The sequence below is a fragment of the Amycolatopsis acidicola genome, from assembly GCF_007713735.2.
In the GTDB taxonomy this organism is placed as follows: Bacteria; Actinomycetota; Actinomycetes; order Mycobacteriales; family Pseudonocardiaceae; genus Amycolatopsis_E; species Amycolatopsis_E acidicola.
This window is the reverse complement of record NZ_VMNW02000023.1, coordinates 54674-101477: the sequence shown is the minus strand read 5'-3', so window position 1 is coordinate 101477 and position 46804 is coordinate 54674. Positions and strand designations below refer to the sequence as shown.

Annotated in this window: 49 protein-coding genes and 1 pseudogene (1 of these 50 only partly in view); 22 read left to right on the top strand and 28 right to left on the bottom strand. The window is 71.5% G+C overall.

The window, feature by feature from the left end; translation table 11 throughout:
• Nucleotides 1-318: 318 nt before the first annotated feature.
• The gene (locus tag FPZ12_RS18180) at nucleotides 319-1737 is read right to left on the bottom strand and encodes an AAA-type ATPase lid domain-containing protein (RefSeq protein WP_144751149.1); all 1419 of its coding nucleotides are present in this window, start codon (nucleotides 1735-1737) and stop codon (nucleotides 319-321) included.
• A 165-nt stretch (nucleotides 1738-1902) separates the two neighbouring features.
• On the opposite strand from FPZ12_RS18180, the gene FPZ12_RS18175 reads away from it, so the two are divergent.
• From FPZ12_RS18175 to FPZ12_RS18160, 4 genes are read left to right on the top strand one after another with little or no spacing between them, the layout of a single operon-like run.
• The gene (locus FPZ12_RS18175; RefSeq protein WP_144751147.1) at nucleotides 1903-2901 is read left to right on the top strand and encodes an amidohydrolase family protein; all 999 of its coding nucleotides are present in this window, start codon (nucleotides 1903-1905) and stop codon (nucleotides 2899-2901) included.
• A 1-nt stretch (nucleotide 2902) separates the two neighbouring features.
• Nucleotides 2903-3568 carry an iron-sulfur cluster assembly protein gene (locus FPZ12_RS18170; RefSeq protein ID WP_144751145.1) on the top strand — a complete coding sequence of 222 codons (666 nt, stop codon included), beginning with the start codon at nucleotides 2903-2905 and terminating at the stop codon, nucleotides 3566-3568.
• Entirely contained in the window at nucleotides 3565-4590 is a 1026-nt protein-coding gene (locus tag FPZ12_RS18165) for an NAD(P)-dependent alcohol dehydrogenase (RefSeq protein WP_144751143.1), read from the top strand. The genes FPZ12_RS18170 and FPZ12_RS18165 overlap by 4 nt, the downstream gene beginning before the upstream one ends.
• A gap of 29 nt (nucleotides 4591-4619) precedes the next feature.
• A complete protein-coding gene (locus FPZ12_RS18160; protein WP_243769903.1) occupies nucleotides 4620-5186 on the top strand; it encodes a DUF4232 domain-containing protein in 567 nt (188 codons plus the stop codon).
• Here FPZ12_RS18160 and FPZ12_RS18155 read toward each other — a convergent pair.
• Nucleotides 5180-5962: a helix-turn-helix transcriptional regulator gene (locus FPZ12_RS18155; protein ID WP_144751141.1), complete on the bottom strand. Its 783-nt coding sequence runs from the start codon at nucleotides 5960-5962 to the stop codon at nucleotides 5180-5182. The genes FPZ12_RS18160 and FPZ12_RS18155 overlap by 7 nt on opposite strands.
• Before the next feature lie 78 nt (nucleotides 5963-6040).
• On the opposite strand from FPZ12_RS18155, the gene FPZ12_RS18150 reads away from it, so the two are divergent.
• From FPZ12_RS18150 to FPZ12_RS18090, 13 genes are all read left to right on the top strand, one after another.
• Nucleotides 6041-6844 (top strand): NAD(P)H-binding protein, encoded by an 804-nt coding sequence (locus FPZ12_RS18150; RefSeq protein ID WP_144751139.1) that lies wholly within the window; start codon nucleotides 6041-6043, stop codon nucleotides 6842-6844.
• Nucleotides 6845-6977: 133 nt separating this feature from the next.
• Nucleotides 6978-7910 (top strand): phosphate/phosphite/phosphonate ABC transporter substrate-binding protein, encoded by a 933-nt coding sequence (locus FPZ12_RS18145; protein ID WP_144751137.1) that lies wholly within the window; start codon nucleotides 6978-6980, stop codon nucleotides 7908-7910.
• Nucleotides 7907-8683 (top strand): phosphonate ABC transporter ATP-binding protein, encoded by a 777-nt coding sequence (gene phnC, locus FPZ12_RS18140; RefSeq protein WP_144751135.1) that lies wholly within the window; start codon nucleotides 7907-7909, stop codon nucleotides 8681-8683. The genes FPZ12_RS18145 and phnC overlap by 4 nt, the downstream gene beginning before the upstream one ends.
• Nucleotides 8680-10287 (top strand): phosphonate ABC transporter, permease protein PhnE, encoded by a 1608-nt coding sequence (gene phnE / locus FPZ12_RS18135; RefSeq protein WP_144751132.1) that lies wholly within the window; start codon nucleotides 8680-8682, stop codon nucleotides 10285-10287. The genes phnC and phnE overlap by 4 nt, the downstream gene beginning before the upstream one ends.
• 96 nt (nucleotides 10288-10383) lie before the next feature.
• Nucleotides 10384-11118, top strand: coding sequence for a GntR family transcriptional regulator (locus FPZ12_RS18130; RefSeq protein WP_144751130.1), 735 nt, complete (start codon nucleotides 10384-10386; stop codon nucleotides 11116-11118).
• 2 nt (nucleotides 11119-11120) lie between these two features.
• Complete coding sequence (locus tag FPZ12_RS18125; protein ID WP_144751156.1) at nucleotides 11121-11543, top strand: phosphonate C-P lyase system protein PhnG; 423 nt, start codon at nucleotides 11121-11123, stop codon at nucleotides 11541-11543.
• Nucleotides 11540-12094, top strand: coding sequence for a phosphonate C-P lyase system protein PhnH (phnH, locus tag FPZ12_RS18120; protein ID WP_166462805.1), 555 nt, complete (start codon nucleotides 11540-11542; stop codon nucleotides 12092-12094). The genes FPZ12_RS18125 and phnH overlap by 4 nt, the downstream gene beginning before the upstream one ends.
• Nucleotides 12095-13207 (top strand): carbon-phosphorus lyase complex subunit PhnI, encoded by a 1113-nt coding sequence (locus FPZ12_RS18115; protein WP_144751126.1) that lies wholly within the window; start codon nucleotides 12095-12097, stop codon nucleotides 13205-13207.
• Nucleotides 13204-15012, top strand: a complete 1809-nt coding sequence (locus FPZ12_RS18110; protein ID WP_144751124.1) for an alpha-D-ribose 1-methylphosphonate 5-phosphate C-P-lyase PhnJ — start codon at nucleotides 13204-13206, stop codon at nucleotides 15010-15012. The genes FPZ12_RS18115 and FPZ12_RS18110 overlap by 4 nt, the downstream gene beginning before the upstream one ends.
• Nucleotides 15009-15749, top strand: a complete 741-nt coding sequence (locus FPZ12_RS18105) for an ATP-binding cassette domain-containing protein (RefSeq protein ID WP_243769902.1) — start codon at nucleotides 15009-15011, stop codon at nucleotides 15747-15749. The genes FPZ12_RS18110 and FPZ12_RS18105 overlap by 4 nt, the downstream gene beginning before the upstream one ends.
• A gap of 5 nt (nucleotides 15750-15754) precedes the next feature.
• A complete protein-coding gene (locus FPZ12_RS18100; protein ID WP_144751153.1) occupies nucleotides 15755-16930 on the top strand; it encodes an alpha-D-ribose 1-methylphosphonate 5-triphosphate diphosphatase in 1176 nt (391 codons plus the stop codon).
• Nucleotides 16927-17754 carry an inositol monophosphatase family protein gene (locus FPZ12_RS18095; protein ID WP_243769901.1) on the top strand — a complete coding sequence of 276 codons (828 nt, stop codon included), beginning with the start codon at nucleotides 16927-16929 and terminating at the stop codon, nucleotides 17752-17754. Before FPZ12_RS18100 ends, FPZ12_RS18095 begins: the two co-directional genes overlap by 4 nt.
• A gap of 93 nt (nucleotides 17755-17847) precedes the next feature.
• Nucleotides 17848-18396, top strand: coding sequence for an HD domain-containing protein (locus tag FPZ12_RS18090; protein ID WP_144751120.1), 549 nt, complete (start codon nucleotides 17848-17850; stop codon nucleotides 18394-18396).
• Here FPZ12_RS18090 and FPZ12_RS18085 read toward each other — a convergent pair.
• From FPZ12_RS18085 to FPZ12_RS18055, 7 genes are all read right to left on the bottom strand, one after another.
• Entirely contained in the window at nucleotides 18378-21779 is a 3402-nt protein-coding gene (locus tag FPZ12_RS18085; RefSeq protein ID WP_144751118.1) for a tetratricopeptide repeat protein, read from the bottom strand. The two genes, FPZ12_RS18090 and FPZ12_RS18085, sit on opposite strands and share 19 nt — an antisense overlap.
• Nucleotides 21772-23148 carry a hypothetical protein gene (locus FPZ12_RS18080; protein WP_144751116.1) on the bottom strand — a complete coding sequence of 459 codons (1377 nt, stop codon included), beginning with the start codon at nucleotides 23146-23148 and terminating at the stop codon, nucleotides 21772-21774. Before FPZ12_RS18080 ends, FPZ12_RS18085 begins: the two co-directional genes overlap by 8 nt.
• Before the next feature lie 4 nt (nucleotides 23149-23152).
• A complete protein-coding gene (locus FPZ12_RS18075) occupies nucleotides 23153-24265 on the bottom strand; it encodes a hypothetical protein (RefSeq protein ID WP_144751114.1) in 1113 nt (370 codons plus the stop codon).
• Complete coding sequence (locus FPZ12_RS18070; RefSeq protein WP_144751112.1) at nucleotides 24262-25281, bottom strand: hypothetical protein; 1020 nt, start codon at nucleotides 25279-25281, stop codon at nucleotides 24262-24264. Before FPZ12_RS18070 ends, FPZ12_RS18075 begins: the two co-directional genes overlap by 4 nt.
• A gap of 105 nt (nucleotides 25282-25386) precedes the next feature.
• Nucleotides 25387-25725 carry a P-II family nitrogen regulator gene (locus tag FPZ12_RS18065; RefSeq protein ID WP_144751110.1) on the bottom strand — a complete coding sequence of 113 codons (339 nt, stop codon included), beginning with the start codon at nucleotides 25723-25725 and terminating at the stop codon, nucleotides 25387-25389.
• Nucleotides 25722-27038 (bottom strand): ammonium transporter, encoded by a 1317-nt coding sequence (locus FPZ12_RS18060; protein WP_144751108.1) that lies wholly within the window; start codon nucleotides 27036-27038, stop codon nucleotides 25722-25724. Before FPZ12_RS18060 ends, FPZ12_RS18065 begins: the two co-directional genes overlap by 4 nt.
• 47 nt (nucleotides 27039-27085) lie before the next feature.
• Nucleotides 27086-28297: an MFS transporter gene (locus FPZ12_RS18055; RefSeq protein ID WP_144751106.1), complete on the bottom strand. Its 1212-nt coding sequence runs from the start codon at nucleotides 28295-28297 to the stop codon at nucleotides 27086-27088.
• A gap of 78 nt (nucleotides 28298-28375) precedes the next feature.
• Between FPZ12_RS18055 and FPZ12_RS18050 the strand changes: the two genes are divergently transcribed.
• The gene (locus tag FPZ12_RS18050) at nucleotides 28376-29263 is read left to right on the top strand and encodes a LysR family transcriptional regulator (protein WP_243769900.1); all 888 of its coding nucleotides are present in this window, start codon (nucleotides 28376-28378) and stop codon (nucleotides 29261-29263) included.
• Here FPZ12_RS18050 and FPZ12_RS18045 read toward each other — a convergent pair.
• Nucleotides 29257-29661, bottom strand: coding sequence for a hypothetical protein (locus FPZ12_RS18045; RefSeq protein ID WP_144751103.1), 405 nt, complete (start codon nucleotides 29659-29661; stop codon nucleotides 29257-29259). The two genes, FPZ12_RS18050 and FPZ12_RS18045, sit on opposite strands and share 7 nt — an antisense overlap.
• Between FPZ12_RS18045 and FPZ12_RS18040 the strand changes: the two are divergent.
• Nucleotides 29639-30052 (top strand): annotated as a pseudogene (locus FPZ12_RS18040) (LuxR C-terminal-related transcriptional regulator); the annotation flags it as partial. The gene FPZ12_RS18045 and the pseudogene FPZ12_RS18040 sit on opposite strands and share 23 nt — an antisense overlap.
• 208 nt (nucleotides 30053-30260) lie before the next feature.
• Nucleotides 30261-30401 carry a hypothetical protein gene (locus tag FPZ12_RS45635; RefSeq protein ID WP_166462804.1) on the top strand — a complete coding sequence of 47 codons (141 nt, stop codon included), beginning with the start codon at nucleotides 30261-30263 and terminating at the stop codon, nucleotides 30399-30401.
• Nucleotides 30402-30416: 15 nt separating this feature from the next.
• Here the strand turns inward: FPZ12_RS45635 and FPZ12_RS18035 are convergent, their stop codons facing one another.
• The gene (locus FPZ12_RS18035) at nucleotides 30417-31025 is read right to left on the bottom strand and encodes a DsbA family oxidoreductase (protein ID WP_144751101.1); all 609 of its coding nucleotides are present in this window, start codon (nucleotides 31023-31025) and stop codon (nucleotides 30417-30419) included.
• Between the two features lie 132 nt (nucleotides 31026-31157).
• On the opposite strand from FPZ12_RS18035, the gene FPZ12_RS18030 reads away from it, so the two are divergent.
• Nucleotides 31158-32024: a uroporphyrinogen decarboxylase/cobalamine-independent methonine synthase family protein gene (locus tag FPZ12_RS18030; RefSeq protein WP_144751099.1), complete on the top strand. Its 867-nt coding sequence runs from the start codon at nucleotides 31158-31160 to the stop codon at nucleotides 32022-32024.
• A gap of 6 nt (nucleotides 32025-32030) precedes the next feature.
• On the opposite strand, the gene FPZ12_RS18025 is transcribed toward FPZ12_RS18030, so the two are convergent.
• The 9 genes from FPZ12_RS18025 to FPZ12_RS17985 all read right to left on the bottom strand — a co-directional run bounded on the left by FPZ12_RS18025 (nucleotide 32031) and on the right by FPZ12_RS17985 (nucleotide 41105).
• Nucleotides 32031-32486: a pyridoxamine 5'-phosphate oxidase family protein gene (locus FPZ12_RS18025; protein ID WP_144751097.1), complete on the bottom strand. Its 456-nt coding sequence runs from the start codon at nucleotides 32484-32486 to the stop codon at nucleotides 32031-32033.
• Nucleotides 32487-32490: 4 nt separating this feature from the next.
• On the bottom strand, nucleotides 32491-33741 hold the full coding sequence (locus FPZ12_RS18020) for a metal-dependent hydrolase family protein (protein WP_166462803.1): 1251 nt from the start codon (nucleotides 33739-33741) through the stop codon (nucleotides 32491-32493).
• Nucleotides 33742-33806: 65 nt separating this feature from the next.
• Nucleotides 33807-34751, bottom strand: coding sequence for an undecaprenyl-diphosphate phosphatase (locus FPZ12_RS18015; RefSeq protein ID WP_144751092.1), 945 nt, complete (start codon nucleotides 34749-34751; stop codon nucleotides 33807-33809).
• Nucleotides 34748-35389 (bottom strand): DedA family protein, encoded by a 642-nt coding sequence (locus FPZ12_RS18010; RefSeq protein WP_144751090.1) that lies wholly within the window; start codon nucleotides 35387-35389, stop codon nucleotides 34748-34750. Before FPZ12_RS18010 ends, FPZ12_RS18015 begins: the two co-directional genes overlap by 4 nt.
• 35 nt (nucleotides 35390-35424) lie before the next feature.
• Nucleotides 35425-36699, bottom strand: coding sequence for a sensor histidine kinase (locus FPZ12_RS18005; protein WP_144751088.1), 1275 nt, complete (start codon nucleotides 36697-36699; stop codon nucleotides 35425-35427).
• Nucleotides 36675-37394 carry a response regulator transcription factor gene (locus FPZ12_RS18000; protein WP_144751086.1) on the bottom strand — a complete coding sequence of 240 codons (720 nt, stop codon included), beginning with the start codon at nucleotides 37392-37394 and terminating at the stop codon, nucleotides 36675-36677. The genes FPZ12_RS18005 and FPZ12_RS18000 overlap by 25 nt, the downstream gene beginning before the upstream one ends.
• 89 nt (nucleotides 37395-37483) lie before the next feature.
• Nucleotides 37484-38587: a YwqJ-related putative deaminase gene (locus FPZ12_RS17995; RefSeq protein ID WP_144751084.1), complete on the bottom strand. Its 1104-nt coding sequence runs from the start codon at nucleotides 38585-38587 to the stop codon at nucleotides 37484-37486.
• A gap of 23 nt (nucleotides 38588-38610) precedes the next feature.
• The gene (locus FPZ12_RS17990; protein WP_144751082.1) at nucleotides 38611-39291 is read right to left on the bottom strand and encodes a WXG100-like domain-containing protein; all 681 of its coding nucleotides are present in this window, start codon (nucleotides 39289-39291) and stop codon (nucleotides 38611-38613) included.
• A gap of 200 nt (nucleotides 39292-39491) precedes the next feature.
• Entirely contained in the window at nucleotides 39492-41105 is a 1614-nt protein-coding gene (locus FPZ12_RS17985) for a CocE/NonD family hydrolase (RefSeq protein ID WP_144751080.1), read from the bottom strand.
• Nucleotides 41106-41306: 201 nt separating this feature from the next.
• Here FPZ12_RS17985 and FPZ12_RS17980 point away from each other — a divergent pair, with 201 nt between their 5' ends.
• Complete coding sequence (locus FPZ12_RS17980; RefSeq protein ID WP_144751078.1) at nucleotides 41307-41567, top strand: SHOCT domain-containing protein; 261 nt, start codon at nucleotides 41307-41309, stop codon at nucleotides 41565-41567.
• A 3-nt stretch (nucleotides 41568-41570) separates the two neighbouring features.
• Here FPZ12_RS17980 and FPZ12_RS17975 read toward each other — a convergent pair whose 3' ends face one another.
• From FPZ12_RS17975 to gap, 8 genes are all read right to left on the bottom strand, one after another.
• A complete protein-coding gene (locus FPZ12_RS17975; protein ID WP_150980389.1) occupies nucleotides 41571-42881 on the bottom strand; it encodes a WS/DGAT domain-containing protein in 1311 nt (436 codons plus the stop codon).
• Nucleotides 42820-43077, bottom strand: coding sequence for a hypothetical protein (locus FPZ12_RS17970; protein WP_144748578.1), 258 nt, complete (start codon nucleotides 43075-43077; stop codon nucleotides 42820-42822). Before FPZ12_RS17970 ends, FPZ12_RS17975 begins: the two co-directional genes overlap by 62 nt.
• A gap of 161 nt (nucleotides 43078-43238) precedes the next feature.
• The gene (locus FPZ12_RS17965) at nucleotides 43239-43517 is read right to left on the bottom strand and encodes a 2TM domain-containing protein (protein WP_144748577.1); all 279 of its coding nucleotides are present in this window, start codon (nucleotides 43515-43517) and stop codon (nucleotides 43239-43241) included.
• A 6-nt stretch (nucleotides 43518-43523) separates the two neighbouring features.
• A complete protein-coding gene (locus tag FPZ12_RS17960; RefSeq protein ID WP_243769899.1) occupies nucleotides 43524-44738 on the bottom strand; it encodes an HAD-IC family P-type ATPase in 1215 nt (404 codons plus the stop codon).
• Between the two features lie 15 nt (nucleotides 44739-44753).
• Nucleotides 44754-45020: a DUF1876 domain-containing protein gene (locus FPZ12_RS17955; RefSeq protein ID WP_144748576.1), complete on the bottom strand. Its 267-nt coding sequence runs from the start codon at nucleotides 45018-45020 to the stop codon at nucleotides 44754-44756.
• Between the two features lie 41 nt (nucleotides 45021-45061).
• Nucleotides 45062-45220 carry a hypothetical protein gene (locus FPZ12_RS45630; RefSeq protein ID WP_166462802.1) on the bottom strand — a complete coding sequence of 53 codons (159 nt, stop codon included), beginning with the start codon at nucleotides 45218-45220 and terminating at the stop codon, nucleotides 45062-45064.
• A gap of 103 nt (nucleotides 45221-45323) precedes the next feature.
• Nucleotides 45324-46175 carry a Gmad2 immunoglobulin-like domain-containing protein gene (locus FPZ12_RS17950; RefSeq protein WP_208025892.1) on the bottom strand — a complete coding sequence of 284 codons (852 nt, stop codon included), beginning with the start codon at nucleotides 46173-46175 and terminating at the stop codon, nucleotides 45324-45326.
• 43 nt (nucleotides 46176-46218) lie between these two features.
• On the bottom strand, nucleotides 46219-46804 hold the 3' portion of the coding sequence (gap, locus tag FPZ12_RS17945; RefSeq protein ID WP_144748575.1) for a type I glyceraldehyde-3-phosphate dehydrogenase. Its footprint extends 428 nt past the window's final position; the window shows 586 of its 1014 coding nt (coding positions 429-1014); its start codon lies beyond the right edge, outside the window — the gene reads right to left on this strand; it ends in the stop codon at nucleotides 46219-46221.

Below are 46804 nucleotides of genomic sequence, written 5' to 3'. Positions count from 1 at the left end.
CACCCCTCCACCGCCCCGATCCCCAGCCCGCTCTTGCGATCTTGACGCTGGGTCAAGGCATCTTTCCCGCCTTGACGCGGCGGCAAGATCGCGAACACTCACAGATCGGGGCGGTGGAGGGGTGTCACACAGCGCGCCCAGCGCGCGTCCGTTGCTCCCCCACCCCTCGCGAAACACCCAGCCGAGCCAACACGCGCACGGGAGCGGCCAACACACGCGCGGGAGCAGCCAACACGCCAGCGCAAACGGCCAACACGCCAACGGGAGCAGCCAACACGCCGACGCGGCCAACCGACCAACCGCAACCGGCCACAAACCCTAGCGAGGCACCTTGATGTCGTACTGCGCCATCTTCCGGTAAAGCGTCGCGCGCCCCATGCCGAGTTTCGCGGCGGCGCGGACGACCGTCGCGCCGGGTTCGGTCAGGCAGCGCACTATCTCGTCGCGTTCGAGGGCCTGGAGGCGGCTGAGCCGGTGCCCGCCGCCGCTGAACACCTCGGCGGGCAGGTGCCGGGCGTCCACCACGTCGGCCCGCCGCACGGCCTCGCGCACGATTCGCTTGAGCTGCTTGACATTCTCGGGCCAGTGATACGAACTCAGCGCCCGCGCGGCGGCCGGCGTGAAGCCGATCTCGCGGCCCCGGTCCCGGCTGCCGAGATGCCGGGCCAGCGGCAGGATGTCCTCCGGCCGGAACCGCAGCGCCGGGACCTCGACCACGGCGTCCACCAACGACGACAGCGCGCGCGGGATGCGGGCGAAGTCCTCCGCGGTCAGCACGAACGGCTGCGGGCCCGTCCGCCGCGCGTCGGCGAATACGCCTGCCAGTTCCTCCGCCGCCCAGGCGGGCAGCGTGTCCGCCCCGCCGACCACGACGCACGTGTGGTCCTTGCTCAGTTCGGGCGTCCACAACGCCAGCCACGCGTCGATGTCGTCCGGCGCCGGCGGGCGCGCGCTCAGCACGCGCTCACGCCCGAGCTCGTGACGCGCTATCGACGCCAGCGCTGTCTTGCCCGCGCCGGGCTCCCCCACCACCGCGATCACGCGCCCGGCGCGCATCGCTTCGCGGGCGTCGGTCAGGGCGTTCTGCCACAGCGATGAAGGGCACCGGCCCGCTTCGTCCCGATTGTCGGCGTAGACGTGGAAAACCTCGCCTCGCGGTGCCGGGCGCATCCGCCGTCCCCCGGCGCGCGAGAGCATCAGCGCCGCCGTGTTCCCGGCCGCCGCCTGCGCGAGCGCGAGCAGCAGACCGGAGGAGGAGTGCGACCAGGTCGTGAGGTTGACGCTCCCCGCCAGCTCCCCCGTCAGCGGGTCCAGGACCGGCGCCGCCGCGCACGTGTAGCCGCGGAGCTCGGTGCAGTAGTGCTCATCGGCGCGGACCAGCGACGGCGCCCTGTCGGCGAGCGCCAGGCCGAGCCCGTTCGTCCCGGCGTCACGCTCCGCGTAGGAGAAACCGGGGGCCAGGTGCACACGATCCAGTGACCGGTTGATCGAGCCGTCGTCGCACAGCCTGCTCAGCACGAGCCCGTCGGCGTCGGTGATCATCAGGCTGACCGGCTCGTTGACCAGCGTCGTCCGCAGCCCGTCGAGCACCTCGTTGCCGCACTGGTAGAACAACGACTCCGTGTCGAGCGAACCGGTGAACACCGGCTGCACCTCGTCGAGCGCCACCCCGTACCGCGCGCTGCGCTGCCAGGAGGCCCGCAGCCGGGGCGCGATCGCGGCGGTCCGGTTCTCCATTTCGACCTCCCGAAGACGCGTCACTGCGCCGTCCCGCGTCAGGGTAACCGTTCACCGGCCGCGGTTCCCAGCGTGCGTGTCTCACTTTGAGACACCGGGGGCTGTCTCGAAATGGGACAGCGAACGGGTCCCTGACCAGCCGGAACGTCCCTAACGTCGAGCCCCATGTACACCAGGGACGGCGAAAGCTACTTCATCGTGGACGCCCACGTCGCGCTGTGGGACGCCCGGCCGGAGAACCAGCGCAACATCCACGGGAAGCAGTTCATCGACTGCTTCTACGACTACCACCGCAACCTCAGCCCGGAGTCCGAGGTGTGGCCGTACGAGGAGTACCTGTACCAGGGCGGCGAACGCCTGATGAAGGACCTCTTCACCGACGGCTACGTGGACCATGCGATCTTCCAGCCCGCGCACCTCGGCGCCTTCTACAACAACGGGTTCGGCCAGACCGAGCAGGCCTGGGCGCTCACCCGGCAACACCCGGGCAAACTCACCTACAACCACTTCTTCGACCCCCGGATGGAGCAGGCCGGGCTCGACCAGCTCCGCCGCGACGCGGAACGCTTCGGGCTCAAGGGCGTCAAGCTCTACACCGCCGAATGGCGCGGCGACTCGCGCGGCTACAAGCTCAGCGACCCGTGGACCTACCGCTATCTGGAGACCTGCGAAGAGCTGGGCATCCGCAACATCCACGTGCACAAGGGCCCGACGATCCGGCCGCTGGACCGCGACGCCTTCGACGTGGCCGACGTGGACGCGGCCGCCACCGACTTCACCGGGCTGAACTTCGTGGTCGAGCACTGCGGGCTACCCCGGCTGGAGGACTTCTGCTGGATCGCCACCCAGGAGCCGAACGTGCACGCCGGGCTCGCCGTCGCGATCCCGTTCATCCACACCAGGCCGCGCTATTTCGCGCAGATCATCGGCGAGCTGCTGTACTGGCTCGACGAGGACCGGATCCAGTTCTCCAGCGACTACGCGCTGTGGACCCCGCGCTGGCTGATCGAACGTTTCGTGGACTTCCAGATCCCCGGGGACATGACCGAGTACGCCCCGCTCACCGTGGCGCAGAAGAAAAAGATCCTCGGCCTCAACGCCGCCTCGATGTACGGCATCGAGGTGCCCGCCGGGCTCGGGCTGGCGGAACCGGCGGTGGTGTGACGTGGAAGCCCTGCGCCGCGCGCTGGACACGGTCGTCGACCCGGAGCTGGACGAGCCGATCACCGATCTCGGTTTCGTGCGCTCCCTCGAGGAGCGCGACGGGGACGTGACCGTCCACTTGCGACTGCCGACTTCGTTCTGCTCGCCCAACTTCGCCTACCTGATGGCCTCCGACGCCAAGGACGCGCTGTCCGCGGTGCCCGGGGTGCGAAGCGTGCTGATCGAGCTCGACGACCACCACGACTCCGAGATGATCAACCGCGGGCTCGCCGCCGACGCGGGCTACCGGGGCACTTTCGGCCCCGAGGCGGAGGAAAGCCTCGACGAGCTGCGGCAGATCTTCCGCCGCAAGGCGCACGAGGCCGCGATGGAACGGGCGCTGATGCGGGCACGCGTCGCCGCGGAGGACCTGCCCGGAACCAGGCTCGGCGACCTCCCCGCGAGCCCGGCGACCGAAGCGTTGCTACGGCGGCGTGAGGCGCTCGGGCTGAGCGTCGAACCGTCGGCGCCCGTGCTGGTCGACGAGCACGGAACCCCTTACCCCGACGAGGAAATCCCGTTGCGGCTGCGGTTCGCGCGGTCGGTGCGGATCTCCGTCGAGGGCAACGCCCATTTCTGCCGGGGCCTGCTGCGCACCCGGTACGGCCAGGAAGAGAAGGTGTCATGAAGGCTGTCCAGGTGGTCGGGTACCACGAAAACCTCCGGCTGACCGAGGTGCCGGAGCCCGAGGTCGCCGGCCCGCACGACGTGATCGTGAAGATCGGCGGCGCCGGGGTGTGCCGCACCGACCTCCACATCCTCGAAGGGCAGTGGGCGGAGAAGTCGGGCGTCACGCTGCCTTACACGATCGGCCACGAGAACGCGGGCTGGGTGCACGCCGTCGGCAGCGCGGTGACCAACGTGGCCGAGGGCGACAAGGTGATCCTGCACCCGCTGATCACCTGCGGGCTGTGCCGGGCCTGTCGCTCCGGCGACGATGTCCACTGTGCACAGTCGCGGTTCCCCGGGATCGACACGGCGGGTGGTTATGCCGAGTATCTCAGGACTTCCGCGCGCAGCGTCGTGAAGATCGACGACTCGCTGGAGCCCGCGGACGTCGCCGCGCTGGCCGACGCGGGCCTCACCGCTTACCACGCCGCGGCGAAGGCGTCCCGCCGCCTTCGCCCGGGTGACCGGTGCGTGGTGATCGGCGCGGGCGGGCTGGGGCACATCGGGATCCAGGTGCTCAAGGCGATCAGCGCGGCGGAGATCGTGGTGGTGGACCGGAACCCGGACGCGGTCAAGCTCGCCGTGTCCATCGGCGCGGACCACGGGATCGTCGCCGACGGCACGCACGTCGGGCAGGTGCTGGAGCTGACCGGCGGCGAGGGCGCGGAAACGGTGCTGGACTTCGTCGGCGAGGGCGGGGCGACCCGCGACGGGGTGGCGATGCTGCGCCGCGCCGGGGACTACCACGTGGTCGGGTACGGCGAGAACATCGACGTACCGACCATCGACGTGATCTCCGCGGAGATCAACTTCATCGGCAACCTCGTCGGCTCGTACAACGACCTGTGCGAGCTGATGGCGCTGGCCGCGCAGGGCCGGGTGCGCCTGCACACCGCCCGTTACCCGCTGGACGGTTTCCAGGAAGCGCTCGACGATCTGGGTGCCGGGCGGATCCGCGGGCGGGCGATCCTGGTGCCGTGACGTCGCGGGGACGCCAGTAGGCTCAGCCGGTGAGAATCCCGGTCATAGCGGCGATCGCGGCTTCGCTGCTGGCGTCCCTGACGGCGTGCGGGCAGCACGTCGACCAAGGTCCGCTGATCACCACGACGGTGCCCGATTCGCCGTCCAGCGTCTCGGCGACACCGGCACCGGCACCGGGGCAATGCGACGAGAACGGGCTGAGCTACTCCGCGGGCCCTGTCGACGCGGCGCTCGGGCACCGGGCTTTCGTGGTCACGCTGCGAAACTGTGGCACGGGCGCGAAACAGGTCAGCGGCTATCCGGACGTGACCGTGCTCAACGGCGCGGGCGAACAGCTCGATGTGCGGATCGACCACGGGAACTCGTACATGGCGCGGGACCCCGGCCCGCGGAGTTTCTCGCTGGAGCCCGGGAAACCGTTGCTGTCGGTGTTCTCGTGGTCCTCGACCGTGAGCGAAGGCGAGAAGCAGACCGGCGCCGCGGTGACGGTCGCGGTGGCCGGGGAGCGGGCGCGCACGGTGCCGGTCGACTTCATCGATCTCGGCACCACCGGGCAGCTTTCGGTGACGGCGTGGAACACCGGTCTTCTTCAGTGAACCTCCACTGTGGACAGTAGCCACAGCGCTTCGGGGGTCCGGGTGGTGTAAAGCAGCAGGCGGTGTTCGTGGCCGGGGACGGCGAGGATCTCGCAGTCCAGCTCCAGTTCCCCGGCCACCGGGTGCACGGTCCGTTTGGTGATCGTCCGGCGGACCTCGATCTCGCGTTTCGCCCACAGGGCGGCGAAAGCGGGCCGTTCGGCGAGCAGTTCGTCGACGAGCGCGCGCACTCCGGGGTCACCGGGATAACGCCCGCTCGCCCGTACGTCGGCGACGCACTGGCGGGCCAGTTCCCCGTTCGCCGCGGGGTTGGCGGGGTCGAACAGCCAGCGCAGCCGGTTCCGCCGGCGTGGCGGCATTTTCGCGGGGTCGCCGATCAGCGCGATGAGCATCCTGTTCCAGGCCACCAGGTCGTAGCGGCCGTCGATCACCATCGCCGGGACGTCGCCGAGCCTGCCGAGCAGCCGCAGCACGTTCGGCGGGACCTGCTGCTCGCCGAACACCTGCGCGCGGCCGAGCCGCAGCAGGAATTCGCGCTCGTCGGTGGTGAGGCGCAGCGCGCGGGCGAGCGCGAGCAGGACCTGTTCGGACGGCCGGGGCCCGCGACCCTGCTCCAGCCGGACGTAGTAGTCCACCGAAATCCCCGCCAGCAGGGCGACTTCCTCGCGGCGCAACCCCGGCGTCTGGCGGCGGCCACCAAGCTCCAACCCCGCTTCGGCGGGCGTCAGGCGCGCGCGGCGGTCGCGCAGGAAACCGCTCAGTTCCACCTTGTCCACTCCCCCATGATCCCACCTCGCGCGGGGTGGGATCGCCGGTCCTACCCCGGGATCGCGGCGTCCGGACAGAGTGGGGGCATGACGATTCTGGTTACCGGCGCCCGCGGCGGCATCTCCCGGGCAGTGGCAGGGCAGCTCCTCGAAGCGGGGCACGAGGTGCGCGTCGGCGGGCGCGTGCCGGAGGGCGACGTGGTCGAACTCGATCTCGCGCGGCCCGAAACTTTCGGTGCGGTGCAAGGGATTCGCGCGGTCTTCCTGTACGCGGAACTGGGCGGTTTGAAGCCGTTCCTGGACGCGGCGCGCGAGGCCGGGGTGGAGCAGGTCGTGCTGTTGTCCGCGCGCGGCGCCGACCCGGCGGCCGCGGACGCGATCATGCGGGTGCACGGGGAGGCCGAGGCCGCGGTGCGGGAATCGGGAATCCCGTGGACTTTCCTGCGCCCGGGCGGATTCGCGACGAACCGGCTGTGGTGGGCGGCGGACGTGCGGGCGGGGCGCGCGGTGCGCGAGCCGTTCCCGGATTCGCAGTCGGCGTTGATCCACGAAGCGGACCTCGCCGCCGTGGCCCGCCACGCGCTGACCGAACCGGGGCATGCGAACGCCGCGTACGCGCTCACTGGCCCGGAGTCACTCACCGCGCGGCGCCAGGCGGAGCTGATCGGCGAAGCGATCGGCCGTCCGGTGTCCGTGGAGCGGCAGGATCTGGCGGAGTACCGGCGGGAGCTGGCCCACTTGCCCGCGGAGCTGCTGGAGACGAGGATCCGGAGGCTCGCCGCGCTGACCGGCAAGCCCGACCCCACGACGGCCACCGTCGAGGAGGTGACCGGCACGCCCGCCCGCGGCTTCGCGGAGTGGGCCGCGGACCACGCCGCCGACTTCGGCTGAGCAGCCAGTGGTCCGGTCAGGTCGGCACAAGCGACTGTTCGTGTTCGGTTCCCGGTAACCGGGACTTCTTCGCGGGGGCACCGGCCGCAACGACGCTCGGGGCGCATCCCTTATCCCCCGAAGGAGACGACGAATGTTCCGTCACCCCGTCGCGGCCGGTGTCCTGGCGACAGCCGCCCTGGTCCTGACCGCCTGCGGCTCGAGCGCCGCCGGCGACGCGCAGGCCGGCGACCCCGGCACTCTCGTTTTCGCCGCCGTCCCCTCGGAAAACGCCCAGACCATGCAGTCGGCGTACCAGCCCCTGATCTCGATGCTGGAGAAGGAAACCGGCAAGAAGGTCGAGTTCCAGAACGCCACCGACTACGCCGCGGTGATCGAGGCGCAGCGCAGCGGCAAGGTGCAGATCGCGCAGTACGGCCCGCTGTCCTACGTGCTCGCCCGCAACAGCGGCGTCGAGGCCACCCCGATCGCGGCGCAGGTGAAGACGAAGGGCGCGCAGCCGGGCTACCAGTCCTACGGCATCGTCCCGGCGGGCTCGCCGATCAAGGACCTCGCCGGGTTCAAGGGCAAGAAGGTGTGCTTCGTCGACCCGAACTCCACCTCCGGCTACCTGTACCCGAAGGCGGGCCTGCTCGACGCCGGGGTCAACCCCGAAACCGACGTCACCCCCGTGATGGCCGGAGCTCACGACGCGTCCGCGCTGGCTGTCGCGAGTGGACAGTGCGACGCCGGGTTCGCCTACGACTCCATCGTGGACAGCGCGCTGATCCAGAAGGGGCAGCTCAAGCCGGGCCAGCTGACCACCGTGTGGAAGTCGGACATCATCGCGGGCTCGCCGGTCGCGATCTCCGACAGCCTGTCGGAGGACCTCAGGAACAAGATCACCGAAGCCTTCCGGGCCAAGGCCAACGTGGACTACCTCAACGCCAACGGGTTCTGCTCCGGCACCTGCAAGGCCGCCGACGACGCGGGCGACTGGGGCTACGCGGGAGTGGACGACAAGTTCTACGACGGTGTCCGCAAGGTCTGCGAAACCACCAAGGACAAGCAGTGCACGGCCGCGTGAGCGAGGCGGTCCGCTTCGACCGGGTCACCAAGGACTTCGGCACGCTCGCGCTCGACGAGGTCTCGTTCACCGTCGAACCGGGCGAGGTCGTGGTGCTGCTGGGGCTGTCCGGGTCCGGGAAGTCCACGCTGCTGCGGCACGTGGACGGCCTGCACCGGCCCACCTCGGGCACGGTCCGGGTGCTCGGCACCGACGTCGGCCGGGCGGGCAGCGGCGAGTTGCGCCGGCTGCGCCGCCGGATCGGCTTCGTGTTCCAGCAGTTCCACCTCGTGGGCAGCCTGACGGTGCTGGAGAACGTGTGCGCGGGCGCGCTCGGCAGGCTGCGCGGGCCGCGGCTGGGCCTGATCAGCTACCCGAAGGCACTGCGGCACGAAGCACTGGAACAGCTCGAGCGAGTGGGCATGGCGGAGCGTTCCCTGCAGCGCGCCGACACGCTTTCCGGCGGGCAGCAGCAGCGGGTCGCGGTGGCGCGGGCCCTGATGCAACGCCCGGAAATCCTGCTCGCCGACGAGCCCGTCGCGTCGCTCGACCCGGAGTCCTCGGCGCAGGTGATGCGGCTGATCCGCGAGATCGGCACGGAGCGGAACCTGACCGTGCTGTGCAGCCTGCACCAGGTGGACCTCGCGCTCGGCTGGGGCGACCGGGTGATCGGCCTGCGCGCCGGCCGTCCGGTGCTCGACACCCCGGTGGCCGCGCTGGACCGCGAGCGCGCGATGTCGCTCTACGCCGAGGTCGGCGGGGCCGCGATGGCACTCCCGGCGGCGGTCGGATGACCGCGGGCACCCTCGCCCGCCCGACCCGGTCCGGCACCGGCGCGACACTGGTGATCCTCGGCCTGCTGGCCACGGGGTGCTGGGCGCTCGCCGATCTGAAGATCAACGTCGCCACGGTCGCGGACAGTTTTTCGAACGCCACGAAGTTCGCGCGGCGGATGTTCCCGCTGGACTTCCCGCCACTGGGCGAACTGCTCGGGCTGGCGGGGCAGACGATGGCGATCGTCATCTCGGCCACGCTGCTGTCGGTGCTGTTGTCCGTCCCGCTGGCGATCCTGGCTGCCGCCACCACCACGCCCGGCCGCGGCGCGCGGCTGTCCGCGCGCGCGGTGATCGTGCTGGCCAGGGCGATCCCGGACGTCGTGCTGGCGATCGTGTTCTTCCGGATCTTCGGCCTCGGCGCGATGACCGGCGTGCTCGCGATGGGCCTGCATTCGGTCGGGATGGTGGGCAAGCTCTACGCCGACGCGGTGGAGCAGATCGACGAAGGGGTCCGCTCCGCCGTCCGCGCCGGTGGCGCCGCGCGCGGGCAGGAGCTGGTCGCCGGGGTGCTGCCGCAGGTGCTGCCGTCGTTCATCGCCACCGCCCTGCACCGGCTCGACATCAACCTGCGGATCTCGGTGGTGCTGGGGTTCGTCGGCGTCGACGGGCTCGGCTACGAGATCGCGAACTCCTTCCAGCGGCTGGACTACCGGCGCGGGATGGCGCTCGCGCTCGTCGTGCTGATCCTGTGCGTGCTGGTCGAGCTGGGCTCCGGGGCGATCCGCCGGGCGTTGCTGCGCGGTGGGCGGACGACGGTGCGCGTCCCGGCCCAGCGCGGCGCGCGCATCGCTCCACAATGGACTTTCGCGCGCGTGCGGCGCACGTGCTACACCGGGGCGACCGTGCTGGCGGTGGTGTTTTCCCTGTGGGGCGCGGATCTTTCCCCCGTGCGGTTCTTCGGCGGGCTCGGCGACATCGGGCACAACCTCGGGCTGTTCTGGCCGCCGGACACCGGCGGGATGTTCGGGCAGCTGCTGGCCGATCTCGGGGAGACGGTGAAGATCGCGCTGGCGGCGACCGTGCTGGGCGCGTTGTTCGCCCTGCCGATCGGCGCGCTGGCCGCCCGCAACGTCGCCCCGCTGCCATGGGTGGCGCGGGCGTTCCGCATGGTCGTCGTGGGCGTACGCGGGATCCCGGAGCTGGTGCTGGCGATCGTGTTCGTGGTGATCACCGGACTCGGCCCGGTGGCGGGCACGTTCGCGCTCGCCGTCGGCGCGGTGGGGCTGCTGGGCAAGCTGGTGGCCGATTCGCTGGAGGAGGTCGATCCGGAGGTGGAACAGGCATTGCGCGCGACCGGCGCGACGCGGCTCCAGGTGTTCACCTCCGCGACACTCCCCCAGGCGGCCCCGGCGTTCGTCGCGCACGTGCTCTACCAGTTCGACACCAACATCCGCTCGGCGACGCTGCTGGGCATCGTCGGCGCGGGCGGGATCGGGTTCGACCTGCTCAGCGCGTCGCGGATCCTCGAGTTCGGGATGGTCACCACCATCCTGATCCTGGTGTTCGCGACCGTGCTGCTGGTGGAGCTGCTGGCCGTGTGGCTGCGGCGGGTCGTGCGGTGAAACGCGGAACAACTGTCCGGGGAATTCACCTTCGGGCGTGCCGCGGTTGGCCGCGGCGCAGTTGTCCGGACAAGCCGGGCGAGCATCGTCGGGGACATGACCTCGACGAGGTATCTCGAAATCGCCGACAAACTGGCCGTGGAGATCGACGGCTGCCGTCCCGGGACCAGGGTGGCGAGTGAGCCCGAGCTGGCGGCCCGGTTCGGCGTGGGCCGGGCCGCCGCGAGGGCGGCGCTGCAGGAGCTGGAGCGCCGGCTGCTGGTGCGGCGGGTGCAGGGCGCGGGCACGTTCGTGAACCGGCGGATCGACTACGTGATCTCGCACAGCAGGCCGCCGTCCTGGCACACCACGGTGGAGGCCGCGGGCGCGACGCCGCGTTCGCACATCAAGTCGGTGGAGCGGGTCCCGCTGCCCGCCGGCCGGGCCGCGCACCTCGACCGCGCGGCCGGAACCCCGATGCACCGGGTGATCCGGACCTGCTACATCGACGACCTGCTGGCCACCTGGATCGAGGAGTGGATCCCGGTCGAGGTGGCCCCGGACCTGGACCTGGCGCTGCACAGCGTCGAGTCGATCGACCTGGTGCTGCGCCAGATGGGCCGGGTCAGCCCGGTCCGCGCGTGGTGCCGGGCCAGCGTGGACATCCCGCCGCCCGAGGTGCTGCGGGGGCTGGGCGTGGAAGCGAGCGTGCCGGTGTGGCTGGTGGACAGCGTCAGCCGGGACGAGGGCACGGGGCAGGTGCTGATGGCGAGCAGCGCCTGGACCCGCGCGGACGCGGTACGCGTCGTGGTCGAACTTTCGGACACGGTCTATCCCGAGGAGAACGCGTGAGTATGGGCAGGGAGGAACGCTGCGGTCTGCTGGCCGTGGCCGAACCGGAGGAGTTGCGGGAGCTGGCGGACGCCTGTCTCGCCGATGGGGCGCCGGTGACGGTGGTGCTGGCGCCGGAGGTCGGCACCGTCTCCACGCAGGTGCGGGAACCCGTTGCGAGGGAACGGTTCCTGCTCGGTGACGTGCTGGCCTGCCGCGCCGAGGTGGAGGTGGGCGGTCACCGCGGCTGGGCGATGCGCCTCGGCGACGACCGGGCCGCCGCGCTGGCCGCCGCGGTGCTCGACGCGGAGGTCGCCGGTGGCAGGCCGAAAGCGTCCGAAGTGGACGAACTGTGCCTGCGGGTCGCGCGGCGCAAGGCCGAACGTGAGGAGCGGGAGTGGGCCGAGCTGGCCCCGACCGTCGTGGAATTCGAGGAGCTGACGTGATCACCCTGCATCCGGCCGACTCTCAGCTGACGTTCCGCGCCGTGCTGGAGGCGCTGTCCCGGCCCGGCGAAACGTTCCAGCTGCCCGCGCACAAGGTGCCGCCCGCCGTACTCCCCACGCTCGCGCTCGCCGATCTCGGCACCGGCGTCTGCGTGCTCGAGGCCGGAACCGACTGGGCGGACACGGTTTTCTCCGCCACCTCGGCCCCGAGCTACACACTGGACAAGGCCCGGCTCGTGACGGCGCTGCGCCCGGTGACCGGCGAAGAGGTCGCGAGCCTGCACCGCGGCGCCGCGCCCGCCCCGGAGGACGGCGCGCTCGCAACGCTCGCCGTGTCCGATGTGGACGGTGGACCGGCGAAGTGGTGGCTGAGCGGACCGGGCATCCCGGGCGAGACCGTGCTCTCCCCCAGCGGACTGCCCGAGGACTTCCTTGCGGCCCGCGCCGCGCTGGTGGCCGGTTTCCCGGCGGGCGTGGACTTCCTGCTGGTGTGCCCGGACGGCCAGATCACCGGCCTCCCGCGCACCACCAAGATCGAGAAGGAGAGCTGAATGGGGTACTCGGGAGCCCGCGGCGGGCTGGAAGCCATCCTGGCCGCGGAAGACCTGGTGCGGCGCGCCCGCGATCACGCCCCGGTGGCGTGGGCGGCGGACGAGCAGATCATCGCCCGGTTCCGGCTGGTGGTCGACCGCGTGATGGGCGAAGCCGGGCTGTACGACGAAACCACCGCGGCCGCCGCCGTACGCCAGGCCGAGGGTGACCCGCTGGAGGCCTCGCACCTGGTGCGCGCCTACCGCTCCACGCTGCCGCGCCTCGCGGTCGCCGAGCCGGTCGACCCGGATGAGCTGCTCATCATGCGCCGTATCGTGCCCGCGTTCCGCGAGCCCTACGGACCGCAGCTGCTCGGCCGCACCACCGACTACACCGGGCGGCTGCTGGAAAAGCCGGCCAGGCAACCGTCCTCTTCGGACAATGAGCCCGGCGCGCCCAAACCACGCACCGACGAGCAGAAGCACCCCCGCCGCTTCCTCGATCTGTTGCGGGAGCTCGACCTCGTGGTCGATCACCGCACCGGCGAGGACCCCGAGCCCTTCGACCTGACCCGCAAACCCGCCCGTCCCCCGGCTCCCCGCTCGGCCGCGCTGGCGGCGATGGCCCGCGCGGAGACCGGCGCGCTCGTCGCGCTCTGGTACCGCTCGATCCTCGGGCCGGACGGCGACATCCACGAGGTCACCCTGGGCGAGGTCCGGCACGGCAGGCTGCCGCTGCGCGTGGCGCACCCGCACACCGGAAACCCCGTCACCGTGGGCGAATTCCGGGTCACCGAGGCGGAGGCGATCGAAGACCTCGACGGCGCCGACGAGGACCGCACCTGCTTCGACGTCGGCTACGGCCTGTGCTTCGGGCACAACGAGCGCAAGGCGATCGCGATGGCCAACCTCGACATCGCCAACCGCCGCTTCGGCCGCCAGGGCCCGCTGGAGCAGCTGCTCCTGCTCACCACCGACGGCCTGGACTCCGGCGGCTTCCTGGAACACCTGAAACTCCCCCACTACGTCACCTTCCGCTCCATGGTCGAGCGGAAGCAGGCGATGCGCGCCGCGGCGGCGGGCGAGGGCCCCGCGCCCCGGCCCACCGAGCCCGCCGGGAAGGAATGCCGATGAGCGTCACCACCGATCTGATCGCCGAGCTCGACACCCAGGCCACCCCGCCGGGGCTGCTCGACGAAGGCGGCAAGCGCGAGGTGCGGCGCGCCGCGCTGACCGCGGTCTGCGTGCCCGGCTACCAGGTTCCGTTCGGCTCCAGGGAAATGCCGGTGGCCCGCGGCTGGGGCTCCGGCGGGCTGCAGGTCACCCTGGCCGTGCTCGGCGAGCAGGACACCGTGAAGGTGATCGACCAGGGCGACGACGCCGGGGTCAACGCCACCAACCTGCGCCGGCTGATCGCCTCGACCACGGGCGCGGACCAGACCGCCGACACCCGCGAGGCGACCGTGGTGCAGACCCGCCACCGCGTGCCCGAGGAGGACCTGGCCGCCGGGAAGGTGCTGGTGTACCAGGTTCCGGTGCCGGAACCCCTGCGGGGCGTGGAGAAGTCGGTCATCGAATGCGCGCGGATGCACGCCGAGGGCGACTACTCGAAGATCTGGGTCAGCCTGTACGAGGACCTCGTGCGCAACGGGATGATCACCCGCACCACCGGCTACCCGGTGCTCGTCGGCGGCCGCTACGTCATGGCCACCACGCCCGTCCCGCGCTGGGACGTGCCCCGGCTGAACCGGTGCGAGCACCTGAACCTCTACGGCGCGGGCCGGGAGAAACGGATCTTCGCGGTCCCGCCACACACCGACGTCCGCCCGCTGACGTTCGACGACGTGCCGTTCGAGGTGGAGCACGCGCCCGGCGCGAAGTGCAAACGCTGTGGCAGTGAAGACGTCTTCCTCGTCGAGGCGGGCCCCAATGGCGGTTATGCCTGCAGTGACACGGAATGGTGCAACCGGGTCCTCGATGGGGACGCCGACCTCGACGCTCACCACGAGCGCGCGCCCCTGCAGTTCCTCCCGGATGCCCAGCGGCGCAAGGGTTCCGCCTCCACGACTCCGCGCATCGAGCCCGTGCGCGTGACCGGTGGCCCGGAGTGGGCGCTGCGCGTGGACGGCATCGGCAAGGTGCACGGCCCCGGCGGCGCGGACGCGGTGCCGGGCACCGGGCCCGAAGCCGGTACCGCGGTCAGCCCGGCCACCGGCGCGATCGTGGCGGCGTGGGACGTGTCCTTCGACGTCGCGCCCGGCGAGGCGCTCGGCGTGATCGGCGAATCCGGTTCGGGCAAATCCACCGTGCTGGCCTGCGTGATCGGCGACCAGCCCGCCACCGCCGGCAGCGTGCGACTGGCCACTGTGGACAGCGGCGAGACCGACATCCTCGGCCTGGACGACACTGAGCGCCGCAAGCTGCGGATCGACCGGATGGCCGTGGTGCACCAGAACCCCGCCGACGGGCTCGACCTGCGGGTCAGCGCTGGCGGCAACATCGCCGAACGGCTCACCGCGGCGGGCTGGCGCGGCTACCACGACATCCGCCGCCGCGCGGCCGAACTGCTCGACCGCGTCGAGGTGCCCCTGTCGCGAATGGACGATGCCGTGGGCACCTTCTCCGGCGGGATGCGCCAGCGCGTGCAGATCGCCAAGGCGCTCGCGACCGAACCGCCGGTGGTGCTGCTCGACGAGCCGACCACCGGGCTGGACGCCTCGGTCGCCGCCGGGGTGCTCGACCTGCTGCGCGGCCTGCTCTCCGAGCGGGACGTCGCGGCCGTGGTGGTCAGCCACGACTTCTCGGTGATCGACGCGCTCACCGACCGGACGCTGGTCATGCAGCTCGGGCGCGTCGTCGAGCGCGGGCTGACCGACCAGCTGTTCCACGACCCGCACCATCCCTACACCCAGCGGCTCGTCGCCGCGGCCAGGAGGTGACCCCCGTGCTGCCCGTGCTTTCCGTCCGCGAGCTGCGCAAGTCCTTCACCCTGCACACGATCGACGGGCGCACCGTGCATTCGCTGCACGGGGTGGACCTCGACGTGCACGCCGGGGAACACGTGGCGCTGGCAGGCCCCAGCGGGGCGGGCAAGTCCTCGTTGCTGCGCTGCGTCAACCGCACCTACCTGCCCGACTCCGGTTCGGTCCGGCTGCGCGCCGGGGCCGAGGACGTCGAGCTGACCGGGCTGGCCGACCGGGCGATGGCCCGGCTCCGCGGCCGCGAATTCGGTTACGTGTCCCAGTTTCTCGCGGCCCCGCCGCGCAGCGGGCCGATGGCCGTGGTCTCCGCGACGGCCCGCCGTCGTGGCCTCGACCGGAGCGAGGCGCGGGACGCGGCGGCCGGCGCGCTCAAGCGGCTCAACCTCGACGAAGCGTTGTGGGACATCGATTGTTCGGTGCTCTCCGGCGGTGAACGGCAGCGGGTGAACCTCGCGGCGGGCACCGTCCGGCCGCCGAAGCTGCTGTTGCTCGACGAGCCGGTTTCCGCGCTGGACCCGGCGAACCGGGAGTCCGCGCTGGAACTGGTGGCCGGGCTGACCGCGCAAGGAGTGGCCGTGCTGGCGGTGTTCCACGACCTGGAGGCGATGCACCGGCTCGCGTCGCGGGTCGTGCTCATGCGCGACGGGCTCATCGCCGCCGAGGGCAAGCCCGCTGACATTCTGGAGGCAGCGTGACCACGATGTCGCGAGCCGAGCATTGGACGCTCGGGACTCCCCCGGCCGACTACGTCCTCGGGCACGTGCGGGCGGTGCTGACCGGGGAGATCGTCGAGGACGCACGGGTGGTGGTCCGCGACGGGCGGATCGCCGCCGTCGAGCCGCACACCCCGGGCACCGAACCCGATGTGGACGGTCAGGGTCTGTTGTGCGTCCCCGGGCTGGTGGACGTGCACAGCGATGGGCTGGAGAAGGAGCGGATGCCCCGGCCCGGCGCGGAACTGCCGGTCGAGTTCGCGCTGTTGTCCTTCGAGGGCAAACTGCGGGCGGCCGCGGTCACGACGGTCTTCCACGGTGCCGGGTTCGAGGAGAGCTACGGCCGCGGCCTCGACCGCTCGGTGGCCAGGGCGCTGCAGCTGTGCGAGGTGATCGACTCCCGCGCGGACGGGATGGTCGACCACCGGATTCTGTACCGGCTCGACGTGCGTTGCCCGGAAGGCCTGCGGGCACTGAAGGAGCGTCTGTCCACTCTGGACTCAACGGCGGTGGTCTCGCACGAGGACCACACGCCGGGCCAGGGCCAGTACGCCGACCGCGCCTACTACGAGCGCTATCTGCGGGGCACGCGCGGCATGTCCGAGGCGGAGGCGGCCGAGCACGTCGACAAGCTCATCGCCGACCGCGAGGGGCGGCTGAACGTCCGCGAGGACGCGATGGAGTACCTCGGCGAGCGGGCGCGGGCCGGGAAGATCCGGTTGCTGGGCCACGATCCCAGCTCGGCGGAGGAGATCGGCCAGCTCGTCGCCCGAGGCGGCGCGGTGGCCGAGTTCCCGACCACGCTGGACGCGGCCGAGGCCGCCCGCGAGCGAGGGCTGCCGGTCGTGATGGGCGCGCCGAACGTGCTGCGCGGCGGTTCGCACAACGGCAACGCCTCGGGGCGTGACCTCGTCGCGCGGGGCCTGGTCACCGCGCTGGCCTCGGACTACCTGCCGTCGGGCCTGCTCGCGGCGGCGTTCACGCTCGCCGCGGACGTCGGCCTGCCGAAGGCGATTTCGCTGGTCACCGCGGGTCCGGCCGAGGTCGCCGGGCTCGGCGACCGGGGCCGGCTGGAGCCGGGGCGGCGGGCGGATCTCGCGTTGATCGCGGCCGGGCCACAATGGCCCGTCGTGCGCTCGGTCCTGACAGGATCGAGGGCATGACCTACATCGGCTGGCCGGTGCCCGAACCGCAGATCCCCGCAGAGACCGATCCCGTCCTGGCGCACGCCACCCGCGCGGCGGTCCGCGCGTTCGCCGACGCGCGCAAGGCGCACGACCGCGCGGCGCTCGCGGAGAAGGTACAGATGGGCGCCGACGGCACACCGACCATGCGGCTGGACATCCTCGTCGACACCGCCGTCGCCGAATCGGTCACCGAGAACAAAGTGAACCTGCTGTCCGAGGAGCTCGGCAGCATCGACAACGGCTCCTCGGTGACACTGGTCGTGGACCCGGTGGACGGCACGGCCAACGCCGCCGCCGGGGTGCCGCTCTCGGCGTTCGCCGGGGTGGTGGCCGTGGACGGGGTCGCGAAGGAGGCCCTGACCTGCTGGCTGGACACCGGCCGCTGCTGGCACGCCATAGCCGGGCAGCCGACGCCGTATCGCACCTCGGGCCGCGAGAAACTGGACGGCGCGGCGGTTTCCGTACTGCGGCCGCACGGGTTCGACGAGAACGCCTGGCTCGCCGTGGCACGCCGGGCCGCGCGCGTGCGGATCCTGTCCAGCAGCTGCATCGAGGCCGCGCTCGTGGCGGAGGGCTCCACGGACGCCTTCGCCGACACGGGTTCGGACACCCACCGGATCATGGACCTGGCCGCGGCGATGGTCATGCTCCCCGCCGCGGGCGGAGCGGTGCTGGACGTGCACGGGCGCCCGCTGGAGATCGACCCGGACCTGTCGAAACGGTGGTCGGGCGTGGCCGCGGCGACACGCGAGCTGGCCGAAGAACTGGCCGAAACCATTGCCAATGCGATCCAAAAGTAGGCGGATACGGTCCGCAGCCGATCCGGTTGAAGCGACCTGTTTCCGCCGTGGCTGTGATCGGATTGGCAATCAACGACACAGTATGGAGGCATTGTGACACTGACCGTGACCGAACTGGGTGAGCTCGTCGACGGGCTCGCCGGGCTGCCTTACGGCGGCGAAGCGGTGGACCAGCGCACCCACGCGCTGCAGGCGGGCTGGTTCGCGGCCGAGGCGGAGGCCGACGACGAGCTGCTGCTCGCCGCCGTGCTGCACGACGTGGGCCGTGCAGAGTCCGTGCGGACGGAGTACCCGGGCCTGCCGCACGAGCTGGCCGGCGCGGAGTTCGCGCGCAAGCACCTGAGCGAGTCCGCGGCGTGGATCATCGCCCAGCACGTGCCGGCGAAGCGCTTTCTCGTCGCGACCGACGCCGGGTACGGCTCGCTGCTCAGCCCGGCTTCGGTGGCCTCGCTGAAGAAGCAGGGCGGCCCGATGTCCACTGTGGAGGCTGAGGAGTTCCGCGGCCACCCCCGCTGGGAGGACGCCGTCCGGGTCCGGCGCTGGGACGACGCGGCCAAGGACCCCGACGGCCCCGTGCTCACCACCGAGGACGTGCTGACGGTGTACCGGCGCTGGCTCGGCGGTCAGGAGCACTCGCGGTAGAGCCGTTCGAACTCCTCGATGTGGGGCGCCGCCGCGGGCAGTTCGGGCGCGGCGGCGGCCCGCAGGTTGTCGAGGCCCACGGTGAGCAGGCTCCGGGCCCGCGCCTTGTCCACCCGCCGCAGCTCGGTGGCGATCATCAGCCCCGTCCGGTGCGCCTCGTCGTCCTCACCGAGGCCGAGCAGCGCCAGCAGGAGGTCGAATAGGGCGCCGAGGCGCAGTTCCGGATCGTCCACCGCGCGCTGCAGGCAGTCGACGGCTCCCCAGTAGGTCCCCAATCGGTAGAGGCACCAGCCACGCAACGCGTACGCGTGCATATCTCCCGGTGACGCGCCGCGGAGCAGGTCCAGCACGCGGTGGTACTCGTGTTCGGCGTCGCCTGTCTCCTCGAGTTCGAACAGCGCGTTCGCCAATCCCTTGTGCGCCCACGGATTCTTGGCGTCCAGGGTGGTCGCGTGACGGTAGATTTCCTTGGCACGAGAGCGATCCTTCGCCGGGCCGTGCTGTACCACCCAGCCCAGCACAAGGTTCGCCTGCAGGTCCCGCCCGTCCAGCTCGACCGCCCGCTCGGCCGCCTCGCGAGCCTCCGTCCATCTGTCTACTTCGGACAGCAAATGGGCGCGCAAGGTCAGCACCAGCGGTGTTTCCGAGGCTTCTTCGAGTGTGGCGAGGCCGCCTTCGAAGTCACCGGAACGTGCCTGCTCGGAAGCCAGCCGCGTCAGCACCGACATGTCGTACGGCACGGCCTCCCGCACTCGCAGATAGGCCGAAACGGCCTCGTGATGGCGCCCGGCTGCCGAGAGCGCTTCCGCCAGCAGGCGCCACATCTCGGGCTCTTCCGGCGAGCGCCAGAGCAGTTCGTCCAGCTCGGCCAGCGCCGCCCGATGATCGCCCGCCGCCAGCAATGCCCGGGCGTACTCGGTACGCAGGGCCAGGTCACCGGGCGCGCGCTCGATGACCGAGGCCAGCAACTCCACCGCCTCGTCCGGCTCCAAGAGCTTGCGCAACAAGGACGCGGCGCGCCGGTTGACCGGGTCGTGGTCGAGCGCGGCCCGCAGATCGGCCTCGGCTTCGGCCTTCTCGCCCTGCTCCGCGCGGAGGGCACCGCGGACCGTCAGCGCCAGCACGTTGGCCGGGTCCTTGTCGAGCACCTTCGCCGCGTCGGCGAGCGCGTCCGCGCTGCGGCCGTCCGCGCGTTCGGCTTCGGCCCGCAAGGCGAGTACCTCGACCCGCTCCCCGGCTTCGCGCAGGTCGTCGACCGCTTCGGCAGGACGGTCCAGCTGCAGGCGGGCCCTAGCCCGGAGCAGATGCGCCTCGGTCCCGCCGTCCGCGCGATCCAGCGCGTCGGCCGCCGCCAGTGGGTCGCCGGCCAGGAGGTGGGCCTCGCCGAGCAGCCGCCAGACCGAGGAGTCCACAGTGGAATCCTCCGTGGCCGGGCGGAGGCAGTCGAGCGCCGCGTCGAGCAGCATCCGCTCCCCGGTTTCGTGGTACCGCGCGAGATACGCCTTGCCGAGCCGGATCCGCAGCCAGCCCACCTCGGGCGTCAGCTCCACGGCGCGCGCCAGCGCGACGATCCCTTCCTCGGGCCGGCCGAGGCTGATCAGCACCTCTCCCCTTGCCCCCTCGGCGTAGGCGTAACCCGGGAGCAGGCGCAGCGCTTTTTCCAGCGCTGCCAACGCTTCCTCACGATGCCCTTGCCGCCGCAGGATCTCGCCGTGCATCGCGTTCGCGTCGGCCCGGTCCGGGTCCAGCTCCAGCGCCCGGCGGATCGCCTGCTCCGCCCGCGGCAGGGCTTCGTCCTCCTCGGCGTTGAGCAGTACGTTGGCCAGGCCGGTCAGCGCGGGCACGTTACGGTCGTCGAGGCGCAACGCCGCTTCGAACGACTCCCGCGCCTCGGTCCGGCGCCCCAGCCTCGTGAGGTGATCGCCGCGGACGCGCCACGCGCGCCCGAGCGTGGGGTCGAGCCCGACCGCGCGATCCAGGTGCCGCAACGCTTCCTCGGTCCGGCCCGTCCGCCCGGCGAGTTCGCCCACGAGCCAATGCGCCGTCCCCGACTCCGGATCGAACCGCGCGGCCACGCGGGCGTCGGCCTCGGCTTCGGCCGTGCGGCCCAGTTCCAGCAGCGCCCGGCTGCGGGCCAGCAGGTTCGGCACGTCGTTCGGGTTCGCCTCCAGCGAGCGGTCCAGGAACCGCACGCCCGCCTCCAGCCGCCCGGACTGCGCGAGCGCGACGCCGAGCTGCGCGAGGACCACGGGATGCCCCGGCTTGAGCTCGTCGGCGTGTTCGAGCGCGGCGACGGCCGTGTCCGGGTCGCCGGTGTCCAGCGCCACCATGCCCTGCAACAAAAACGCGCGCGGGTCGTCCGTGGCGTCCGTGGTGAGCTGGTCCACGAGCGGCCGCGCGTCCTCCGCCTTGCCCTGGTTGACCAGCAGCTGCGCCTGCAGCACCAGCGCGTCGGGGTCGTCCGGTGCCGTCGCCCGGAGGGATTCCACGGCCTTCCCGGCGTCGTCGAGCGCGCCGACCTCGACGAGCATCTCCGCGGCCGCGAGCAGCTGGTTCCTGGTCCACGCCGTGTCGTCCGCGACGTTCAGCCTGCTGCGCGCCTCATCCGTCCGGCCTGCGGAAATCAGCGCCTCGGCACGGACGAGTTCGGCTTCCGGCGCGAGGTCCGGTGCCAAGCCGGGCACCCGCGCCGCCGCACCGGCCGCGCTTTCGACGCGGTCCGCGGCGAGCAGCGCCTTCGCCGCGGCGAGCCAGCCAGCGCCTGTCTCCACGGGATCACTGTCCATTTCGGACAGCAGCTCGGCGCGTTCCACCTGCGCGCGCCAATCGTGCGGCGCGCGCTCGACGGCGGCGGCGTACGCGCGCAGCGCCGCTTCGTGGTCCCCGGACGTGCGCAGCACAGCGGCCAGCGCGCGCCGCACATCCGGGGCGTCTTCACCCAGTTCGATCGCGGTCTCCAGCATCCGCCGCCCCTCGGCGGCCTCCCCCGAGGACGCGAGCGCGATGCCGTAGTCCCCGGCGAAATCCCCTCGCCGCCGCACCAGCTCACCGGCGCGGGCGAAGCGGGCAGCGGCGTCGGCGAACCGGTCCTGCTCGTCCAGCGTCAGCGCGAGGATGGTGCGCGCGGACGCGTCGATAGCCGAGCGGTGCCGGTAATCCGGTTGCTGCGGCAGCAGATCGGTGCCGACGTCGCTGATCAGCGCGCGGGCCGCGGTCACGGTTTCCGCCGTGTGGCCGGTGCGGTAGGTGGCCCGCAACCGGTCGAGGCGCTCTTGCAGCTCCGCCGTGCGCGTCGAGCGCAGCGGCGACCGGGACGGGGTGATCGGGCCGGCCGACCACCGGGCGGTGTAGGGCTCCGGAACCGCGGGTTTGCGATCAACCACGCTTGCCTCCCATGGACTTCCAGAGCGCCTTGACGTTCTTGGTGACGTCGTGCGCCCACTCCTTCGAACCGGGCCGCTCCAGCCGCGTGACCCACGCGGCGTTGAGCAGCACCCGCGCGCTCAGGCCGGTCGGCGCGCGGTGCGGGCGGTCGCTCTCGCGCAGCAGTTCGACCGTCCGGTCCACCGGATCCCAGTCGTCCGGCCCGAACGGGACGACCTCGTAGGAGCGCAGCGCTCCGACCACCGCGTCGGAAAAGTCGTCCAGCGGGCCGGTCGCGGTGAGATCACTGTCCAGTTTGGACACCGCCTCCAGCCAGAACTCCTCGATCCGGTCGACGACCTGGCCGATCTCCGGCAGATCGTCGGAAACCTCCCGCAGCACACGCACGATCACGGCGGCGCGCTGGAGATCCGACGGGGTCGCCTCGCCGGGCTCGTCGTGGTTGGGCTGAAACTTGAGCAGCGTCGCGGCGCATCCGTAGGCCGGGCCCACGGTGTACGCCGCGTACGCCTCCGCGAACAGCGCGCGGCACACCGGTTCGGGCAGCTCGCCGGGCACCTGGTCCAGTACCCAGTCGCCGAGCGGTTTGCGTGCCTGCGCGGCCCCGATCTCGGCGCCGACGAGCGGGATGTTCCAGATCGTCCAGCCGGGGAAGCCGAGCTTGACCAGCTCGTTGAGCGCGCTGTGCAAGGTGGGCCTCCGCGCGGGCAGGGACAACCGCTTGAGCTGGCCGGGCATCTCCCACAGCAGGCGGTCGGTGATGTCGCAGACCTCGTCGTCCAGGGCGTGGTCGCGCAGGGTCAGGCCGCCGAGGAAGTCGACGTAGTCGGCGAACAGGTCCTGGCACTCGTTTTCGAGCTTGCGTTCGTAGCGGGCCCACACGTCTCGCGGCGGCTCCCCGTCGCGCAGCTGCGTCAGCAGGGTCTCGACCTCTTTGCCCAGCTTGCGGCAGCGTTCGGTGAGGCTGATGGTCAGCGCGGTGTCCTGGCTGATGTCCACCATGGACTTGCCCATCGCGGCCACCTCGTCGCGCGCCTTGCCGAGCCGGTCCTTGATGGTTTCCAGGCGCCCCACCATGTCCAGCGTCCGGTCGAGCAGCCCGTGGTCGTCCAGCGCCCCCTTCAGCGCCGGGTCACGGGCCATCACGTCGACGAACATGGCCACGAGCGTGTTGGACTCCTGCAGCTGCACCCAGACCGAGTCCTTGCTGTACCGGCAGATCAGCTCGTCCAGGTGATCGAGACTGGCCCGGCGGCGGCGCGCGTCGTCGGCGACCTGCTTGACCTTGTCGATGTCCTGGCACAGCGCGACCAGCCGCATCTCCAGCAGCTCCTGCGGCTCGGGTGACTCCATCTCGGGCATCGCCATCGGCTCACTCCTTGGCCTTCGTGCACAGCCGCAGCGCGCGACGGCTCGCGCGGTCGAGCACCCAGTTCTCGCGGTCTCGCCGCCGCCAGCGCCACGCCGCGTTGACCACGTCGACGATCGTGGTGGCCGGGTCGGGAAGGTCGGCCCGCTCTTCGTCGATGGGGATGGCCCTTATCCGGCCCGGGATCGCGTAGCGGGCCTGCGGCAGCGCATGCTCGGCGAGCAGCTCCACCATCGCCGCGGCCTGGCTCGCGGCGAGTACCCGTTCCTCCGGCTCCAGCGGCTCCGCCGCCTTGTTCGCCAGCGTGCGGATGTCCCCCACCAGCGCGCGATATCCGGCCGCCGCGGTGTCGTGCCCGGCGCCCAGCGCGCTGAACGCGGCCATGATCGTCCACACCCGCCTGCCCCACGAGGGATGGGTGCGGCTGGGCGCCGCCACCCTGTCCGGCCGCGCGGCCAGCGTCATGAAGCAGTACGGGTACGCGGGCCCCATGACGTAGGTCGCGTACACGTCGGCGAAAAGCTCGTGCAGGTAAGCCAGTTCGCGTTCGGGGTCGTCGGCGGTGTCGGCCTCTTCGCCGAGGTAGTCGAGCACCGGCACGGCCCCGGGCGGCCATCGCGGATCGCTGTGCCGCAGCACGAGCGCGACGTGGTGGCCCAGCTCGTGCGCGAGCACCGGCAGGTTCCACACGCCGACGTCCGGGAACCGGCCGCGCACCATGCCGACGGTATGCGAGATGAACTGGTTTTCCGCCAGCGAGAACAGGACTCCGCGATCGAGCCCGGTCTGCCGGACGAGGTGTTCCAGCAGCCGTTCCGCGATCTCCCCTATCCCGTGGTCGAGCCCGCTCTCGCGCAGCAAAACGCCCTGGGTGAAGGAAAGCGCCTCCCGCTCGATCTCCACAATGGACGGACGCAGCCGCTCGAGGGCGGCCCAGCCGTCCTGGGCGTCCTTGATCCGTTCGAGCTCCCCGTGCTGCCGCCGGATCAGCAGCGCGAACCGGTCCAGCACCTCACGGCTGAGCCCGTGCGCGGCCACCACCGAGGACAGCGTCTCCGAAACCTGCTCCAGATCGGCGATCTCCTGGTCGACCTGCGCCGTGAACAGCGTGGTCATGCGACCGCCCCCTCGACTATCGCGCCGGCGTCGCCGGTGCAGTCCCGTCCGATCACCACGACCGCCGCGATCAGCAGCACCTGCGCGCCGAGCACCAGCACCGGCAGATGCGGCACCGTCGGCGAGAACTTCGCGGCGATCCCGATCGCCACGGCGATGCCGTCGCACAGTTCCATCGACCGGCCGTGCTTCGTGGTGAGCGCGACCAGCTCGGCGACGCCCTTGCCGAGCCGGTCCTCGGCCGGATCCGCGGCACGCAGCAGTTCGTCCGACCGGCGTGCCGCCTCGTCGGCGCCGATGGCCGCACCGGCCAGCGCGGCGGCCGGGGAACCACCGTCCACAGCGGCGATCAGCCGTTCCACCCGCTCTCGCAGGGCGTCGGTCCGCACGGCGGGCACGAGGTGCGACAACAACCGGATCGCTCCCAGCAACGCGCGCAGGCCGAGTTTGACCAGCCTGCCACCGATCTTGTCGAGTTCGAGTTTCTCCTTGGCCCAGGACCAGGCGTCGCGAAGCGCGCCGGGGCCGCGGTCGCGCATTCCGGATACCGACGTGGCGATCGCTTTCGCGGAGCGGCAGGCGAAAGCGGAATACGCTTCGGCCACCGATTTCCGGAAATCCGCGGCCGTGGGAGAAGAACCGGGCGCGAAACCGAACACGGCTGAGTTTTCGGTCAGCCGGATCGCGGAAAGGGCCGACTCCGATTCCCGCAGCTGCTGGTCCAGCAGCACGGTGTCCCCGGTACTGGCGGCCAGCACGGTGTTCGCCACCTGGATCTGCCGCAACGCGGCCAGCAGCAGGTCGCGGGAATCGTCCGCGACCAGTGTGGACACCGGCACGGCCCCGTCGGCGAACCCCCGCACGACGGTGCCGTCGAATTGCGCGATGCTGCGTTCGGCCGCGACCTCGAGCCGCGTGACGGCGAATTCCCGGCCGGCGTCGTCGGGCGCGTCGCGCAGTTGTTTCCCGGCGCGCAGAACGGAGCTGACCAACGACTGCGAAACATCTCGTGGCATCGGTGCCTCCCCCGGACGGGCTGCTTGTGAGTCGCATCCGGGGGAGCCGCCATTTCACGGCAATAGTGACGAAGCGGCGGCGATCAGGCTACGGCACGGGAAAGATCAGATCGCGTCGTTACCCCGTTCCCCGGTGCGCACCCGCACCACGGTGTCCACCGGGGTCACCCACACCTTGCCGTCGCCGATCCGGCCCGTGCGGCACGCCTCGACCACGGCCTCCAGCGCGCGTTCCACGAGCGCGTCGTCCAGCAGCACCTCGACCCGCACCTTCGACACGAAGTCCACTTGGTACTCCGAACCGCGGTAGACCTCGACGTGGCCCTTCTGGCGGCCGTAGCCCTGCGCCTCGGTCACCGTCATGCCGAGCACGGCGAGCCGTTCCATCGCGTCCCGGATGTCGTCGACGACGAACGGGCGCACGACGGCGGTCAGCAGTTTCACGGCCGTCCTCCTTCCGCGAAGCCGGGCGCCAGGCCGCGGCGGCTGGGATGTGTCGCAAGATCGTAAGCGCTTTCCGCGTGCTCGGACTCGTCGATCCCGTCGAGCTCGGCCTCCCGGTCCGCACGCAGGCCGAACAGCTTGTGGATCACCCAGGCGACGACGAAGGTCGCCACGAACGAATAGCCGAGCGCGGCGAAGGTGGCCACCGCCTGGCGCCACAGCTGATCCAGTCCGCCACCGTAGAACAGCCCGTCCGCGCCGCCGGGGTTGGCCCCCTTGCTCGCGAACAGCCCGATCAGCAGCATCCCGGTGAACCCGCCGATGCCGTGCACCGCGAGCACGTCGAGCGAGTCGTCGAGGCCGAACCGGAACTTGAGCCCGATCGCGAGCGAGCAGATCACCCCGGCGATGACGCCGATCGCCGCCGCGCCAAGGGGTTCGACGTACCCGCAGCCGGGCGTGATGCCGACCAGCCCGGCCACGGCGCCGGACGCGGCGCCCAGCGTGGTCGGCTTGCCGTCGCGGACCTGCTCGACCACGAGCCAGCCGACGACCGCGGTCGCGGCGGCGATCGTGGTGTTCATGAAGGAGGTGGCCGCCACGCCGTTGGCGCCGAGCGAGGACCCGGCGTTGAACCCGAACCAGCCGAACCACAGCAGCCCGGCGCCGAACATCACGAACGGCAGATTGTGCGGCCGCACCGCCAGTTTCGGCCAGCCGTGCCTGCTCCCGATCACCAGCACCAGCGCGACCGCCGCGGCCCCGGAGTTCACCTCGACCGCGGTGCCGCCCGCGAAGTCCAGCGCGTGCAGCTTGTTCACCAGCCAGCCGCCGGTGCTGCCGGGGCCGGAGAACCCGTCGAAGGAGAACACCCAGTGCGCCAGCGGCAGGTACACCACCGTCGTCCACGCCACGACGAACAGCAGCCACGGCCAGAACCGGGCGCGTTCGGCGATCGCGCCGACCAGCAGCGCCACCGTGATCACCGCGAACATCAGCTCGAACGCGGCGAACGCCAGCAGCGGCAGCTTGTGCCCCTCGGGCCCGACCGTCACGCTGCCCAGCCCGTGCAGGCCGAAGTACTGGAAGTTCCCGATCAGCCCGCCGAACGCGTCGTCACCGAAGGCGAGCGAGTAGCCGAAGACCAGCCACACCACACCGACGGCGGCGAGGCAGACGAAGGTCAGCATCATGACGTTCAGCACGCTTCTCGACCGCACCATGCCGCCGTAGAACAGGGCCAGTCCGGGCGTCATGAGCATCACCAGCGCCGCGGAACCGAGCAACCAGGCCGTGTCCCCGGTGTCGATCACCTGCCACCTCCTCGTGTCACAGGCATGTTGCCTGAGGAGGGGCCGAGTTACCGCGCTGGTGTGCCACTGGTCACCGAACGGGCGACGGCGACGAGGATCACGGCCAGCAGGATCGCGAAGCCCAGCAGCGCCACTTTCACCGGCATGAACTGGGTGGCCAGGCCCAGCGCGAGCACCGGAACCGTGAGCCCGACGTACGCGGCGATGAACAGCCCGGCCAGCGCTTCGCCGCGGCTTTCGGGCGCGGCGAGAGACAGCACCGTGCTGACCCCGCCCTTGAACCCGGCGCCCGCGCCGCCGCCCGCGAGCACCCCGCCGAGCAGGAACAGCCACAGGCTCGGCTGCCACACCGCGATCGTCACCACCACGATTCCGGTCAGCAGCAAGGTGAAACCGGCGCGCAGCTGCGACCGCACCGGCAGCCGGGCGAGCAGCACCTGGGCGAGCGCGGCCGCCCCGAACACCGCGAACGAGACGAATCCGGCCAGCGCGTGCGAACTCTGGTGCAGCGTGCCCGACACGAACCCGGGCGCCAGCGACGTGAACAGCCCGAACACGGCGAACTCCGCGAGCGCGGCGGCCCCGGCGGCGAAGAACAGGCCCCGCGCTTCGCGGGGCACGGTCACCTTCTGCGGCCGGTAGCGCACGCGCTCCACGGGCTCGACGGTCTCGGGCACCAGCACCACCGCGAGCGCGCCCAGCAGCATCAACGCCTGGAACACCAGGTACGGCACGCGCAACGGGTCGCCCACGTACTCCGCGAGCAGGCCCGCGATCAACGGGCCGAGCCCGATCCCGCCGAGGTTCGCGGCGGTGGCGACGAGATCGGCCCTGGTACGGGACGCGCCGGGCCGCGCGGTCAGGTGCAGCTCGGTCAGGTGCGCGGTGGCGGTCGCGGTCAGCATGCCGACGCTGATCCCGGACACGAACCGCGCCACCAGCAGCGCGGGCACCGAGGTCCAGGCCAGGAAGATCACCGCAGCCAGCACGTTGACCAGCACCGCGGGCACCAGCACCCGCCGCCGCCCGGTCCAGTCCGAGACGTGCCCGGCGAGGAAGAGACTGACCAGCACGCCCACCGCGTAGGCGGCGAAGACGAGGGTCACGCTGAACGGGCCGAAGCCGTCCTTCGCCTGGTACAGCACGTAAAGCGGGGCGGGCGCGGCGGAGAACGCCATCGTCACGGCGAAGGCATAGGCCACCAGCCAGAAACCCACGCCGTGCCGCCGCGAAACGGTGGGCACCGAAGATGTCGTCACGTCCCCACTGTGCGCTTCCGCGAGCATCACGTCCAACGAATGTTTGTGCATCCAGCTATCACTTGTTTAGATAGCCGCGTGGAACTGCGCCAGCTCGGCTACTTCGTCGCGGTCGCCGAGGAACTCAGCTTCACCAAGGCGTCCCGGCGGCTGCGGGTCGTGCAGTCCGGCGTGTCCACGGCCATCCGCGCGCTGGAGAAGGAGGTGGGCGCGCCCCTGTTCGAGCGCGACAGCAGGCACGTCCGCCTGACCGACGCGGGGCTCGCGATGCTGCCCGAGGCGCGCGCCACGCTCGCCGCCGCACGGTCCGCGCACGACGCCGTGCGCGAGAGCCGGGGCGAGCTGCACGGTTCGATCGTGCTGGGCACGCTCCTGTCGACGGCGAGCATCGACGTGCCCGCGCTGCTCGGCCGCTTCCACCGCGAGCACCCCCGCGTCCGGATCCGGATGCAGCATTCCCCCTCCGGTTCGGCCGGCCAGATCAGCACCCTGCTCGACGGCACGACCGACCTCGCCTTCGTCGCGTTCCCGCGCCGCCCGCCCGCCGGGCTGATCAGCGAAGCGCTCGACGAAGACGCGCTGGCCCTGGTCTGCGCCGAGGACCATCCGCTCACGCGGGCCCGGAAGGTCACCCCCGAGCAGCTCAACGAGGCGGGTTTCGTCGACTTCCCGCAGGGCTGGGGCAGCCGCGACATGGTGGACCTGGCGTTCGAACGCGCCGGCCTCGACCGGGTGGTGCCGCTGGAAGTGCCCGGCTACGACTCCCTCTCCGCCCTCGTCCGGGACGGACACGGCGTCGCCTTCGTGCCGCGGTCGATGGCGCGCACCCTGCCGGGGCTGACGATCGTGCCGGTGGCGATGGAACCGTTGCGCTGGACGCTGTCCATCGCCATCTCGGCCACGCGCCCGCTCTCCCGCGCCGGGCACGCGCTGCTGACGGCGATCCGCGCCGCCGCGCCTCACTGAGTTCTCAGCGCGGGCCAGAACTGCCGCCAGGGCTGGTTTTTCCCGGTGTAGAGCCACATCAGGCCGTCGACGACCGGGGTGGTGCTCGTGAAATAGGGTCGCAGCAGGTTCGGGTCGAACCCGGCGAACAGCACGCTGTCCACGGATTCCGGTGGCGGGCCGAAGTACCAGTAACCCCGGTGTCCACTGTAGACATCGAGCTGCCCGGAGTACTCGGCGGCCGCGGCGAACGGGTAGATCTCCGCGAACACGGCGGTATGCGCACGCTGCTCCGGCGGCAGCGAGTCGTACGTGCTCACGGTCAGCTCGCCCAGCTGCCGCACCTCGATCTCGCCCTTGCCGAACGCCGAACCGAGCGGGATGATCCACGGCGCGCCCGCCGTCGTCGCGCTGACCACCTTCGACGCGGATACCTATGTGCTGCCGGCATTGCGGGCGGGCGCGGCCGGGTTCCTGGTGAAGTCGACGCCGCCGGAGGACCTGATCAACCTGGTCCGCGTCGCCGCCGACGGGCACACCGTGCTGTCCCCCGAAGCCGCCCGCCGTCTCGTCGCGGCCTCGGGTGGCGAGCGCGCGGAACAGGCGCGCGCTCGCGTGGCAGGCCTGACCGAGCGGGAGCGTGAGGTGCTGGGCTGCCTCGGCCAGGGGCGGTCGAACGCCGAGATCGCCGCCCGCCTGCACCTGTCCGAGGCGACCGTGAAGTGCTACGTGTCGCGGATGCTCGTGAAGCTCGACTGCACCAACCGCACCCAGGCCGGGCTGCTCGCGCACGAGGCGGGGCTGGGCTAGCGGCCGGCCGTGCTCACCCGGAGTGAGGGCTTGTCCAGACCAGGCCGGGTTCGCTACCCCATCCGGGCAATCGGGGCCGGAGAATCTGTGCGCCGGCCGCGCCGCGACCGTAAGGTGGACCGGACCGACAACGCTGCCGGGCCGGAGGTGCTCCATGCCGCGACGTACCGTGTTTTCAGTTCTGTGGCGACACTTTGTCCGCGGACTGGTGCTGGCGGGATCGCTGAACTGCGGCTCGGCCCAGCTCTACCCGGAGTACCTCAGGGCCAAGGAAGAAGCCGAGGCCGAAGCCGCCGCCGGGGACGTCGACTGGTCCATCCCCCACCTGTGGTTCGACCTGGCGCACTGAGCTCCCGCCGCGCGTTCAGCGCGGCACCGAGGTGTGCTTGAACTCGTTCAGCTCCGGCCAGCCCGTCAGCAGGTCCACCACGCGCTCCACGGCCCGGACCGAAGCCGTCGGGTCCGCGCCACCGGGAGCCCGCGTCATCAGCCGCACGAACACGGCCTGATCGCCCGCGATGAACGTGGGCACGCCCCAGACCTTGTGCGAGCCGACGTACTGCTCGTGCTCGGCGCGGACCTTCGCGAGCGCGTCGCCGGAGTCGATGTGGGCGAACACCTCCGCCGCGGGCACCGACTGCGCTTCCAGCACGCGCTCCAGCACCGTCCGGTCCTCCAGGTGCAGCCCCTCGTCGTGCCGGGCGGCGAACAGCGCGCGGTGCACGTCGCGGAACCGGGCCGGGAACTCGTCGCGCACCACGACCCCGGCCTGCAGCGCGAGGATTCCCTTGTCCTGCTCCGGTTTCTCCCACACCGAGGGCTGCCCCTCCTCGACGTGACCCTGGCCCAGCGAGTACGGCAGGAAACGGACATCCCAGTCGGCGCCCGCTTCGAGCGCGGTGAGGATGTGCTCGTGCGCGTTGCGCGCGAACGGGCAGCGGTAGTCCCAGGTGACGGCGAATGTGGTGGTCATGCCCACGTGAACGTCCGCGGCCCGGCCGGTGTTCCTCGTCCCACCGACCGGACCGGACCCGCACCCGCGACCGGTCGGGGCCGGTTCCGCGTGTCAGCCCGATGTCAGTGCCGGGCCCTACGGTCGCCTGATATGACGTCCAAGGCCCTGCACGTGGGCAGCCTGCTGCCACCGGAGAAGCTCGCCCGCGCCCGCGAAGACCACGCCGCCGGCCGCATCCGCGAAGACGAGCTGCGCTGGGTCCAGGAGGAGTCGGTCCTGCTGGCCTTCTCGCTGCAGTACGAGAGCGGCCTGCGCGAGTACACCGACGGCGAGTACCTTCGCGCGTCCGGTGAGCGTTCTTCCTTGCGGGAGGCTGCTTTTCTCCGCGACTACGCGCCCGGGACGTTCAAGGTCTGCCTGCCCGACGTGACCCAGCGCGTGCTGGCGCGCCTGCAGGCCGGGGCGCGGCACGAGCCGGCGGTGCGGGAGACCGCGGCCGAGTTGCAGGCCGAGGCCGACACGCTGGCCGACGCCGGCGTCCCCCGGGTCCAGCTCGACGCGCCGAGGCTGACCGATTTCGCCGACTCGCGGCAGTTCCTGCGCCGCTGCGTCTACGCCGACCTGCTGACCGCGGAAAGCCTGCGCAACCGCGGCGTCTCGGTGAGCATGCACCTCTGCGGCGGGCGGTACGACGACATCGCGCCCGACGTGTTCGCCACCCTGCCCGTGGACCACTGGCTGGTCGACTTCGACCCCGCGCGCACCGACAGCTTCGCCCCGCTCAAACACGTGCCGGACGACGCGCGCGTCGTGCTGGGCGTGATGTCGGCGCAAACCCCGGAACCCGAATCGGTGGACTCGCTCGCGCGCCGCGTGGACGAAGCCGCGACGTTCGTCCCGATGGAAAACCTGGCGATCAGCCCGCACTGCGGCTTCGCGCGCTCGCCGATGACGTGGGACGACCAGCGCCGCAAACTCGACCGCCTCGTCGCGGCGGCCGAGCGGATCTTCGCCTGAAAACCCTTACGCGCGTTCGGCTTTCCGCAGCCCGTGCGCCGGTGTCCACCATTCGACGACGAGCAGGGTGGCCTCGGGGTTCAGGTGGGTGTGCACGACCTCGGCGATGTCGGCGAGGAACTTGTCCCCGTCCGGCCCGTCTGTGATCTTCCCGGCGGCGATGGCGCGGCCGGAGATCTTGGCTTCGCCCGGCCACAACGCCTCCGAGCCCTCGACGGGATCCACGGTGGCACTGTGCAGGGCGAAGCGCGGGTCGCGTTCGAGGTCCGCGCCCTTGCGCGCGGACGGCATCGAGCCGAAGGACAGTTCGCCGTCCTCGAAGACCGTCTCGATCCCGGAAATCCGCGGCGCCCCGTCCGCCCGCACGGTCGCGATCGTCTTGTGCCGGTGGGCGTCGAACAACGACCGCACCCGCTTCGCGAACTCCGGCTCCGCCTGCTCGACGTCCCGCCACCTCGTCATCGGGTCATGATGGCACGGTCGCCCGCCGTTTGACCCAGGAACCGTTCTTCAGGACCGCGTCCACCCGGGAACCGTCGTCGTCGAGGACGGAGAGGTCTTCGGTGGGGCGGCCGTCGACCACGATCAGGTCGGCGAGGTAGCCCACCTCGACCCGGCCGAGCACGTCACCGGCGCCGAGGATCCCGGCGTTGACCGACGTGGCCGAGGCCAGGACGTCCGGCGCGGGCTGCACCTTGCCGCGGCTTTCGAGCTCGAGCGTCTGGTAGCGGTCGAGCGAGCCGAGCAGGTCGGAACCGAGGCCGAGCGTCACGCCGGCCCGCACCATCGTCTCCACACCGGCGAGCGCTGTGTCCTGGATCCGCGCCAGTTTGTCCAGTGACGCCTGGGGAAAGCCCCGGTCCGCGCCGAAGCGCTGCAGCGCGAAGATCACGGCGAGCGTCGGCACTATGTTCGTCCCGGTTTCGGCGGCGAGGGCCGCTGTCGGGGCGGTGATCAGGCTCGCGTGTTCCAGGCAGGGGATGCCGAGTTCGATGGCGCGGCGGACGGCGTCGTCGGGATGCACGTGCGCGGTGACGTACTTGCCGCTGCGCCGTGTCTCGTCGACCGCCGCGAGGATCTCCTCGTCGGAGTACTGCGCGGCGGTCAGGTCGTCGCCGGGGCTCGCGACCCCGCCGGAAACCATGAGCTTGATGAACGAGGCGCCGTTCCTGATCTGCTCGCGGATCACGCGGCGCAGCTCGTGCGGGCCGTCGACGACCTGCGTGACGTGCCCGTGGTAGGTCGCGCCGCACACGTGGTCGCCGACCTCGCCCGGGGGCCGCATGTCGCCGTGGCCGCCGGTCTGGCTGAGCGCGGGGCCGCAGTAGAACACGCGCGGCCCGTTGATCAGCCCGCGCTCGACCGCCATCGCGAGGCCGTAGTCGCCTCCGCCGACGTCGCGCACCGTGGTGTAGCCGCGGTTGAGGGACTCCTCCAGTTTCCGCCGCGCGTCGTGGGCGACGTAGCTGAAGGGCAGGCGGTCGGTCGCGATCGGGTCGATCTCGGTGAGGTAGGCGTGCGTGTGGGCGTCGATGAGGCCCGGCATGAGGGTGCGGCCGCGCACGTCGAAGACCTCGGTGTCCGGCCCCGCCTCCTCCTTCGCGATGCCGGGCTCGATCCGGGTGATCGTCTCGCCCTCGACGAGGACGTCCGTTTCCCGGAGCTCGGGCGACCGCCCGTCGAAAACGACCGCGTTGGTCAGGACGATGCGCTGCACAGGGCCTCCCGGTCTGGTCGTGGCTGGCTCCATCCAACACCAGGGGCCGGACGATCACCGGCCACTCAGGCCAGAGTGAGCCACAACGCGCTCCCCAGCCCGGCCAGCCCGCAGTAGATGGCGAACGGCGTGAGGGTGCGGGTGTGGAAGTACCGCGTCAAAAACCGCACCGCCACGTACGCGCTCACGAACGAAGCGACGCTGCCCGCGAGGATCTGCCCGTGGATCCCGGTGCTCAGCGGCCCCACCAGGTCCGGCACCTTGACCGCCCCCGCCGCGAGGATCACGGGCGTGGCCAGCAAAAAGGAGAACCGGGCAGCGTCCTCATGGGACAGTCCGCGGGTCAGCCCGGCGACCATCGTGGCACCGGACCGGGAGATTCCGGGCAGCAGAGCCAGAATCTGCGCCGCGCCGATCAGCACGCCCCGGCGGGCCGGCATCCGCGCCAGCCGGTCGTCCGCGGACTCCGCCACGGCGGGCATGACCACGGTCCGCGCGTCCACGGCGGCGAACACCTCCGTGGGCGGGTCCACGCCGGCGGCGGGCTCCGGTTCGGCGCGGCGCCGCAGCCGCTCACCGAGGTAGAGCACCAGGCCGTTCACCATCAGGAAGATCGCCGCGGGCAACGGTTTGCCGAGCACCGTGCGGAACACGTGCTCCAGCAGCAGCCCGGCGATCCCGACGGGGATCGTGGCCAGGATGATCAGCCACGCGAGCCGTTCCGCCGGGGTTTCGACCCGGCGATACCGCACCGAGCTGAAGAACCCGCCGAAGATGCGGATCCAGTCCCGCCGGAAGAACACCAGCAGCGCCGCCGCGGTCGCGACGTGCAGGCCGACGATGAACGCCAGATACGGGGATTCCGGTGCGGACACGTCGAGATCCCGCGCCCACCGCCCGCCGACGAGCGCCGGGATCAGCACGCTGTGCCCCAGGCTGGACACGGGGAAAAGCTCGGTGACGCCCTGGAAGGCGCCCACGACAACGGCTTCGAGATAGTCCAGGCTCATCGGCGGTTCTCCTGAGTTTTCCGGCGGCCGCGCAGGAATTCACGGGCGACGGGGATCAGCGACAGCACCACGATCACGGCGATGATCGGCAGCAGATAGGTGTCGATACCCGGGATCTGGCTGCCCAGCAGGTATCCGGCGAGCGTGACGCCCAGCGACCACACCAGCCCGCCGGCCACCTGCCAGACGGTGAACGTGCGCGCGGGCACCCGCAGCGCCCCGGCCAGCGGGTTGAGCACCGTCCGCACGAGGGGGATGAACCGTGCGAGCACCACCGCTTTGCCGACGCCGTAACCGTCCAAGGCCTCGCGCGCCCGCTCGGTCGCGGCGCGCAGGCGTGGCCGATCCGCGCGGTCGAGCAGGGCGGGCCCGGCGCGGCGGCCGATCAGGTAGCCCGTCTGCGCGCCGAGCAGCGCTCCCGCCGCGGCCGCGACGAGCACCCACGGCAGCGACAGATGCAGCGTGGCGTCCGCGGTGGTCGCGCACAACAGGCCGGCGGTGAACAGCAACGAGTCACCGGGGAGGAAGAACCCGATCAGCAAACCGGTTTCGGCGAACAGGACGGCCGCCACGCCGAGCGGGCCGAAGGTGGCCAGCAGGCTGTGCGGGTCCAGCGGGTTCAAGGCGAGTAAGTGCACACGAGCAGTCTCGCCGGGGCCGGGTTAGCGGTCGGCTAACCGACGGCAAGCCCCGGGTCATCACACGGCAGGTGCAGCGTGAACTTCGTCGGCGAAGGCCTCGCCAGGCTCAGGCGGCCGCCTTCCGCCTCGGCGAGACTCCGGGCCAGCGCGAGCCCGATCCCGTTCCCCCGCCGCGCGAACAGCGCCATGCCGTCCTCGTTCACCGAACCCTGGTCGCCCACGTCCACCGCCAGCACGCCACTGAAGTCGCGCGCCACCACCTCCACCGCGCCCTGCCCGTGCCGGAGGGCATTGTCCAGCAATACCACCAGAATCTGCCGGATCGCCTCCTCCGAGGCCCAGGGCGCGGGCGGGTCTTCCCGCACGACGCGCAGCTCCCGGCCCTCCGCGGCGAGCAGACCGCGCCAGTCCTGTTCGACCTCCGTCAGCAACGCGGTCAGGTCCGCGGGCTCACTCGCTCGCGGCCGCCCGCGGGCCAGCGTGAGCAAGTCGTCCACCGTGCGTTCCAGCCGGTCCACCGTTTCGACGGCGTCTTGCACGACGCCTCTCGCGTCCGCTTCGGGCACGTCGAGCACCGATTCGAGCTGCAACCGCAGCCCGGCCAAGGGCGTGCGCAGCTGGTGGGACGCGTTCGCCGAAAAGGCGCGTTCCCGGCCGAGGGTGTCCCCGATCCGTTCCGCCGTGGTGTCCAGCGACGTCGCGACGGAGTCGATCTCCGGCACGCCCACGCGCCCGGCCCGCACCGTGAAATCCCCTTCCCCCAAGCGTCTTGCGGTGGCGGACAGCTCCTCCAGCGGACGCGCGAGCCGGGCCGCCAGCCACCGCGAGACGAGCCAGGTCAGCGCGAGCGCGGCGACCGCCAGCCCGAGCATCACGAGCCAGGCGAGCCCGATCCGGCTGTACAGCGCCAGATTGCTGGTCGCGGTACGCACGACGCCGACGAGCGCGCCGCCGTCGGTGACCGGGATCGCGTACGCCAGATCGAGGTCGTCCTGCGCCGGTTTGCCGCTGAGCGCCTCGCCGACGATCTGGTCCGCCGTCGCGGGCCCGTTCCCGGCCAGCAGGCGCCCGTCCGGCGCGTACACGGCCAGGTCGATGTGGTCGTGCGTGCCCGGCAACTGCAGCGATCCCGGGTTGTCGGCGAGGGTGTCCGCGATCTGCAACGCCGCGGAGTCGGCGGCGCGCTCGAGGTCCGCCCACTGGTCGTCGACGAAGTACTTCGCCACCCCGGCCGCCAGCGGCAGCCCGAACAGGCTGATCGCGAGGACCGCCGCGGCGATCGTCAGCGCGACGATCCGCTTGCGCACGGATCCTCCCCTGGCCACTCCAGCCGGTACCCGTGCCCGCGGAGGGTCGAGATCCGCGGCTCCTGACCGGGCGCCGCCTCGGCCAGCTTGCGGCGCAGCGCCGCGATGTGCACGTCGAGGGTTTTCGTCGAACCGTGCCAGTGCGCGTCCCACACTTCGCGCATCAGGACCTCCCGGCTCACGGCCTCCCCCGGCGCCGCGGCGAGCCGGGCCAGCAGGTCGAACTCCTTGGCACGCAACACAACGTCGCGTCCGTCCAGCTGCACCCGCCGGGCGGACACGTCCACCCGCAGCGGCCCCAGCTCGACCGGCGCGGCGGCGGCCCCGGAGACCGGGCCACGCCGCAGGTGCGCCCGCACCCTCGCCAGCAACTCGCCGAGCCGCACCGGCTTCGTGAGGTAGTCGTCGGCGCCGGCCTCCAGGCCGACCACGACGTCCATCTCCTCCTGGCGCGCCGTCAGGATCACCAGCACCGCCGACGACTGCCCGGCCCGCATCCGGCGGCACACCTCGACGCCGTCGAGATCGGGCAGGCCCAGATCGAGCAGCACCAGGTCGAACTCCTGCGCCGAAGCGGCGGCCAGGCCGCCGTTGCCGGTGCGTTCCCAGCGGACCCCGTAGCCGTGCCTGCGCAGGCTCGACTCCAGGACTCCCCCGATCGTCGCGTCGTCCTCAACCAGCAGCAGCCGCGCCATGACCGCAGCCTAACCCGCGAACGCCGCAGGTCAGTGCCGCCCTGAGGCACCCGATGCGGTTTTTGCCGTCCGCTAACCCGCCGCGCGGCTCAGGCGCCCTTGCCGATCCGGCCGGGGGTCTCGCTGCGCTTGTCCCAGTCGTAGTCCTTCAGCAGATCCTTGTTGTCACCCTCTCCGGTCTGCGAGTCCATCGAGTGGATCCCGAGCCGGTTCGTCAGGTAGCTGCAGCTGTCGCACGGCGGGGTCTCGATCGCCGAGTGCTCGTCCGCGCCCGGCCGGTGCGCGTCGGTCGCGCCGCCGACGTGCTCGAAGTGGTTCCGCGCGTCCTCGACGGTCCACCGGCCGTCCGGGTCGACCTTGTGCAGGTAGTCGGAGATGGACCCGACCTCGGCGCAGCGGCCGTGCCCCTTGCCGACCGGGCCGATGCCGGTCGGGTGCAGCTCACCCTTCTCGTCGCGGGTGGCCAGCTCGTCCAGCACCTGGTCCACGAGCTTGTGCCGCTTCGGGGTGCCCTTCTTCATACTGCTGTGGGCGAGGTTCTGGTCGCCGGTCTGCAGCGAGCTCGCCATGCCGGGCCGGTTCTTCTTGGAGAAGGCCCCCGGCCTGTTGAGGTCCTTGCCCTGTTGCTCGGACACCTTCGTCAGATGCGGATCGTCGTTCTCGTCGAGCTTCGTCTTGAGCGGGTGCGTGTTCGAGCTTTCGCCACTGGTCAGGTGCTGGGTGCCGGCACCCGTTTTCTCCGGGTTCGTCGCGTCGTTCTTCGCCGGGGGCTGGTACTTTCCGCCGCCGTCGTGCTTCTTCGCGTCCTCGTCGAAGCGGACCCGCGGCTCTTCCTTGATGGTGGCGAGTTTGTCCGGGATCTTGGCGTCGGTGTGCAGCTTCTTGATGGTGCTGACGTGCGAGTCTTCCGTCTTGTCCAGGTCGTCGGCGCCCTTGTGCAGGTTCTTGCCGGACTGGCCGGTGACCCGCGAGGACTCGCCGAGGAACTTGCGGAACACGTCGGTGGCCTTGTCGGCGAAACCGCTGATCTTGGACCCGACCCCGGACTTGTCCCGGCGCCCGTTCGCCGACACCTTGCCGCCGACGCTCTCCAGCCGGGAGTTGTGCCCCTTCAGCCGCTCGGAGAACGAGTTCAGCGACGACCCCGCCGAGCGCAGATCCGGGGTGTTCAGGTGGAAACCCTTGCCGGGCATACGGTCCTCCTCGATTCGGACGATCAGCCGCTGTGCGAGGACGTCAGGCTCGCCTTGCTCTCGCCGACGCCTTCCTTGAACCCGTCTCCCCCGGCGGCGGCCGCCTTGCCGAGATCCACGCCGTCACCGCCCGCCGTGTCACCGAGGAGCTGGCCTGCCAGCTCCTCCCCGGCGCTGCCCAGCGCGGCGAACACCGGCCCCTCGACGGCGTTGACCAGCTGCTGCTCCACCGCGTCGACCGCGGTGTCGACCAGGCCCTTCATGATCGCCCTGGTGGCCGCGACCTCGACCGGGATGGCCGCCTCCGAGGCGCCGAAGGTGAACGGCGCGGCGGCCTGGTCGGCGATGATCTCCGCGGCCAGGATCGCCAGCTGCGCGATGGCCCCGATCTTCAGCGCGAGCACGAGGCCCGCCCCGGCGTCGAGCGCGTCGGCCAGCAGTTTCATCGCCTCCGCGAACTGCGGCAGATGCCCGTTGGCCAGCTTGTCCCACAGCTCGCCGAAGAGGTCCAGACCGTCGGCCGAGTTCGCGCCGAGCAGCTGGGCGACCGCGTCCTTCGCCTCGCCGGCGTGCCCGTCGAGCTCCCCGGCGATCTGCCGGAACTCGTCGGCCGCCTCGCGGAGCTGGTCCTCGTCGATGTTCGGCCAGTCGATCCCGACCATGTCCAGCACCCACGCCAGCGCATCGGGCAACATCATGCTCATCGGTCGCGCACCTTCCCCGCGGTGGTCCCCCCGGGCACGATTCCGCCGCACGCGAACCGCACCATGATCGAAGGCTCACTATAGCCACGCCCGGGGCCCGCGACCACCTGCCCCGGACAGTGCGAAAGCAAAGGCACGTAACGGACTTTCCCGGAACACCACGCGTCTGTCCACTCCGGACCGACGAGTGTCCACTGTGGTCAGTGACGGGTCACCGGGAGCCGGAGTGAGCTGCCGACGTGGTGGACGGTGTGGGTCGCGGGCTTCGACTCGGCGCCGGTTCCGGGGTTCTCGTCCGTCCCGAGGTTGCGGGCGAACTGCGGATGCGACGCCCCGGCGATCAGCAGCCGGATCCGGTGCCCGGCACGGAACCGGTGCGCGGTGGGCCGCAGGGTCAGCCGCACCGGTCCGGGCTCGCGTGCGGGATCGAGCCGGACGTAGGCCTCCGTGACGTTGCGCGAGCGGCCGTTGTCGTCGACTTCGCTGAGGCGGACGAACAGATCGGCGTGTGGGTTGTCCGTGGAGTGGACCAGTTCGACCTCGGGCGCGCCGATCACCTCCAGATCGAAGTTCAGCGCGCGGCCGGTGAACGCGAGCACGTCGGGGCGGGCGGCCAGCTCGCTGTCGTCGACCACGCCGCCGCCCGCCAGCAGCGGGCCGCCGACGGTCGGCGTCGGGACGGCCGGGTCGAAGGTGAACGCGGCTGTCCCGGCATCCGCGGCCGTGCCGTAGAGGAAACCGCCCGGGTTCAGATGCAGGATCTCGTCGGTGGCTTCCGGGGGCCAGGCAGGCAGATCACGCCACTCGCGGGCCCCGGTGACGAAGATCCGCACGGGCGCGGCCCGGTGACCAGGACGGCCCGCGAGCTTCTGGTCGAACCAGTCCAGCGTCTGGGCCGTGGTGGTGCGCGCGCCCTTCGACATGACCTCGACGTGCGTCCACGGGCCGACGCACAGCGCGACGTCGCCGCCGCGTCCGCGCAGCCGTTCGTATTGCTCCACGGTCTGGGTCAGGAAAATGTCCTGCCAGCCGCCGATCAGCAGCACCGGCACCGACGCCCGGTCAAGCGCCGCGTCCAGCTGCATCGGCGCCCAGTACGGGTCGGTGAGATCGGGATGCGTTGCCCGGTAACGGAACCACGGGGCGCGCCCGGCGAACCGCTCGTCGGCGGCGTCGGCCAGCGGCAGCCGGTCCATCAGCTCGCGCACCTCGCGGCGCGCTTTTCCCTGTCGCAGCAAGGCCAGCGGGCCCTGTTCGTCCCGCTGGCGGACGATCATGTCGCTCCACGAGAGGAGGTCGAGGTTGAACGCGCCGGTCCCCCACGTGTGCCGGCTGAAATCGTGCGGCCCCACCGAAATCACGGCGGCGCGCAGCTCGGGCGGCGGATCGGCCAGCAGCGCCCACTGCGTGAAGCCGAGGTACGAAAGGCCGAGCGTGCCGAACGAACCGGTGAACCAGGGCTGCTCGCGCATCCAGCCCACCACGTCGTGCCCGTCGGAAACCTCGTCGCGCATCGGGTCGAACTCACCGGCGGAATCGGCCGTGCCGCGGCTGCTGACGAACAGCACCTGATACCCGCGCGCCGCGTGGATTCGCGCCAGCAACAGGGAAAACGCCAGGCCCCGGCCATACGGGCCGCGGACGAGCAGGGTGCCGGCCGGGTCACCGGCCGGGCGGTACAGGTCCGCCCCGAGCTCGACTCCGTCGCGCATCGGGATCCGGACGGGCGTGCGCGTGTAGCCGGTGCGCGTGCCGCTGACGCCCAGCAGCCGGTACAGGAGCCGTTCGGCGTTCCGCGCGATCGATGACCCCATCCGGCACCCTCCTCGGCGAGCGATCCGTGAGCGGGGCCAGTCTGGCCGCACGGCGGCCCGATCTCAAGCCACGTTCCGTGAGCGGCGCGCCGAGCGTACGAAGCGGGCCGGGTCGTTGTACCCGGCTCCTCGTGACCTTGGCCCGTCGCCGACGCCGTCCCCGGGCACCAGGCTGGCGGTCTCCGGGGAAAGGAGCCCACGATGATGTACTGGTACGGCAACGGCATGAACGGCTGGGGCGTCGCGCTCACGACCATCGGCAACCTGGTGTTCTGGGGGCTGGTCGTGGCGGCGATCGTCGTCCTGGTCCGCGTGCTCGGCCGGAGGCCGTCCGGCAGGAGTTTCGAGGAGGCACCCCCGGCGCCGGAACAGATGCTGGCCGAGCGGTTCGCCCGCGGCGAGATCGACGAGGAGACCTACCGGCGTGATCTCCGGACCCTGGAGGAGCTCCAGCGTCGCTGACCTTCAACCGTCCAGTGGGGAAACGGTCGTTTCGGCAGCCCGCAGTTCGGCGCCGAGCGCGTCCACGAGACGCTCCGGGTCCGGGATCAGCTTGCGGTCGGTCCCGAACCCGAAGTACACCTTCCCCGCGTAGCTGAACACGCACACGGTGACGGCCTGCCGCCCGCCACAAGGCGCCCAGCCGACCACCCCGCCGACTTCCGCGCCCGCCAGCGCCATCCGCTCACGCGGGCCGGGCACGTTGGTCAGCACACCAGCGGCCCGGTCGGTGAAGTGGCGGGCCAGCACCGTGCTCACCGGTGGCGGGCTCTGACTGACCACCGCCTGCAGCACCAGGTTGACCACCGGCTCCCAGGAATCCCTGATCCGCGCGATCCGGCGGTTCACCTCGGCGACCCGCTCGGGAAAAGCGGCGCGCCCCAGCGGCATCCGCAGCAGGACGAGCGAGAAGTGGTTGCCGAGCTTCGCGGGCAGGTCCGCGTCGAACCGGCGGAGGCTGACCGGCACCATCCACACCATGTCGCGGCGCCCGCCGCCGGCTTCGTACCGGTCGAACGCCCCGGCCACCAGCGCGGTGCACACGTCGTTGACCGTAGCGCCGGTCTGCCGCCCGATGGCGGTGATCGTGTCCAGCGGCATCGGTTCTCCCCAGCAGACCGTCTTTTCCCGCCCGGGCTCGCCGGCCCACCCTGCCCCGCCGCCGCGCGGGCCGAACAGCTTCGCGAGCCCGCCCACGCTGCGGCCCACCGTCATCCCGGCCGTTGCCACACGGCCGGCGGCCCGCCGTGCCGAGGGTGGCAGCGCGGGTTCGAGCACGGCCAGTGCGCCCGCCGCGGCCCCGGTCACCACTGCTCCCGCGGCGGCGGGGACCGCCACGGCGGCTTCGGCGAACGGCCCTGCCTTGCCCGCCAAGGTGTTCAGCCGCTCGCCTGCCGTGTCCACGGCTCGCAGGACAGTGCTGCCGAGCCCGGCCACGGGATGCCGGTTGCGTACGTGGTGCGGAACCCAGCCGCCGACCAGGGCGCCGGGCTCGGGCCCGGCGCCTTCGAGCGGGTCCAGCAGGCTGAACAGCACCTGGGTGAGCCGGATCCCGTCCGCCATCGCGTGGTGCGAGCGCATCACCAGCGCGTCGCCCCGCCCGTACCCGCGCAGCAGGGTGATCGACCACAACGGGTGCCGCGGATCGAGTTCGCGCCCGCGCTCGGCGGCGACGAAGTCCTGCAGCCCCTTCGCGTCGCCCGGCCGTGGCAGCTCACGCACGAGCAGATGCCGGTCGAGGCGGAACTCGGGATCGTCCTCCCATCTGCGCGGCAACCCCGGGGAGCCTGCCGCGCACCGGCCGGCGCAGGTACACGGGGAAGCGGGCCAGCAGCCGGTCCGCGACCACCTCCCGCAGCCGGGCGACGTCGACCGGCCGTTCGGTCCACAGCACCGAGGTGACGATCAGCCTGTTTTCGGGCGCGTCCAGGTTCAGCCAGAGGCTGTCCTGCGCCCGCATCGTTTCCGCCATGTCGTTTCCCGGAGTTCAGTGACGGATCCGGACCACCGTGATCGGGGATCCCCCGCTCTCACAAGGAATCCCGATCGCGCAGAGGAAAGCGGACGCGGCCGGTGACCCCTTGTCGGAGCGTGGCCCCGCCCTGGTCGCAACCGGGTGACTCGCCCGGCGGGTCACGGACGGCGGCCCATTTCGCGCCGGATTTGTTTCTCGCTGAACCGGGCCGGGCCGAAGGTGTCCCAGGCGTGCAGCACCAGCCCGATTCCCCAGAACCCGATCGAGAAGACCGGCCAGAAGAAACCGGGGCTCGTCACGAGGAGCCAGATGAGCACGAGGAACCCGTTCATCAGCAGGTACACCAGCACGTGCGTGACGAAGTCGCGTCTCTTCTTCAACCGCTCGATCGCCTCGGCGCGCGGATCGGTTCCGGCTGAAGGTTTCTGCTCGGTCATCGCCGATCATCTCCTTTCCCGCCCAGCGTTTTCCGTGACCGGAGTGAAGCTCGCCGGGCGCGGGGCGCACAAGGGCGAAAGAACCCGCTCCGCAAGCCCAAGGTCCCTTACTCCGGGCACCGGGCCGCGAAATGCTGCCGCGATGGGAGATTCCGGCCCGGTCACGCCGCCGGAAGACCGGCGCCGCACGGTCGTGCCGCGGGACGGGCGCGAGGTCCTCATCGCGCCGCTGACACCGGCGCACACCGCCGAACTGGCCGACCGATCCGGCAATGTTTCGACGGCGGGCAGGTTGCGCACCACCGAGCGCCTCCGCGACATCCGCACCACGCCGATGGCCAGGACGATCGACACCGCGGCGGGCAGCCCTTCCGGGATTGCGCCCACCGCGAGCGCGACCGCCGCGGTGGACATCTCCGGCACGGGTGACCTCCGCAGCAGTCCCACCGCGAACGCCAGCGCCGCGACGGCGACGATGCCCGTGCTCAGCTGTTTCGAGAACCCGGCCAGCTTCCGCGTCAGTGGGGTCGCCACGGTGCCGCTCGTGGCGACCAGCCGCTGGATCGCACCCAGCTGGGTCCCGGCGCCGGTGGCGGTCACCAGCGCGCGGCCGGTGCCCCGGGTGACCATCGTGCCCGAGTAGGCCATGTTCACGCGGTCCGCGAGCGGTGTCCGCTCCGGCAGCGGGCCGGTCGTCTTGGCCACCGGGACCGACTCCCCGGTCAGCGCCGATTCGTCGGTTTCCAGCAGCTGCGCCCCCAGCAGGCGCAGATCCGCCGGAACCTGGTTCCCCGCCGTCAGTTCCACCACGTCCCCGGGCACCAGCGCTTCCGCCGCGATCCGCAGGCCGATGCCCTCGCGCACGACCGTCGCCTGGGTGTGCACCATGCGGGCCAGCGCGTCGAGGGCCTGCCGCGCGCGCGATTCCTGGACGTAACCGATCACCGCGTTGAGCACGATCACCCCGGCGAGCAGCACGGCGACCAGCGGGTCGCGGATTTGCTTCAGCAGCAGGGAAAACGCACCTGGCCCGGGTTCATCCGGCAAGGCGTTCGGGCCGTGCAGACGGGCGCGCCGATCCGCTTCCACGGCGGTCAGTCCCGTGGCGGAGTCCGTACCGAGCCACGTCGCGACCTCCTCCGCCGACGCCGCATGGCAGGCTTCCGCCGCGTTCAGGGGCACCGCGGTGGCGGAATACCGCTCGGCGCGGGCGCGGATCACCGCTATGCCGTCCCTTCAGTGCCCGAGGTGCGCGGACTTGTGCGTGACCGCCTCGATGTCGGCGGCGGTCGCGTCGAGCAACCGGTGCGCGAGATCGGCCAGCGCCCTGGAGACGGCGAGCTCGTCACCGATCTCCGGCACGCCGGGGTCGCGCGGGTTGCGCCGCGCGTATCCCGTGCCGGTGAACCCGGTCTCGTCAGGGTTGCGCAGCCGCGCCTCGGCGTGGGTGCGGTTGTCGTTCTCGTCGAGGAAAATGTCGACGTGCCAGCGTTTTTCGTGCATGGCCGGGGTTCCCTTCACTCACGGGTGACCGGTGCGAGCCGTCATCGCTTGACCGTCATCCGGCCACGGGCGCTGAGCGCGCCGATCAGGTCGAGCGCCAGGCACACGAACAGGGCCACGCCCCAGTCGTTCCACGGGCCCCAGGCCGCGACGTCCGGGGTCCCGTAGGCCAGCCAGACGATCAGCCAGATGAATGTCATCACCCTCACCTCTTCCGTGACGCTAAAAGAATCCGGCGCCCGCGGTCTGGGGCTGTTGGACCCGAGACCGCGGGACCTTCGGCCGTGCCGGTCCGTGCCACCTTCAGCCGGCCACGGCCCCGGTGACCGCGAACCGTTCGACATCGGTCACGTGCCCGCCGGTGGCGACGGCGATCGTCAGCACGCCAGGGGCGGGCGCGGTGAACGGCACGGAGACCGACCAGGGCGTGTTCTCGCCACCCGCCGGGACGCCGGGCGCCTGCCCCACCAGGCCGCTCGCGAGGTCACGGATCCGCACGACGAGGTTCTCGTCGACACCGGTGATCCGCCCGCCCACCGTCACGGGCGACGTCACCTTCGCCCCGTAGCCGGGTCGCGTGATGGTCAGGACGGAATCGCGCGTGCCCACGACTTCCCACGGCGCATCCACGCCAGGGCCGAGCTTCGCCAGGTGGAGGACGGCCGCGGTGGCCGCCGCCCCGTTGGGCGCCCGGTACCCGACGCCGACCCAGGCTTCGCGCCCTTGCACGCTCTGCCGCGTGACCAGGTCGACCCCGCCGTAGCCCAGAAAGTCCTGCGTGAACGACTGCGCGGTGAGCGCGGCGTCGAGATGCCACGGCTGGTGTCCCCCGCTGCGGTACTCCGCCTGCCAAGCCACGGCTTCCGCGGTGCCTGCGAAGGGCCACAACGGTTCGTAGGCGAACCCCGGCACGGATCCGCTGGTGGCCGGAGGTACGGCGGGCGCGGCGGTCACCGTCGAAGCGGGCGCTGAGGGCGCCGGTGTGGTCACCGATGTCGCCGAGGGCCCCGCGGTCCCGCCACCGGAGCCGCCGCTCGTGCGCCAGAACACGATGGCCACGACCGCGGCGGCGACCACCACCACGGCCACTCCTGCCGCGATCCAGCGCCGGCGGCGCCCTCGCGGGCTCATCGGCGGCTGCACCCTCGTCGTCATGGTCCTTCACCTCTTCCGGTGCCCACCGGCCACTGTGGACTCCTCAGCCGGGCAGCGCGCCCGCGATCAGCTCCGCCAGGTCGAGAGTGCGCTGCGCGTAGCCCCATTCGTTGTCGTACCAGCCGAACACCTTCACCAGGTTGGCCTCGGCCTTGGTCAGGCCCGAGTCGAACACGCACGACGCCGGGTCACCGATGACGTCACGGGAGACGATCGGCCGTTCGGTGTAGCGGAGAATCCCTTTCAGCGAGCCGTTCGCGGCTTCCGCGAACGCGTGGTTCACCTGGCCCGCGGTGACCTCCTCGTCCAGTTCGACGGTGAGGTCGGTCAGCGAGCCGTCCTCCACCGGTACCCGCACGGCGACGCCGTCCAGGCGCCCGGCCAGTTCGGGCAGCACCTCGCCCAGTGCCCGCGCCGCGCCGGTACTCGTCGGGATCAGGTTGACCGCGGCGGACCGGGCACGCCGCGGGTCCTGGTGCGGACCGTCCAAAAGGGACTGATCGTTGGTGTAGCTGTGGATCGTGGTCATCAGCCCGCGCCGCACGCCGAACGCGCGGTGCAGCACCATCGCCATCGGGGCGACGCAGTTGGTGGTGCACGACGCGTTGGAAACCACGTGGTGCCACCGC

Excerpts from the sequence above, each read along its gene's own strand:
- FPZ12_RS17955 (WP_144748576.1), bottom strand. The coding sequence starts at position 45,020 with ATGCACGAAAAACGCTGGCACGTCGACATTTTCCTCGACGAGAACGAC.
- FPZ12_RS17980 (WP_144751078.1), top strand. The coding sequence starts at position 41,307 with ATGATGTACTGGTACGGCAACGGCATGAACGGCTGGGGCGTCGCGCTC.
- FPZ12_RS18035 (WP_144751101.1), bottom strand. The coding sequence starts at position 31,025 with ATGACCACCACATTCGCCGTCACCTGGGACTACCGCTGCCCGTTCGCG.
- FPZ12_RS18095 (WP_243769901.1), top strand. The coding sequence starts at position 16,927 with ATGACCTACATCGGCTGGCCGGTGCCCGAACCGCAGATCCCCGCAGAG.
- FPZ12_RS18075 (WP_144751114.1), bottom strand. The coding sequence starts at position 24,265 with ATGACCACGCTGTTCACGGCGCAGGTCGACCAGGAGATCGCCGATCTG.
- FPZ12_RS18025 (WP_144751097.1), bottom strand. The coding sequence starts at position 32,486 with ATGACGAGGTGGCGGGACGTCGAGCAGGCGGAGCCGGAGTTCGCGAAG.
- FPZ12_RS18145 (WP_144751137.1), top strand. The coding sequence starts at position 6,978 with ATGTTCCGTCACCCCGTCGCGGCCGGTGTCCTGGCGACAGCCGCCCTG.
- FPZ12_RS17995 (WP_144751084.1), bottom strand. The coding sequence starts at position 38,587 with ATGCCCGGCAAGGGTTTCCACCTGAACACCCCGGATCTGCGCTCGGCG.
- FPZ12_RS18125 (WP_144751156.1), top strand. The coding sequence starts at position 11,121 with ATGGGCAGGGAGGAACGCTGCGGTCTGCTGGCCGTGGCCGAACCGGAG.
- FPZ12_RS18030 (WP_144751099.1), top strand. The coding sequence starts at position 31,158 with ATGACGTCCAAGGCCCTGCACGTGGGCAGCCTGCTGCCACCGGAGAAG.
- FPZ12_RS17965 (WP_144748577.1), bottom strand. The coding sequence starts at position 43,517 with ATGACCGAGCAGAAACCTTCAGCCGGAACCGATCCGCGCGCCGAGGCG.
- phnE (WP_144751132.1), top strand. The coding sequence starts at position 8,680 with ATGACCGCGGGCACCCTCGCCCGCCCGACCCGGTCCGGCACCGGCGCG.
- FPZ12_RS45630 (WP_166462802.1), bottom strand. The coding sequence starts at position 45,220 with ATGACATTCATCTGGCTGATCGTCTGGCTGGCCTACGGGACCCCGGAC.
- FPZ12_RS18070 (WP_144751112.1), bottom strand. The coding sequence starts at position 25,281 with ATGCCACGAGATGTTTCGCAGTCGTTGGTCAGCTCCGTTCTGCGCGCC.
- FPZ12_RS18100 (WP_144751153.1), top strand. The coding sequence starts at position 15,755 with ATGTCGCGAGCCGAGCATTGGACGCTCGGGACTCCCCCGGCCGACTAC.
- FPZ12_RS17985 (WP_144751080.1), bottom strand. The coding sequence starts at position 41,105 with ATGGGGTCATCGATCGCGCGGAACGCCGAACGGCTCCTGTACCGGCTG.
- FPZ12_RS18175 (WP_144751147.1), top strand. The coding sequence starts at position 1,903 with ATGTACACCAGGGACGGCGAAAGCTACTTCATCGTGGACGCCCACGTC.
- FPZ12_RS18130 (WP_144751130.1), top strand. The coding sequence starts at position 10,384 with ATGACCTCGACGAGGTATCTCGAAATCGCCGACAAACTGGCCGTGGAG.
- FPZ12_RS18015 (WP_144751092.1), bottom strand. The coding sequence starts at position 34,751 with ATGAGCCTGGACTATCTCGAAGCCGTTGTCGTGGGCGCCTTCCAGGGC.
- FPZ12_RS18150 (WP_144751139.1), top strand. The coding sequence starts at position 6,041 with ATGACGATTCTGGTTACCGGCGCCCGCGGCGGCATCTCCCGGGCAGTG.
- FPZ12_RS17990 (WP_144751082.1), bottom strand. The coding sequence starts at position 39,291 with ATGAGCATGATGTTGCCCGATGCGCTGGCGTGGGTGCTGGACATGGTC.
- FPZ12_RS17950 (WP_208025892.1), bottom strand. The coding sequence starts at position 46,175 with ATGACGACGAGGGTGCAGCCGCCGATGAGCCCGCGAGGGCGCCGCCGG.
- FPZ12_RS18000 (WP_144751086.1), bottom strand. The coding sequence starts at position 37,394 with ATGGCGCGGCTGCTGCTGGTTGAGGACGACGCGACGATCGGGGGAGTC.
- FPZ12_RS18080 (WP_144751116.1), bottom strand. The coding sequence starts at position 23,148 with ATGGCGATGCCCGAGATGGAGTCACCCGAGCCGCAGGAGCTGCTGGAG.
- FPZ12_RS17970 (WP_144748578.1), bottom strand. The coding sequence starts at position 43,077 with ATGGCGGAAACGATGCGGGCGCAGGACAGCCTCTGGCTGAACCTGGAC.
- FPZ12_RS18180 (WP_144751149.1), bottom strand. The coding sequence starts at position 1,737 with ATGGAGAACCGGACCGCCGCGATCGCGCCCCGGCTGCGGGCCTCCTGG.
- FPZ12_RS18165 (WP_144751143.1), top strand. The coding sequence starts at position 3,565 with ATGAAGGCTGTCCAGGTGGTCGGGTACCACGAAAACCTCCGGCTGACC.
- FPZ12_RS18115 (WP_144751126.1), top strand. The coding sequence starts at position 12,095 with ATGGGGTACTCGGGAGCCCGCGGCGGGCTGGAAGCCATCCTGGCCGCG.
- FPZ12_RS18110 (WP_144751124.1), top strand. The coding sequence starts at position 13,204 with ATGAGCGTCACCACCGATCTGATCGCCGAGCTCGACACCCAGGCCACC.